The 57,671-nt window shown below is 64.0% G+C and carries 43 protein-coding genes and 2 pseudogenes (1 of these 45 running past the window's edge); 15 read left to right on the top strand and 30 right to left on the bottom strand.

The window, feature by feature from the left end; all coding sequences use genetic code 11:
• Together BMYO_RS05390 and BMYO_RS05385 are read right to left on the bottom strand one after the other, a co-directional pair.
• On the bottom strand, positions 1–522 hold the 5' end (the start) of the coding sequence (locus tag BMYO_RS05390) for a peptide ABC transporter substrate-binding protein (RefSeq protein WP_094667489.1). It extends 1,128 nt beyond the left edge of the window; only the first 522 of its 1,650 coding nucleotides appear in the window; it begins with the start codon at positions 520–522; its stop codon lies off the left edge, out of view.
• A 389-nt stretch (positions 523–911) separates the two neighbouring features.
• On the bottom strand, positions 912–2,009 hold the full coding sequence (locus tag BMYO_RS05385; protein WP_094667488.1) for a tyrosine recombinase XerC: 1,098 nt from the start codon (positions 2,007–2,009) through the stop codon (positions 912–914).
• 196 nt (positions 2,010–2,205) lie between these two features.
• Between BMYO_RS05385 and BMYO_RS05380 the strand changes: the two genes are divergently transcribed.
• From BMYO_RS05380 to BMYO_RS05370, 3 genes are all read left to right on the top strand, one after another.
• Complete coding sequence (locus tag BMYO_RS05380) at positions 2,206–3,114, top strand: ABC transporter ATP-binding protein (RefSeq protein WP_094667487.1); 909 nt, start codon at positions 2,206–2,208, stop codon at positions 3,112–3,114.
• Positions 3,111–6,062, top strand: a complete 2,952-nt coding sequence (locus tag BMYO_RS05375; RefSeq protein WP_094667486.1) for an ABC transporter permease — start codon at positions 3,111–3,113, stop codon at positions 6,060–6,062. The genes BMYO_RS05380 and BMYO_RS05375 overlap by 4 nt, the downstream gene beginning before the upstream one ends.
• A gap of 160 nt (positions 6,063–6,222) precedes the next feature.
• The gene (locus tag BMYO_RS05370; RefSeq protein ID WP_094667485.1) at positions 6,223–6,480 is read left to right on the top strand and encodes a DUF6725 family protein; all 258 of its coding nucleotides are present in this window, start codon (positions 6,223–6,225) and stop codon (positions 6,478–6,480) included.
• Between the two features lie 56 nt (positions 6,481–6,536).
• Here the strand turns inward: BMYO_RS05370 and BMYO_RS05365 are convergent, their stop codons facing one another.
• The 15 genes and pseudogenes from BMYO_RS05365 to BMYO_RS11780 form a co-directional block, all read right to left on the bottom strand.
• Entirely contained in the window at positions 6,537–7,538 is a 1,002-nt protein-coding gene (locus BMYO_RS05365) for a prephenate dehydrogenase (RefSeq protein WP_094667484.1), read from the bottom strand.
• The gene (locus BMYO_RS05360; protein WP_094667483.1) at positions 7,532–8,614 is read right to left on the bottom strand and encodes a prephenate dehydratase; all 1,083 of its coding nucleotides are present in this window, start codon (positions 8,612–8,614) and stop codon (positions 7,532–7,534) included. Before BMYO_RS05360 ends, BMYO_RS05365 begins: the two co-directional genes overlap by 7 nt.
• 131 nt (positions 8,615–8,745) lie before the next feature.
• Positions 8,746–9,189 (bottom strand): alcohol dehydrogenase, encoded by a 444-nt coding sequence (locus BMYO_RS05355; protein ID WP_094667506.1) that lies wholly within the window; start codon positions 9,187–9,189, stop codon positions 8,746–8,748.
• Positions 9,190–9,513: 324 nt separating this feature from the next.
• Positions 9,514–11,439 carry a translational GTPase TypA gene (gene typA / locus BMYO_RS05350; RefSeq protein ID WP_094667482.1) on the bottom strand — a complete coding sequence of 642 codons (1,926 nt, stop codon included), beginning with the start codon at positions 11,437–11,439 and terminating at the stop codon, positions 9,514–9,516.
• Between the two features lie 572 nt (positions 11,440–12,011).
• A complete protein-coding gene (locus BMYO_RS05345; RefSeq protein WP_094667481.1) occupies positions 12,012–12,575 on the bottom strand; it encodes an isochorismatase family protein in 564 nt (187 codons plus the stop codon).
• Between the two features lie 33 nt (positions 12,576–12,608).
• Positions 12,609–14,051: a purine-cytosine permease family protein gene (locus BMYO_RS05340; protein WP_094667480.1), complete on the bottom strand. Its 1,443-nt coding sequence runs from the start codon at positions 14,049–14,051 to the stop codon at positions 12,609–12,611.
• 325 nt (positions 14,052–14,376) lie between these two features.
• Positions 14,377–15,150: pseudogene (locus tag BMYO_RS05335) on the bottom strand (NUDIX hydrolase); the annotation flags it as partial.
• A gap of 262 nt (positions 15,151–15,412) precedes the next feature.
• A complete protein-coding gene (gene scpB / locus BMYO_RS05330; protein ID WP_233428167.1) occupies positions 15,413–15,964 on the bottom strand; it encodes an SMC-Scp complex subunit ScpB in 552 nt (183 codons plus the stop codon).
• A gap of 236 nt (positions 15,965–16,200) precedes the next feature.
• Entirely contained in the window at positions 16,201–17,100 is a 900-nt protein-coding gene (locus BMYO_RS05325; protein WP_094667504.1) for a segregation and condensation protein A, read from the bottom strand.
• Between the two features lie 122 nt (positions 17,101–17,222).
• The gene (locus BMYO_RS05320; protein WP_094667503.1) at positions 17,223–18,062 is read right to left on the bottom strand and encodes a ParA family protein; all 840 of its coding nucleotides are present in this window, start codon (positions 18,060–18,062) and stop codon (positions 17,223–17,225) included.
• A gap of 193 nt (positions 18,063–18,255) precedes the next feature.
• Positions 18,256–19,185, bottom strand: a complete 930-nt coding sequence (xerD, locus tag BMYO_RS05315; protein ID WP_094667479.1) for a site-specific tyrosine recombinase XerD — start codon at positions 19,183–19,185, stop codon at positions 18,256–18,258.
• Between the two features lie 90 nt (positions 19,186–19,275).
• Positions 19,276–19,659, bottom strand: coding sequence for a 50S ribosomal protein L20 (rplT, locus tag BMYO_RS05310; protein ID WP_094667478.1), 384 nt, complete (start codon positions 19,657–19,659; stop codon positions 19,276–19,278).
• 53 nt (positions 19,660–19,712) lie between these two features.
• Positions 19,713–19,907, bottom strand: a complete 195-nt coding sequence (rpmI, locus tag BMYO_RS05305; protein ID WP_094667477.1) for a 50S ribosomal protein L35 — start codon at positions 19,905–19,907, stop codon at positions 19,713–19,715.
• Positions 19,888–20,613: a translation initiation factor IF-3 gene (infC, locus tag BMYO_RS05300; protein ID WP_094667476.1), complete on the bottom strand. Its 726-nt coding sequence runs from the start codon at positions 20,611–20,613 to the stop codon at positions 19,888–19,890. The genes rpmI and infC overlap by 20 nt, the downstream gene beginning before the upstream one ends.
• A gap of 559 nt (positions 20,614–21,172) precedes the next feature.
• A complete protein-coding gene (locus BMYO_RS11780; protein ID WP_233428164.1) occupies positions 21,173–22,927 on the bottom strand; it encodes a spermidine synthase in 1,755 nt (584 codons plus the stop codon).
• Between the two features lie 225 nt (positions 22,928–23,152).
• Here BMYO_RS11780 and BMYO_RS05285 point away from each other — a divergent pair, with 225 nt between their 5' ends.
• The 3 genes from BMYO_RS05285 to ybaK all read left to right on the top strand — a co-directional run bounded on the left by BMYO_RS05285 (position 23,153) and on the right by ybaK (position 26,005).
• Positions 23,153–23,935, top strand: a complete 783-nt coding sequence (locus BMYO_RS05285; RefSeq protein ID WP_094667474.1) for a thiamine diphosphokinase — start codon at positions 23,153–23,155, stop codon at positions 23,933–23,935.
• Between the two features lie 196 nt (positions 23,936–24,131).
• Positions 24,132–25,190 (top strand): type I glyceraldehyde-3-phosphate dehydrogenase, encoded by a 1,059-nt coding sequence (gap, locus tag BMYO_RS05280; protein WP_094667473.1) that lies wholly within the window; start codon positions 24,132–24,134, stop codon positions 25,188–25,190.
• Positions 25,191–25,495: 305 nt separating this feature from the next.
• Complete coding sequence (gene ybaK / locus BMYO_RS05275) at positions 25,496–26,005, top strand: Cys-tRNA(Pro) deacylase (RefSeq protein ID WP_094667472.1); 510 nt, start codon at positions 25,496–25,498, stop codon at positions 26,003–26,005.
• 251 nt (positions 26,006–26,256) lie between these two features.
• Here the strand turns inward: ybaK and BMYO_RS11495 are convergent, their stop codons facing one another.
• Both BMYO_RS11495 and BMYO_RS05265 read right to left on the bottom strand, forming a co-directional pair.
• Positions 26,257–27,633, bottom strand: coding sequence for a zinc ribbon domain-containing protein (locus tag BMYO_RS11495; protein ID WP_158216951.1), 1,377 nt, complete (start codon positions 27,631–27,633; stop codon positions 26,257–26,259).
• A gap of 157 nt (positions 27,634–27,790) precedes the next feature.
• Positions 27,791–28,801 carry a 4-hydroxy-3-methylbut-2-enyl diphosphate reductase gene (locus BMYO_RS05265; RefSeq protein ID WP_094667471.1) on the bottom strand — a complete coding sequence of 337 codons (1,011 nt, stop codon included), beginning with the start codon at positions 28,799–28,801 and terminating at the stop codon, positions 27,791–27,793.
• A 237-nt stretch (positions 28,802–29,038) separates the two neighbouring features.
• Between BMYO_RS05265 and BMYO_RS05260 the strand changes: the two genes are divergently transcribed.
• Both BMYO_RS05260 and BMYO_RS12585 read left to right on the top strand, forming a co-directional pair.
• Positions 29,039–29,986: an aldose 1-epimerase family protein gene (locus tag BMYO_RS05260; RefSeq protein WP_094667470.1), complete on the top strand. Its 948-nt coding sequence runs from the start codon at positions 29,039–29,041 to the stop codon at positions 29,984–29,986.
• Between the two features lie 399 nt (positions 29,987–30,385).
• A complete protein-coding gene (locus BMYO_RS12585) occupies positions 30,386–30,460 on the top strand; it encodes a 50S ribosomal protein bL37 (RefSeq protein WP_099327425.1) in 75 nt (24 codons plus the stop codon).
• Between the two features lie 343 nt (positions 30,461–30,803).
• On the opposite strand, the gene BMYO_RS12580 is transcribed toward BMYO_RS12585, so the two are convergent.
• Both BMYO_RS12580 and BMYO_RS05250 read right to left on the bottom strand, forming a co-directional pair.
• Entirely contained in the window at positions 30,804–31,016 is a 213-nt protein-coding gene (locus tag BMYO_RS12580) for a hypothetical protein (RefSeq protein WP_094667501.1), read from the bottom strand.
• Positions 31,017–31,234: 218 nt separating this feature from the next.
• Positions 31,235–32,113 carry a sigma-70 family RNA polymerase sigma factor gene (locus BMYO_RS05250; protein ID WP_233428166.1) on the bottom strand — a complete coding sequence of 293 codons (879 nt, stop codon included), beginning with the start codon at positions 32,111–32,113 and terminating at the stop codon, positions 31,235–31,237.
• A gap of 156 nt (positions 32,114–32,269) precedes the next feature.
• Between BMYO_RS05250 and BMYO_RS05245 the strand changes: the two genes are divergently transcribed.
• Together BMYO_RS05245 and BMYO_RS05240 are read left to right on the top strand one after the other, a co-directional pair.
• Positions 32,270–33,832, top strand: a complete 1,563-nt coding sequence (locus BMYO_RS05245) for a UDP-N-acetylmuramoyl-L-alanyl-D-glutamate--2,6-diaminopimelate ligase (RefSeq protein ID WP_094667469.1) — start codon at positions 32,270–32,272, stop codon at positions 33,830–33,832.
• Between the two features lie 205 nt (positions 33,833–34,037).
• Positions 34,038–35,036 carry a lipid II:glycine glycyltransferase FemX gene (locus tag BMYO_RS05240; protein ID WP_094667468.1) on the top strand — a complete coding sequence of 333 codons (999 nt, stop codon included), beginning with the start codon at positions 34,038–34,040 and terminating at the stop codon, positions 35,034–35,036.
• Between the two features lie 346 nt (positions 35,037–35,382).
• Here the strand turns inward: BMYO_RS05240 and BMYO_RS05235 are convergent, their stop codons facing one another.
• From BMYO_RS05235 to BMYO_RS05225, 3 genes and pseudogenes are all read right to left on the bottom strand, one after another.
• On the bottom strand, positions 35,383–39,162 hold the full coding sequence (locus BMYO_RS05235; protein WP_094667467.1) for an AAA family ATPase: 3,780 nt from the start codon (positions 39,160–39,162) through the stop codon (positions 35,383–35,385).
• Between the two features lie 334 nt (positions 39,163–39,496).
• A pseudogene (locus BMYO_RS05230) lies at positions 39,497–41,116 on the bottom strand (bifunctional folylpolyglutamate synthase/dihydrofolate synthase); the annotation flags it as partial.
• Between the two features lie 426 nt (positions 41,117–41,542).
• Positions 41,543–42,976, bottom strand: coding sequence for a TrkH family potassium uptake protein (locus BMYO_RS05225; protein WP_233428162.1), 1,434 nt, complete (start codon positions 42,974–42,976; stop codon positions 41,543–41,545).
• Positions 42,977–43,149: 173 nt separating this feature from the next.
• On the opposite strand from BMYO_RS05225, the gene BMYO_RS05220 reads away from it, so the two are divergent.
• The 3 genes from BMYO_RS05220 to BMYO_RS05210 all read left to right on the top strand — a co-directional run bounded on the left by BMYO_RS05220 (position 43,150) and on the right by BMYO_RS05210 (position 47,026).
• The gene (locus BMYO_RS05220; RefSeq protein WP_094667464.1) at positions 43,150–44,739 is read left to right on the top strand and encodes an aminopeptidase P family protein; all 1,590 of its coding nucleotides are present in this window, start codon (positions 43,150–43,152) and stop codon (positions 44,737–44,739) included.
• 314 nt (positions 44,740–45,053) lie between these two features.
• The gene (locus BMYO_RS05215; RefSeq protein ID WP_094667463.1) at positions 45,054–45,575 is read left to right on the top strand and encodes an NUDIX hydrolase; all 522 of its coding nucleotides are present in this window, start codon (positions 45,054–45,056) and stop codon (positions 45,573–45,575) included.
• A gap of 323 nt (positions 45,576–45,898) precedes the next feature.
• Positions 45,899–47,026 (top strand): ROK family transcriptional regulator, encoded by a 1,128-nt coding sequence (locus BMYO_RS05210; protein ID WP_169834057.1) that lies wholly within the window; start codon positions 45,899–45,901, stop codon positions 47,024–47,026.
• A gap of 134 nt (positions 47,027–47,160) precedes the next feature.
• Here the strand turns inward: BMYO_RS05210 and BMYO_RS05205 are convergent, their stop codons facing one another.
• From BMYO_RS05205 to BMYO_RS05185, 5 genes are all read right to left on the bottom strand, one after another.
• Positions 47,161–48,093: an ROK family protein gene (locus BMYO_RS05205; protein WP_094667462.1), complete on the bottom strand. Its 933-nt coding sequence runs from the start codon at positions 48,091–48,093 to the stop codon at positions 47,161–47,163.
• A 267-nt stretch (positions 48,094–48,360) separates the two neighbouring features.
• Positions 48,361–50,613 carry a 1,3-beta-galactosyl-N-acetylhexosamine phosphorylase gene (gene gnpA / locus BMYO_RS05200; RefSeq protein ID WP_094667461.1) on the bottom strand — a complete coding sequence of 751 codons (2,253 nt, stop codon included), beginning with the start codon at positions 50,611–50,613 and terminating at the stop codon, positions 48,361–48,363.
• A 299-nt stretch (positions 50,614–50,912) separates the two neighbouring features.
• Positions 50,913–51,872, bottom strand: coding sequence for a carbohydrate ABC transporter permease (locus tag BMYO_RS05195; RefSeq protein WP_094667460.1), 960 nt, complete (start codon positions 51,870–51,872; stop codon positions 50,913–50,915).
• Positions 51,869–52,840, bottom strand: coding sequence for a carbohydrate ABC transporter permease (locus BMYO_RS05190; protein WP_094667459.1), 972 nt, complete (start codon positions 52,838–52,840; stop codon positions 51,869–51,871). Before BMYO_RS05190 ends, BMYO_RS05195 begins: the two co-directional genes overlap by 4 nt.
• Positions 52,841–53,004: 164 nt before the next feature.
• Complete coding sequence (locus BMYO_RS05185) at positions 53,005–54,327, bottom strand: ABC transporter substrate-binding protein (RefSeq protein ID WP_094667458.1); 1,323 nt, start codon at positions 54,325–54,327, stop codon at positions 53,005–53,007.
• Between the two features lie 725 nt (positions 54,328–55,052).
• Between BMYO_RS05185 and BMYO_RS05180 the strand changes: the two genes are divergently transcribed.
• Entirely contained in the window at positions 55,053–56,267 is a 1,215-nt protein-coding gene (locus BMYO_RS05180; protein ID WP_094667499.1) for an ROK family transcriptional regulator, read from the top strand.
• 96 nt (positions 56,268–56,363) lie between these two features.
• On the top strand, positions 56,364–57,260 hold the full coding sequence (locus BMYO_RS05175; protein WP_094667457.1) for a carbohydrate kinase family protein: 897 nt from the start codon (positions 56,364–56,366) through the stop codon (positions 57,258–57,260).
• Positions 57,261–57,535: 275 nt separating this feature from the next.
• Here BMYO_RS05175 and BMYO_RS05170 read toward each other — a convergent pair whose 3' ends face one another.
• Positions 57,536–57,631: a hypothetical protein gene (locus BMYO_RS05170; protein ID WP_233428165.1), complete on the bottom strand. Its 96-nt coding sequence runs from the start codon at positions 57,629–57,631 to the stop codon at positions 57,536–57,538.
• Positions 57,632–57,671: the final 40 nt, after the last annotated feature.

The raw sequence follows: 57,671 nt of genomic DNA, 5'->3' as shown, positions 1-57,671 counted from the left end.
ATCCACGGTGAAGGTGGTGTCGTCCACGACCTTGAGGCCGGAGAGCTGCTCGTCACCCTTGAGGCCGTCGGCCTGCAGGTCGTCGTAGCCCTTGATGGTGGAGAAGAAGGAGGAGGCCTTCTGGGCGTTCTTGGCGTTGGCCGCGTAGGACCAGGCCTTGGTGAAGGACTCGGCGGTGACATCGGTGCCGTCGGTGAACTTCCAGCCGGACTTCAGCTTGATGGTGTACTGGGTGGCGTCATCGTTCGGGGTGATGGACTCGGCCACTTCGTTGGAGGCCTTGCCGTCCTTGTCGAAGGAGACGAGGCGGGCGAAGAGCAGGTCGCCCGGCTTGCCGCCACCGGTCTCGTTGGTGTTGGACGGGATGAGCGGGTTCTGAGGCTCGGAGTTGTAGGCGTAGATGATGTTGGCGCCGGCGGTGTCGCCGCTGGCGGCGTTGTTGTTGGTGGAGCCGCCGCAGGCGCTGAGCAGCATGGCCACGGAGCAGGCCAGAGCCGCGAAAGCAAGTGCTTTCTTCTTCATGTTGTTCTCCTATTCATTGGATCGCGGAGCCTTGCAGCCCCGCCTCACGCGAACGGGGTTGGCCCCCTCGCACCGCTGCCGCGGCTCGCAGGAAACCAACCCCGTTGCTGATTACCTGCAATTGTGGCTCAATTTGAAGACAACAAGCAAACGTCATGTTACATCCATGTAAAATCGATGCTCGTTTTTTGGCGGTATTCAGCCAAGTCACAACTTCATGGGCTATGTCCGCATAGTGGTCAGGAAGGGTGCGACGAACCCGTCACCCGTCGAGCCGAGGGTCCGTCAACCCCATTCCATGCGATGCCGCGCACGGCCGCACGCCCATCCCCGGTCTCATGCCCGCTCGCGCACCGCCCCAACGTCGGCACCACGACGATTCATGACGATCACGCGCGGGGAAACGCCTGCGCGTACCGGTCCTTCAACTGTTCGATGGAGACGTGCGTGTACCGCTGGGTGGTTCTGAGCGAGGAATGTCCCAGCATCTCCTGGACCTCCCTCAGGTCGGCACCGCCGTCGAGCATGTGGGTCGCCGCGGAATGGCGCAAGGCATGGGGACCGATATCGGGCACGCCCGCCTCATCCGCCGCCCGGTGGACCGTCTCGCGCACCACACGCTGGTTGATACGGCCGCCGCGGTTGCCCAGGAACACAGCCTGACTGTCTTCCGACGGATGCGCAGGATCCATGTGCACAGAAGCCGTGTGCACAGAAGTCATATTCGCACGGCCGCCCGTATGCACGTCGTCCGGCACACGATCCGCATGCATACTGCCTGTCTGCATACGGCCTGCACGCATATGGTCCGCCGCATCGACGATGACCGGCCGCCCCTGTTCGACCCATGTGCGCAGCGCGCGCATAGCCGGCACGCCGAAGGGCACCACCCGCTGCTTGTTGCCCTTGCCGGTCACGCGGATGGTGCGACTGGTCCAATCGATGTCCGTGAGGTCAAGCGAGACCAGCTCGGCCACGCGGATGCCGGTGGCGTACAGCAGCTCCAGCATCGCGGCGTCGCGCTGGCCCGCCGCACGCCGGATGCGTGTGCGGCGCGGATCGTCTCCCCTATCTGTAGGCACACGATCTGTTGGCGTACGCCGCGCATCATCATCGACGATATCCAGCAGATGCCCGGCCTGCGATTCAGTGAGCACAACGGGCAGCGTCTCGGGGATGGAGGGCGTCATCAGGGCGGAGGCCGGGTCGGTGCGGGTGACGCCATGCAGATGCGCCCACGCGAAGAACGCGCGCACGGACACGGTTTTGCGGGCCATGCTGCTGCGGGCATGGGAGGGCGACTCGCTGGCCATCCAGCCGCGCAGATCGTCGAGCGTGATTTCGTTGAGATCGGTCACACCGCGTTGCTCGAACAAACCCAGACACGACTCAAGATCGGTGCGGTACGCCCTCAGCGTATTCACCGACAGCCCTCGATTGGCTTTGAGATAGGCGACGAACGCATCGATCTGCCCGTCGAACCGCATGTGCCGTGCCTCCCCTGTCCTTAACCAGTCCAATTTCCGTTGAACCCCTCTCCGATAGACTATAGGCGTATTCAACGGTCGGGCCCGACCGCGCTTCCCGCCGCCCTGCGCATGCGAACGCAAAGTAGTGACGGGAACGATTCGACTGCCGAGCGGGCGGGGCCGACGTTCTTCCGGAACATGATGGGAACGCACGATGGCACGGCACGATGCACAAACGGTGGAAAGGGAACTCGACGAGCGGGATCATGTGGTGGCGCGCGCCATCGATCTGGTGAAGACCTACGGCGACGCTGACAATCGGGTGGTGGCGCTGGACCATGTCGATGTGGAGTTCGAGCGAGGCCGGATGACGGCCATCATGGGCCCATCCGGATCGGGCAAGTCCACCCTGATGCACTGCATGGCCGGTCTTGATCAGCCGTCGTCCGGCCAGGTGTTCGTAGAGGGGCTCGAGGTCTCGTCCATGAACCAGAGGCAGCTGACCCGTCTGCGCCGACAGCAGATCGGGTTCATCTTCCAGTCGTTCAATCTGGTGCCCACGTTGAGCGCCGAGGAGAACATCCTGCTGCCGTTGCAGATCGCCAAGAAGCCTATAGACCGCGATTGGTTCGATCAGGTGGTCCGCGTAGTGGGGCTCGAGAAGCGTCTGACCCATCGCCCCAGCCAGCTGTCCGGCGGCCAGCAGCAGCGCGTGGCCTGCGCGCGTGCGATGATGGCGCGTCCGTCCGTGATCTTCGCCGACGAGCCGACCGGCAATCTCGACTCGCATTCCAGCCGCGAGGTGCTGGGATTCCTCAAGAAATCCGTTCGGGACTATGGTCAATCGATTGTGATGGTCACGCACGACCCGCGTGCGGCCTCCTACGCCGACCGTGTGCTGGTGCTCGCCGACGGCCGTATCACGCAGGATCTCGACCGGCCGAGCTATGAGGAGATCCTCGAGGTGTTCGCCGACGAAGGCGCGACCGATGCAACCGATGAGTTCGCCGATGTGGCGGGCGAGGCGTCGAGTGAGGCGTCGGGCGCCACGGCTGAGACAGTCGCTCCCGCCACGGCCGCCGAAGCCGGCAAGCCCCGCGACGAGCAGGAGCACAGGGCATGATCCGCATCGGGCTGCGCGACGCCCGCGCGCATTTCGGGCGGTTCGTCATGTCCATCATCGCCATCGCGCTCGGCGTGAGCTTCGTGGTCGGCTCGTTCTGCTTCCGCGAGATGATGAACAATCAGGTCGATCAGATGATGGCCTCGAACTCCGACGCCGACGTGTACGTGCGCGGCAGCCAGGAGCAGAAGGACGGGTCGATGGCGTTCGGCGCCTCGGGCTCATCGGGCTCGGGCTCGTCAGGCTCCTCAGGCTCGGATTCGTCCGGCTCATCGGGCTCATCGTCCGGCTCGGACTCCTCATCGAAGACCTACAACCGTATCGACGTCGATCTGACCGATACCATCGGCAAAGTGGATGGCGTCAAGACCGCCGAAGCCGTCTATCAGGTCTCCGGACTGGTGCTGGTGAACAAGGACGGCAATGCCGTCTCCACGATGGGCGGCACCACCACGAGCCTCGGCCTCGCCGACGGCACCTGGCGTTCGGCCACACTCACCAAGGGCCATTGGGCCGAGAACAAGCAGGAAATCGCGCTGCATGCGTTTGCAGCCGAAACCGCCGGTCTCACGGTCGGCGACACCACGAAGCTCGTCTACCCGGACGGGGTGACGGATGTGAAGGTCGTCGGCCTGTTCGACACGTCCTCGTCGCAGGCCGGGGCCATCATCATCGGTCTCGCGCCGGAGGTGGCCAAGGACTATTTCCAGCAGCAATCCGGGCAGGTCGGCACGGCTCGGTACCTGAGCGTCTACGGTTCGGCCAACGGCGGGCGGCCGCTGAGCGTCGAGCAGCAGCAGGCCCTTGCCGACCGCATCAATGCGGCGCTGCCGAAGGACTCCAAGGCGAAGGCCGTGACCGGTCAGAGCGTGCGTGACGACAATGCCGAATCCACCAAGAAGGCGCTCGGCTTCGTACAGCCGCTGATTCTCATCTTCGCGGTGATCGCCCTGTTCGTCGGTTCGTTCATCATCGCGAACACCTTCTCGATGATCGTTCGCGAGTCGATGCGCGGGTATGCGCTGCTCCGCTCTATCGGCGCCTCTCCCGCGCAGGTGTTCGTCACCGTGGTGGTGCAGGCCATCGTATTGGGTCTGGTGGGCTCGGTCATCGGCATCGGGCTCGGCTGGGCGATGGTCAAGGGCATCGTGGCGCTGATGGCGCAGATGGGCACGCCGATGACGGGCTCCTCCGATCCCAGCGCCACGGACATGCTCATCGGCCTCGTCGTGGGACTGTTGGTCACGCTGCTGGGTGCGGCGCTTCCGGCCCGACGCGCGGCGATGGCCCCGCCAATCCAGGCGATGAACGAGACCGTCAACCCGGAGAAGCCGGTGTGGCCGCGCGGCCTTGCGGGTACGGCCATGATCGCGCTCGGCGCGGCCTCATGGCTGTGGTGCTGGCGTATCGCCGTCGCGAACGGCGAGGGCGTGGCGATGTCCTCCTGGGATTGGCTGAACGACTGGTCCTCGGCGTTGGGGACGGGCTGGCCGCTCGGTATCGGCGCGGCGTTGATCGTGCTCGGCGTCATCGTGGCCGGGCCTGCGTGGGTGGCGCCGGCCGGCACGGTGCTGGGATGGATTCCGGCGCATGTCTTCCGGGTCACCGGCCGTCTCGCCTCACGTAACCTCCAGCGGCAGAAGCGCCGCACGTCCAATACGGCGGCCGCCCTGTTCGTGGGCGTGGCCATCGTCTCGTGCCTTGGCGTGGTGGCGTCCTCGGCGAAGGCCTCGGTCGCCGGCATCGTGGATTCGGGGCTCAAATCCGACTTTTCGGCCATGTCCGCATCCGACGGGCGCATCCCCGACGATGCGATCGAGGCAATCAGGAAGACGGACGGCGTCGGCTCGGTCTCGCAAAGCCGCATGCTCATGGGCGTCACCTACGGTTCCGGCGACGATGAGACAGCGGCCATGACGTTCGCCGAGCAGCCGTCGTTGTTCACCGACGTGTTCGCGCCGGTCACGCATGAGGGCGACGCCGATCGGGCGTTGCGCGACGGCGAACTGGTCGTCGGCATCACCGTGGCGAAGGACAACGGCTGGAAGGTGGGCGACACGGTCACCGTCAACGGACGTCAGGTCGTGGTCGATGAGGAGGCCACCGCCAAGGCGCAGCAGGAATACCAGGATCAGGTGAAGGCAAAGGTCGATGGCCTGAGCACCGAAGCCCAGCAGCTGCTTGCCGCTGGGGACGCGGCGGGCGCGCAGGCGAAGATGGCCGAGGCTCAGCAGGCGGGCGAGGACGCCAAGAAGGTGGACCCGAGCACGCTGGTGAAGACGAAGACCGAAACCACGCATGTCAAGGTGCGCATCGGTGCGATCATCGAGAACTCGGTCTACCGGTCGATGGTGCTGATGAACGACGAAACGGCAGGCAAGATCGCGAACCAGTACACGATGTTCACCATCATGCTGTTCGTCAACGCGGCGCACGGCCAGGATCTCGGCGAGCTGAAGACGCGGCTCGTCGATGCGGTGAAGCCGTACTACGTGGTGAACGTGCAGACCCGCGAGGAGTTTAAGTCCACGATGAGCTCGATGGTCGACCAGATTCTGCTGGTGCTGTACGCGCTGCTGGCTCTGTCCATCGTGATTGCGGTCTTCGGTATCGTGAACACGTTGGCGCTGTCCGTGTCCGAGCGCACGAAGGAGATCGGCCTGCTGCGCGCCATCGGCACCTCGCGGGCGCAGATCCGCGGCATGCTGGGCATCGAGGCGGCGATCATCGCCGTGTTCGGCACGGTGATGGGCATGGTGGTCGGCGTGGCCGCCGGTGCGGTGATCCGCGCGGTCTACGAGTCGAACGGACTGTCCACGTTGAGCGTGCCGTGGAATCAGCTGGGTGTGTTCCTGGTGCTTTCGATTCTGGTGGGGCTTGCGGCGTCCATCTCCCCCGCCACACGGGCGCTGCGGCAGCCGGTGCTGGACGCGGTGGCTTCGGAGTAGCTCCGGCATCCGCCCGGCGAAGGCCCCGCGAGGGCTCGGCGACGGCCCTGAGAAAGCCCGGCGAAGGCCCAGCAAGGGAGTACTCTGGAATTGTTGGTATTGCCGATTGGTGCCGGGCGTCGAGGTTGATGCCCGGCGGTAGCGAAGGGGATGAACGATCATGACATTGCCAAGGCAGATTCCGGTGGGCGCCCGCATCGTGGTGCGCGTGACCGAAGGCGTCGACCCCGCGGACGGCCGTATGAAGTTTCGCGACTACGTGGGGCATGTGACGGCGTGGGACGGCTACACGTTGGAGATGGTGCGCGACGCCGCCGCCAACGGCTCAAGGCCGGCCCAGAACATCACCATCCATCAGGAGCAGATCGCCACGCTCAAGCCCGTTCCCGAGCGTCCGAAGGCGCCGGCACGGCCGTAGGGACTTTGTCAGCGTTGGTGTGAGGTGGTCTCTCACCCATCGCGGGGAGATGCGTGCTACATGGCGGGGCGCAGCTCGATGACGGCCTGACGTGGATGGATGAAGCCGGTGATGGCCTCACCCCTACGCGCGGAGAACAGTAGCGTCTGCTGCCAGCCGGTTTCGGGAATCTCCAGTTCGGCGCGCGTGAATCCGGTCGCGGCCTTCGTCTCCGCCCGATATGTCCGGAACGGGTCACCGGCGGCGAAAAACGCCCTGACCGCGGACGTGTCGCCGTCGTGCAGGTAATCCGCCACGTCCGTCAGGCGTGCGGCCATGCGCCTCAGCAACACCTCCACGTTCAGCGCGTCCTCCTCGACCATTGCGCGCGTGCGGTCCGGATCGGTGAGCGACACGCGGGTCATGTCCCGCCAGCATCCGGCCGCGAGCGCCGCAGCCACATTACGGTCGGGGTTGGCCGTCAGCTCGTTGATGAGCGCGGTGGAGACCACATGCGGCATGTGGGAGATCATGGCCGCGGCCTTGTCGTGCGTCTCGTCGTCCAGCACGATGATTCGGTTGCCCACGCCATCGGTGATGAGCGAGGCCACGGTGAGGAACCGGCGGTAATCGGTCGATTCGTCCACGGTCACGGCCCATAGGGCGTCGTCATACAGGGTGGGGTTGGCGGCCTGCCAGCCGGACAGTTCGTTGCCGGCCATCGGATGGGCGCCCACGTACCTATCCCCCAGTCCGGCGGCCTTGGCCTGATCGCGGACCATGCCTTTGACCGAGCCGACGTCCGTAAGTGTGATTTCGGGCCGATGCTCGAGCAATGGCCTGAGTCCGGCGAGGATGTCGGGCATGGCCTTGAGCGGATTGCACAGCACCAGTGCATCCGGTGCCGCGTCCACCAGTTCGGTCAGCGTGGCCTTGCAGGAGATGCCGTCGGCCTCCGCTTGGGCGTACGGGTGCGGGCGATGGTTCCACGCCACCACACGCACCCCGCGTCCCGCCAGACGACGGGCCAGCGACCCGCCGATCAGACCAAGTCCGACGATGCCGATTGTTCCTACCACAGCAGTTCCCTCCTGACGCATTCCCTCTGACGCCAATCCCGGTCGTCGTCCGAGGAATCATGATCCGATGCACCATTATCCGCGTCACCGGCGGAATTCGCGGGATTGTCATAATCGTCACCGACGTCGAGCCCGTTACGGTCGTCTGCCGATCGGGGGTCGATATGCACGCCGCCCTTCGGCAGCATCCATGCATCCACCGGCGGGTTCGGTCGTTCGCGGCGCGGATAGACGGCCAGCGTCTTGACCCAGTCGCCGTTGCCGATGATCTGGCTCAACGCGTCGCGGAATCGCGACTCCCACGGCGCGGCGTCGAAGGTGGCGATGAAGCTGTAGGTGCCGTCATGGCCTTTGACGGGGCGGGAGATGAAGCTGGTCATGTTGAGGCCGGCGTCGCGCAGAACGTCGAGCATGTTGGCGAGCACGCCGGGGCCTGTGGCGAGCAGGATGAAAATGACGATGGTCTCAAATTCGCCGTCCGAGTCGCGACGCGCCATCGCGCTGAGGTCCTGCACCTCGTGGCGGGGCGCGATGATGAGGAATTCGGTATGTGCCCCCTCGAAGTCCTGTACGTGTTCATCCAGCACATCCAGACCGTACAGTTCGCCGCAGATGCCGGGGCCGAGCGCCACCTGACCGGGCTTGAGATCGCGGCAGGCGGCGGCGTTCGAAGAGGCCGGCGTGGGCCTGAGCCCATGGTCGGCGATGAACTGTTTGCACTGGGCGAGACCGTGCGGGTGGGCGCTGACCTGAGCGCCATTGAGGTCGCGGACATCCTGACCATGCACGGTAAAGGCGTTGAAGGCCACATCGACGCTGACCCGGGCGAATCCGGCCGCGTCGTCGGCATCGATGAGCGCGTCGAGGTTCGGCACAACGTAGCCTTCCACGTTGTTCTCCCATGCGATGACGCCCCAGCCGTCGCCATGCTGCACCGCCTGCATGATGGCGGGCACGTCCGGCAAGGCCACAAGGTCGAAATCGCCGAGCGGGGTGAATCGTTCGGCGGCCATCATCGCCGCCTGATGGGTGAAGGTGCCTTCGGGCCCCAGATAGAAAAGTTTCATTCGCGCCATAACGTTCCATCGTAGTGGGGGCAGGGGCGCGCGACATGCGAAATGTCAGTATGTCGCTATCGAGCCGACGTCATGTCAGTGTCGGCGGCGTGTCAACGGCAGCGCCATGCCAGCGGCAGACCCGCAGTGCGTCAGTTCGACGGCATCGATTGCACTGGAATGGCGAACCAACGGGCGGGAAGGACGAGCATCACCACCTGCACGAGCACGATGCCGTATAGCCAGATATAGCCGGCATGCTGCGAGAAATACGGCATGTCGCCTTGGAAGCCCGCCACGATCAGGGCGTTGCCCGAGCTGGTGGTCAATGCGAGTCCCCAGGCCGTGCCTGACGAGGCGATGAGATGGAGGGCGAGACCGACCACGCCAAGCCGGGAGCGGGCGCACCAAGTGGACAGGATGATGAGAAGGAACGCCAGCGCCAATCCATAGGGGATGTTGGCCGAGGCTCCCATCCGGTGCGAGAACGTGCCGACGAACGCGGCGAACGCGCCGGCCAGTAGCGTCACGAGTCCTTTGACCAATGCGTTCTGCCGGTGCGACCACGGCAACGATGCGGTACTGCGATTCCTCATATCCATGCGTTTCAGTATAGGTGCGTCCATACCAGTGAGGCTCCCCTCAACCAGAAGGGAGCCTCACTGAATGGCACTATTTGATGGCGCTACTTGGTAGCGGCATTCTGCTGAGCCGTAAAACGGGAAGCACAGTGTGCTTCCCGTAGGCGAAGTGAGCAGGCGCACCACAAGCGTCTGCGAAGGTCGTCAGAACGACGCTACTTAGTAGCAGCGTTCTGACGATGCCGAGGCGTTAAACAGACAGTCCGGTGGACTGTCTGTAGCCGAGGTGAGCGGGGTGCATCATAGGCACCCCGCGAAGGCAGCGTTGTCAGAATGACGCTACTTGGTAGCGGCGTTCTGACGGCGCTGCTTGGCGCGCCACTTGTACCAATCCTCGCGGCCGAGGATGATCTTGCGCACGCGGATGGATTCCGGGGTGACCTCCACGCACTCGTCCTCGTTGGCGAAGTCCAGGGACTCCTCGAGGCTCATCTTGATCGGCGGGGTCAGGGTCTCGAGCACGTCGGCGGTGGAGGAACGCATGTTGGTCATGTGCTTGGCGAGCGTGATGTTCACGTCCAGCTCATCCGGCTTGTTGTTCACGCCGACGACCTGGCCCTCGTACACCGGGGACTGCGGTTCGACGAAGAAGTTGCCACGGGCCTGCAGACGCTGCATGGCGTACGGGGTGGCCACGCCCTGACGGTCGGAGACCATGGAGCCGTTCTGGCGGATGGTGATTTCACCGGCCCACGGCGCGTAGCCGGCAGAGATGGACGAGGAGATGCCGGTACCGCGCGTGGCGGACAGCAGCGCGGTGCGGAAGCCGATGAGGCCGCGGGACGGCACAGTGAACTGCAGACGCACCCAGCCGGAGCCGTGGTTGGTCATGCCGTCCATACGGCCCTTGCGGTCGGCCATGAGCTGAGTGACGGTGCCCATGTACTCCTCGGGCACGTCGATGGTGGTGTTCTCCATCGGCTCGTTGATCACGCCGTCAATCTTCTTGGTGACCACCTGCGGGCGGCCGACGGTCAGCTCGTAGCCTTCGCGGCGCATCTGCTCGGCGAGGACGGCCAGCGCCAGCTCGCCACGGCCCTGCACCTCCCAGGCGTCCGGACGGTCGGTGGGCAGCACCTTGATGGACACGTTGCCGATGAGCTCGCGGTCAAGACGGTCCTTGATCATGCGGGCGGTGAGCTTGTGGTCCTTGCCTTCGGTGCCGGCCAGCGGGGAGTCGTTGACGCCGAAGGTCATGGAGATGGCCGGGTCATCCACATGGATGAGCGGCAGCGGCTTTGGATCGTTCGGATCGACGATGGTCTCACCGATCATGATGTCGTTGACGCCGGCGACGGCCACGATGTCGCCGGGGCCTGCCGAGGCCACCGGGATACGCTCAAGGCCCTGGGTGCGCAGCAGCTCGGAGACGCGGAAGTTCTCCAGGGAGCCATCCACACGGGACAGGCCGTAGGTCTTGCCCTTCTCCAAGGTGCCGTTGTAGATGCGGACCAGACCGAGTCGTCCGAGGAAGTCGGAGGAGTCGATGTTGGCCACATGGGCCTGCAACGGGGCGCCCTCCTCGTATTCGGGGGCCGGGATGTTGGAGATGATGGCCTCGAAGAGCGGCTCGAGGTTGTCGTTGTCCGGCATGCCGCCGTCCGCCGGCTGGTTGGTGGAGGCGTAGCCCGCCTTGGCGGCGCAGTAGATGACCGGCATTTCGAGCAGCTGGTCGAGGTTCAGGTCGATGCCTTCGTGCTGGACGTCATCCGCGAGACCGAGCAGCAGGTCGGAAGTCTCGCCGACGACCTCCTCGATGCGGGCATCGGGGCGGTCCACCTTGTTCACGCACAGGATGACCGGCAGCTTGGCCTCGAGGGCCTTGCGCAGCACGAAACGAGTCTGCGGCAGCGGGCCTTCGGAGGCGTCCACGAGCAGGACGACGCCGTCGACCATGGAGATGCCGCGCTCCACCTCGCCGCCGAAGTCGGCGTGGCCAGGGGTGTCGATGATGTTAAGGGTGATGCCTTCCGGGTGGCCGTACTTGGCGGCCAGCGGGCCGGTGTACTCGACGGCCGTGTTCTTGGCGAGGATGGTGATGCCCTTCTCGCGCTCGAGATCGTTGGAATCCATCACACGATCCGGCACTTCCTCGCGCTCGTTGAACACATGGGACTGCTGAAGCATGGCATTGACCAGCGTGGTCTTGCCGTGGTCAACGTGTGCCACGATCGCCACATTACGGATATCTCCACGAACCGCCATCGAAACCTCTCTTAATATCGATTCTTTTGCGTAACCGTTCGGTACTTGTTTATTGGGTTTTACCTGTACTTACACACAAACCGCAACGATATTACCGACATACCTTGACCATGCCGCCGGTCCGACCCATACGAAGTCCGTCTCCGGCTGCCATCCGCCATCGGGCATCGTCTCCGAAAGGCGATGCCTCCTCTTCCACCATCCTTCAGCGTCCGGTTTTGGTCAGGAGCGAGTGCCTTCTGACCATAATCGGACGCAAAACCTCCTCTTAGCGTCCGTTTATGGTCAGAGTCAGCGGACTCCTGACAGAATCCGGACGCTGAGAGCCGGGAGTCGAATCCGCTTAGTGTCAGAACACGACCGCCACTGACCCGGACTGACCAAAACCGGACGCTACAACACTCAATAGCGTCCGTTGTCTGTCAGCAAGGAACTGACGCCGACAGACAACGGACGTTGGGAGGGGAAGCGGATGGGAAGGGGCGGATGGGATAAACCAAACTCTGGAGGACAGCGGCGGGCACGCCGAATCAGTAGGAACGAACTCGGGCGCAGATCAGGCGAGAGACCGCTCAGCCGAGGATGGCGGCGGAGTCGGTGATGGTGATGAGCGGCGCGAACAAGGCCATCGTGTCGAGGGCGCGCTGGTGATTCTCCGTGCTGGAGCCGGCGCAGGCGTCGGTGGCCACACGTACCGCCACGCCGGCGTCGGCGGCGGCAAGCGCCGTGGTGATCACGCAGCAGTCGGTGGCCACGCCGCACAGGGCGATCTTCCTGGCACCGCCGATTGCCTCGGCCAGTTCGCTCCCCCACTTGCCGAAGGTGTCACGGCTGACCACCGGGTGCCCGGCGGCGAGCGCCGCGGTGTCTTCGGTCAGGTCGTACATAGGGTCGTCCGGCGGCACGAGGAACTGCGGCCAGTCCTTGAAGTACTCCACCCAGGCGTCCTTGGCGGGCGTGGGTGCGATGTAACGGGTGTAGACGACCCGGTCACCGTAGGCCTTGGCGAGGGCCTCGAATGCGGCGTCGGTGGTGTGGAACGAACCGTCCGGGCAGGCCCAGTCGGACCAGTCGGATTCGGCGAACACCTTCTGGCGGTCGATGACGACCAGCCACTCATCAGATGGGATAGTCATATGCGATGCTCCTTGGATTGTCAATCCGTTGATTCAGTCCTGCTCCTGCTTGGCGATGTCGCCGCGCTGGAAGAGGAGCGCGCCGACGAAGCCAATGACGAGCGCCACGATCACGCCGAGGTTGGCAGACGCCCAGGCACCCTCCTTGCCGCCGAAGGGCGCGAGGAAGTAGCCTTGCCACTCCAGCCAGCTGGCGTAGGAGTTGACCACAAGGCCCCAGCCGACCAGCGTGCCGACGGCGAGGATCACCAGCGATTTGACGTTCCATGCACCGTAGCGTCCGGCGGGCTTGTAGAGGTCGTCGGTGTCGTAGTCCTTGCGGCGCAGCAGCACGTCGGCCACGAACAGTCCGGTCCACACGGCCATCGGCACGCCGAGGGTGATGAGGAAGCCCTGGAACGGGCCGATGAAGGTGTCGGAGAAGAACGTCACGTACACCACACCAAGCACGGTGAGCGCTGCGGTCAGGGCGGCGGCGGCCACGCGCGGCAGCTTGATGCCGAAGCTCAGCAGCGCCAAGCCGTTGGAGTAGTTGTCCATGATGGCGCCGGACATGAGGCCGAGCACGGCCACGATGGTGAACGGCACGAGGTACCAGGTGGGCAGGATGGAGCCCATGGCGCCGATCGGGTCGTTGCCCACGGCGTCGGCGAGGTCCTTGTTGGATACGGCCAGCAGTCCGCCGTAGACGACGAGCAGCACCGGGGCCAGTGAGGCGCCAAACGTGGTCCAGAACACCACGCCGGAGTTGGAGGCCTTGCGCGGCAGGTACCGGGAGTAGTCGGCGGCCAGGTTCACCCAGCCCAGACCGAAGCCGGACATGACGAACAGGAGCGCACCGAGCATGGCCGGCAGCGAGCCGTTCTGCGCGGAGCCAACGGCGGAGAAATCGATGTGAGACCAGCCGAGGATGAGGAAGCCGACGGTCACGATGCCGCTGATGACGGTGATGGCCTGTTGGGCCTTCATGATGAGGTCATAGCCGAAGATGCCGGCGACCACCACAAGACCGACCACGACGATCGTGGAGATGATCTTCGGCGCGGCACCGGACCCCCAGCCGAGGCGCTGCAGCGTGGAAGCGAGCGCGAGCACGGCGGTGGTGGTCAGCGAAATCTCCCAGCCAAGCGTGGCGATCCAGCTCAGCACGGATGGCACCTTGGCGCCTTCGACGCCGAAGGTGGCTCGGGTAATGACCATGGTCGGCGCGTTGGCGCGCTTGCCGGCGATCGAGACCACGCCCACGAGCAGGAACGAGACCACGATGCCGATGATGGCGGCGAGGGTCGCCTGCCAGAACGAGATGCCGAAGCCGAGCGCCCATGCGCCGTAGGACATGGCCAGCACCGAGATGTTGGCGGCGAACCATGGCCAGAACAGATCCTTCGGGCTGCCGTGACGGTCGGACTCGGCGATGGTGTCGATGCCCTGTTCCTCCACGGAAAGCGCGGAGCCCTTCTCCTTGGCGTCACTCATATGTGAACCTTCTTCTTATCTTGTGTGTTGTTCTTTGAGTTGTTCCGGCTCTCCTCCCCGAGGGGAACCGTCGAACGAGGTAGGACTGAGGGGAGACTTCACGGACCGGACTGTTCCGGCCACTCCCCTCAGTCCGCTTTGCGGACAGCTCCCATCCCAGAGGGGCGCCGGTATGACGGGCTCACCCGTGGGCAGAAGGGACCAGCGGAGAGAGCGCATCGTCTACGAAGGACAATGCGCTTCCGGTTTCGGAGGCGGCCGGCACTGCCAGCAACCCCGACGACGCCACTGAATTCGCCGAATCCGGAACACCCACCGAAACCGCCGATTCCGACGCCACAGACGCTGCGCTACCCTCGTGGGCCGGCACGCCCGCATTGCCGGAATCATGCGGCACGTAGCGGTAGATGGTCGCAGGCCGCTGGCGGCCCTCCCGCACCTTCTCACCGGTGTCCTCGAGATCACCGGAGGCAAGCATCTTGCGACGGAAGTTCGCCAGATCGATGCTCTGGCCGGCGAGGGCCTCGTAGACGCTGTGCAGTTGGCGCAGGGTGAACGTGGGGCCGAGCAACCGGGTGGCGACGTCGGAGTATTCGACCTTGGAGCGCAGGCGCGTCATCGCGTACTCGATGATCGCGCGATGGTCGAAGGCAAGTGGAGGCAGATCATCTTCGGGGAACCAGCGCACGTTGTCGACCGCCTCAGCGTCGCCGTCGATATCATCGGCGTCGCCGTTGCCGAAAACGGCCGCTTCGCTGTGGCCCACGAGCGCCCAGTACACGATGGATACCATCGGCAGGCCGCCGCGCGACCGAGCGGGGTCGCCGAAGGTGTACAGCTGCTCGAGATAGCGCGGATGCAGCGAGGTGGTGGAGTCAAGCGCGGCATAGGCCGACTGTTCCAGCGACCGGTCGGCCCGCAGATCGCCGCCGGGCAGGGCCCATGCGCCGAGGAACGGCTGACGGACGCGCCTGACGAGCGGCAGCCACAGACGTGACGGGCCGCCCGCCCGGTCATGGGGGCCGAGCGCGAGGATCACCACGGACACTCCGACCTGCGGCGGCGCGCTGCGACGCTCGGAAACATTGCCGAATCCCATATCCCGTCTCGCTTCCCTGATGGATGATTGCCCGATTCATCCCGTCATCGGAGGAATGGCCGATTCCTTCTGCGGGGAACCGGACCAGTTTTACGATGGAGGAACGAATCGCTTGCCCCTCAGCATAGCACTATTTATAGTCGTTGTGACTATAAATAGCTCGAGATGTGAGTATACGACGAATCAGAACCCGCTTCGGCATGATTCAACACGGCTGCTGACGCTCTCGCCACGCCGCGACAACGCCGCGACACTCGAGCTATCACTGCTCGGCAAGCGTGGCCGCTTCACCCTCCGACGGCAGGAACGGCGCGAGAGATGGCAGATCGTCGAGCGAGTCGATTCCCATGCGCTCGAGGAACAGTGCTGAGGTGACGAGCAGTGCGGCACGAGATTCCGGATCGACGCCCTCCTCGCGAATCAGGCCGCGCACGGTGAGCGATCGGATCACGCCATCCGAATTGACGCCGCGGATGGCCGCCACCTGGGCTCGAGTGACCGGCTGACGGTAGGCCACGATGGCGAGCGCCTCCAATGCCGCCTGGCTCAGCCGCGCGGTCTGCCCATCGGTGACGAAGGCGGAGACCACCGGCTCATACTCGCCTCGACTGGCGAACCACCACCCGCGCGCGCTGCGACGCAGCTCGAACCCGCGCGGACGAATTCCGAGGGAAGGGTCGCCCTCGTATTCCATCTGAAGCGACTCGAGCGCCCTTGTCACTGAGTCCTCATCGGCTTCGAGCACACGGGCCAGATCAGCGGCGGTCTGCGGCTGGTCGGCAGCCATCAGTATTGCCTCCAGACAGGCCGGCAGACCGCCGGGAAAACCGCCGACACCTGTGAGATCGTCCGCTTCATGCGTGTGCGTCTGACTCGTGACAGTCTCATGTGTGCAGTTCCCGGAATCGGAAGGGTGGTCGGACGCCGAGGGCACCGGGGCCGCCAGCATCGTCGCCGCCGGTGGCATATCCGCCGGCATATCCGGCGTTATCGGCGCCACACGGGCCGCCACCGACGGCGACGTCATTGGTGATGGTGTCTCTGCTGTCATCAGATGAAGTCCCTTTCGCTGATTGCCGTGACGATATCATCGTCATCGCCGGCCCCGTCACCGTCACCGGGCATCCAGCGCAGATGCAGCTCCGCGAACGGCCCGTCCTGGCGGTATTGCAACGACCCCTGTTTGAAGAACAGCAGCACGGCCATGAACCGGGCCACCACTTCGATGCGCGTGGCGCAGTCCGCAGTGAGTTCGCGGAAAGAGAGCGAACCGGCGTCGGCGTCATCACCACCGTTCCCCCGCCGCAGCGCCGCACGGAGACGGTCCCGCACCAGCATCGATTGCGCACGCAGATCGACCAACGGCACATGCAGCTGGTGTACGGACACCTCATCGGCGGGCGCGTTGGCGATAACCTGCGCGGCGAGACGCGCCAAATCGTCCGGCGTGACCGTCCAGACCAGTTCAGGCAGCAGGGCCGCGACGCGCTCGTCCACCGAGGCCGGATGGGGGAACCGGCCCGCATTTGCCGCCAGATGCGCACGGAAGTCTACGGCCGCCTGTCTGTAGGCCCGGTATTGCAGCAGTCTGGCGAACAGCAGATCCCGTTCGCGCAGTGCCTCGAGACTCTGTTCGTCGCGGCGTCCCTCATCGTCGGATGGCAGCAGTGCGGCGCTTTTGGCCTCCACCAGAATCGAGGCGACGTCCAGAAAGGCGCTGGCCTCATCCATGTTGCTGGCGAAGTCGAGTCCGCGCACGTAGGCGAGAAACTCCTCGGTGATGGCGGAAAGCGAAACCTCCGTCAATTCGAGCCGATTGTTCGCGATCATGCCGAGCAGCGCATCGAACGGACCGGAGTAGACGGCCAGATTCACTTGAAAGCCAGCCGCAGGCAGAATCCCGGGTGCCGGGGAATCCGAGTCATCCGCGGATTCCCGCCGAGCCGCCATGCTCATCCCACTTGTTACGCCCGAAGCCTCCACATGACCCTCGGCATTCTGACCCTCGGCATTCGCGAACGCCATGGGGGCAGTATCGGAAGAGCGGCCGTCCAGGGGATCCACGGCGACGTTCACGCCACGATGCCGCGCGCGACCAGTTCCCGCGCCACGGCCCGGTATTCCTTGGCGGTCTTATGCTCGGGCGCGTACACGGTCACCGGGGCGGCGGCCACGTTAGAATCTGGCAGCTTGATGGACCGGGAGATGAACGTATGGAAGACCTTGTCCTTGAACGCCTCGTAGATGCGCTGGCAGACCTCCTCGCAGTGGAGGGTCTTGGTGTACATGGTCACCAGTACCCCGTACACCTCGAGTGCGGGGTTGATGCGGCTCTGCACCTTTTCGATGGACTGCATGAGCAGGGCCACGCCGCGCAGGGCGAAGAACTCGGCGGCCACGGGGATGATCACCCCGTCCGCGGCGGTCAGCGCGTTGACCGTAAGCAGGCCGAGCGACGGCTGGCAATCCACGATGATGAGGTCGTATTCGGCCTTGACCTTACGCAGCACGCCGTTGAGGATCTGCTCGCGCCCGACCTCGGTGACCAGCTGTACCTCGGCGGCGGACAGGTCGATGTTCGCCGGGATGATGTCGATGTTCTCGAAGGCGGTGTGCTGGATCACATCGTGCGGGTCCACGGAGATGTCGAACAGGGCGGTGTAGATGGTGTTCTCCACGGTGTTCGCGTTGATGCCGAGGCCCACGGTGGCGGCGCCCTGCGGGTCGAAGTCGACGATGAGCACGCGGCGGCCGTACTGGGCCAACGCGCCGGCGATGTTGATGGAGCTGGTGGTTTTGCCTACGCCGCCCTTCTGGTTGCACATGGCGATGACCCTGGCCGGGCCATGCTGCTGCAGCGGTAGGGGTGCGGGGAAGGTCTCGTATTCACGTCCAAGCAGATCGGTAGGCATATCGTCCACCTTATCAATATCCTCCTCATCTTGTCTGGCAACGACATACGTTCCAGCCATCGGCAGCGTGCCCTGACGGAAATCCCCGCCCCGATCGTCACGCCAATCGCCCATCGTCACTGTCCCCTTCACCGGAAGAACCTCAGCCTCTCCTAGCCTACTCGCCGGGCTCGCCCGCCGTCCCGCTATCGCGCTACCGCGCCCGGGGGTGGGCCATGATGTACGCCTCGATGAGATGCTCCGGGCTCACATGCGTGTAGATCTGCGTGGTGGTCACACTGGCATGGCCGAGCAGTTCCTGCACGGTGCGGACGTCCGCGCCACCCTGAATCAGGTGCGTGGCGAACGAATGACGCAACGTATGCGGATGAAGCGGCCGGGTGATGCCGGCGCGCCCCCCCGCCGCCTTGACCACCTCCCATATCGATTGGCGGGAGATGCGACGGCCGCGTTTGTTGAGGAACAGGGCCCGGCGTTCGGGGGCTTTGGCGCTCGAGCGGCGCTCCAGCTCACCGCGGCCCATGCTGAGATAGCGGTTCAGGGCTTCGCAGGCGTAGCTGCCGACGGGTACGAGTCGTTGTTTGGAGCCTTTGCCCATGAGCCGGACCACACGGGCGTCCAGATCGATGTCGTCGAGATTCGCGCCGGCCGCCTCGGAGACACGGCATCCGGTGGCGTACATGAACTCGAGCAGCGCCTTGTCACGCAACTGCACCGGATCGTCGGTGCCTTCAGGTGGCGTGACCGCGTCCAGCAGCCGCGCCACCTCATCGACGCTCAGTACATCCGGCAGCGTGGATGCTCCTTTGGGGGCCTTGACCGATGCGGATACGTCATCCGAGACCATATGCTGCGTCAGCGCGAACCTGTGGAACTCGTGCAGCGATGCAAGCCGACGCGCCTTCGAGCGGGCCGACTCCCCCGCCGCATCCAACGTGGCGACATAGTCCTCCACATCCTGCGTGGTGATGGCATCCGGCTCCTCGACTCCGCTCGCCTCCAGCCATGCCACGTATCTGGCGATATCGGCCTTGTACGCCGCCACCGTGGCTGCAGCGAGCCCGCGTTCCACACCGATGTGGACGAGGAACTGTTCGGTGAGTCTGTCGAAGCTGGCGGTCATGATGCTTAATGGTATATGGGAATACATACGACGAAACCCCGCCAAATGACGGGGTTTCTGTCAAAGATGCAGTCCACTGGACTGTTCGTTTCACGCCTCGGCAGGAGCGTTGACGTCCTCAGGCAGGGCGGCCTTGGCGGCGTCCACGATGGTCTTGAAGGTGTCCGGATCGGAAACGGCCAGCTCGGCGAGAGCGCGGCGGTCCAGCTCGATGCCGGCCAGCTTCAGGCCCTGGATGAAGCGGTTGTAGGTGATGCCCTCAGCGCGGACGGCGGCGTTGATACGCTGGATCCACAGCTTGCGGAAGTCGCCCTTGCGAGCCTTGCGGTCGCGGAAGTTGTAGTTAAAGGAGTGAAGCAGCTGCTCCTTGGCCTTGCGGTACAGACGGGAGCGCTGGCCGCGGTAACCGGAAGCCCTCTCGAGAACGACGCGACGCTTCTTGTGGGCGTTCACTGCGCGCTTGACACGTGCCATAATCTATTTCCTCAGCTTTCTAAAGTCTTGTTGTTTCCGTGTGGGCCCTAAGCTCACTTGGCCAGCAGCGTCTTGATCTTCTTGGTCTGGCCACCGCGCAGGACGTCGTCGGCGGACAGGGCGCGACGCTGGCGAGCGGACTTGTGCTCAAGGTTGTGGCGCATGGCGGAACCGACGTGCTTCACCTTGCCGGTGCCGGTGATCTTGGCGCGCTTGGAAGCGGCGGAATTAGTTTTCATCTTCGGCATTGCTGCCCTCCTTGCTGGTTTGCTTCTTCAAATCGGAAGTGTTCGGGGAAACCGAGGCCTTGGCCGCGGCCTGGGCTTGGGCCTGCGCCTCCTGCTTGGCGGCCAGGCGCGCGGCCTGGCGGGCCTGACGTTCGGCGCGGGATTCCGCACCGCGACGGCGCTGCTCGGACTGGGTGTGCACCTTCTTGCCCTTCGGCGCGAGGGTCATGATGATGTTGCGACCCTCCTGCTTCGGCTTGGACTCGATGGTGCCGAATTCCGCCACATCGTCGGCCAGACGCTGCAGCAGTTCCACACCGCCGATCGGGCGGGAGATCTCGCGGCCTCGCAGCATGATAGTGACCTTGACCTTGTCTCCGCCGCTGAGGAATCGGGTCACATGACCCTTCTTCACGTCGAAATCGTGGTCGTCGATCTTGAGGCGGAAACGAATCTCCTTGATTTCCGCGGTGCTCTGGTTGCGGCGGGCTTCGCGAGCCTTGATCTTCTCGTTGTACTTGAACTTGCCGTAATCGATGAGCTTGGCGACCGGAGGCTTCGCGTTCGGGGCCACCTCGACGAGATCGAGGTTTGCCTCCTTGGCCAGGTTCAGCGCGACGGTGGTCGCGATGACGCCAACCTGCTCACCCTTAGGGCCGATCAGGCGTACCTGCGGGACGCGAATCTCGTCGTTAATGCGTGGTTCGTCGCTGATGATGACTCCAATCCTCTACTGTTCCTCACGAGGCTTCCAGTGGGAGTCTTCCATGCATCAGGTTCACGGCAAACGCAAGCCAACGCCATCGGCGTCCGCTTCATGTCATTCGCGATTCATCATGAATCACATCCGACTGCGATATCGCAAGACATCACTAGCAATCGGTAGGCTGTTGCCTTGAACCCGAGGCCTTGAAAGGCTTCCAGGTGGGGTTGCCCCGCTTTCTTGATTTCTCAAGCCAAATGAGAAGTCTACCATAAGGCCGGACTGTTGTATGCCGCGTGTCGCAATCCGCATCCACATTCACATCCGACTACATCCACGTCCACATCCGCGATAGCCGTCCGTGGCGGCCATTCGTGAAGCCCATCGCCGTCCGGACAGTCGGCGTCAATCGTCCGGACAGACGCCAGCATCATTTCAGATGCGTCATCCCAGACGTATCATCCCAGACGCCACCCGTTTGGCCGAGACCGGCGCATCCCATCCATCCTCAATGCGCGATAGTAACCCGCCGTAGCCCGCGATAGCCCGACAGGCGCATGGAACCGCAGCACATCTCGACGGCTCACTGCACCGCGCGCAGCAGACCGCCCAAGCCTTCTGTGCGCAGGATCTCGCGGTACGGACCGGCCTCCTCGGCGATGATCTGGTCGATGGCGCGCATGCCCAGCACCTCGACGGGCGCCTTGTCGTCCGTGAGAATCAGCGAGCCATCGGTACGGCCGGCCACCGGATCGGCCACCGGCGTCATCCGCCCCGCCACTTCGGACATGTAGGCGGCGAGCGCGCCGTCGTTCGTGCGGTTCCATGTGGCTGCTCGCAGCGAATCGGCGCTCACGTCCTCATGCATGGTGCTGCGAATCGGCCCGGAGGAGCCGCCAATCGCCCCCGTCCCGCGCGACGCATCGCTGCAATCCCCATACTGCGCGAGCTCGTCGGCGGTGGGCGCCTTGGCGAACAGCTCGCGGTTCGTGGTGTTCGGCACGTCGGCCGTATACGTGGTGCCGACCCTGCAGTCGCCATTGAACGTGTTGGCGATTGTGGTCTGCAACGCCTCGTTGATCGAGCCCGCGCCGTCCGAGACCATGTTCATGTTGACCACCATCACGCCGCCCGGATTGAGGTGCTCGCGCACCATCGAGAAGAACTCGTCCGAACTCATCTGGAAGGGGATGGTGATGTCCTGATACGCATCGACCATGATCACGTCGTATTTCTCGCGCGAGGCGGCGAGCCATGCGCGACCGTCATAGGTGGAGACGGGCACATCGCCCGGCTCATCGAAATAGCGGACCGCCAGATCGGTGATCTTCTGATCAATCTCCACCCCGGTGACCTTCATATCGGGATAGTACTGCCTCAGCTGCCGCGCGTAGGTGCCTGTGCCCATGCCGAGAATCAGCGCGGAATCGGCCTTGTCCGCGAGCGCCGGCGCAGCGAGCGCGGTGTCGTAGTACATGCCGGTCAGCCCCTTGTCCTTCATCGTGACGGACTGCACGCCGAACAGCACGTTGGTGGACAGGATGGTCCGGTCGGATAGGTTCTTGACCTGCAGGTAGTTGTAGATGGACTCTCCCTCATAGGCGAGGTTGGTCTCCCAGAACGCGAAGCCGGTCAGCGGCGAGACGCAGCTCGTGGCCACGAAGATCACGGCCGACACCGCGCACGCCACGCGGCGGGCCCTGATGGAGATGAAGTACACGATCGGGATGACCAGCAGCACGCCGGAGAAGATGAGGAAGCTCACGAACGTGCCTACGGCCGGAATCGTCACGAAGGTCGGCAGGAAGGTGCCCAGAATCGAGCCGATGGTGTTGCACGCGGACAGCCGGCCCACCACGGAGGCGTTGTCCTCGAGCGAGGTGGTGGCGAACTTGTTGAGCCCGGCGGTCACCGTGCCCAGCAGGAACAGCGGCGGCACGAAGATGATGGCGCAGGAGATGAACGCGGCGATGATGAGGAAGTTCGTGGAGACCGTGACGATGAGTAGGCCGGAGATCAGCAGAATCAGGTACTTGCCCACCAGCGGGATCAGCGCGATCCACACGGCCGCCACCATGATACGCATGTAGAGCTTGTCCGGGTTCGGGTCGCGGTCCGCCCAACGGCCGCCGAACACCGCGCCCAAAGCGAGCGCGATCATGATGGTACCGATGATGATGGTCCAGACGATCTGCGAGCTGGAGAAATACGGGGCGAGCAGGCGCGAGGCACCCAGTTCGGCGGCCATCACGGACATGCCGGAGAAGAACTCGGTGACGTACAGGAAGACCTTCGACTTGAGAATCGGCCTCTCGCTTGCCTCGGTGATGTGCGCCATACTCCGCTCCCCCTGCCTCGCGACAACTGTTCTGAGGGGAAAGCCTATCAGCATTCCTCCCGCCACGCTCTTGTCTCGACGGCTTGCATGAGAAATCCCTCAACCGGCCCAGCCGGTTATTTTCCCGACTTCCGGCAACGAGAGAACGCCGTAGCGGCCCATGAAGGCACGAAACAGGCCACCGGGAGGTATTCGATTCGCACCACCGACGGCTACAGTGGCCGTATGAGCGAAACATCGAACGAAACAGCAGCAAGCGGCGATGGGAAGGTCTGCGCCGTGTTCGGCGCCGGCGAATACTACGGCGACATGGCCCGAGCGTTGGCGATATCGGCCGGCGCGTATGTGGTGGCGGCGGACGGCGGCCTGGACCATGTCCGCGCGTTGGGCCTCACGCCCGACGTGGTGGTGGGCGATTTTGACTCGCTCGAAGGCGGACGGCCCGACGCCGGCACGCGCACGGTGACGCTGCCGCCGCTCAAGGACGACCCGGACATGCTCTCCGCCCTGAAGATCGGCTGGGCGGCGGGATACCGCGAATTCCACATCTGGGGCGGGCTCGGCGGACGCATGGACCACACGCTGGCGAACATCCAGCTCGTGGCCCTGCTGGCACGGCACGGCGCCATCGGCTACCTGCACGGCGACGGCACGGTCATCACCGCGATCTGCGACGGCGAACTGTCGTTCGCGGCGCATCCGGTGCCGGAGGCGGGCCATATGATTTCGGTCTTCTCCCATTCCGACATCTCCCGGGACGTGAACGAACCGGGACTCAAGTACGAGCTCCTGCACGGCACGCTCACCAACACGATGGCGCTGGGCCTCAGCAACGAGTTCCGCGACGGCGTGGAGGCCTCGGTATCGGTGGGCGACGGCACGCTGGTCGTCACCTTCCCCGCCGAGGTTCCGGTGCCGCAGATGCGCCGGTTCCGCTCCTTCACACGTGAGGAGGCCGAGGGCATCGGCGAGCTGGACACCGAGGTGTCCGCGCTGCTGGTGAGGTGAGGCCGCTGCGGGACGACCATCATTCTGCCTTCCGAGAAACGCAATGTGAACGCTCACAGAAAATCGGACGTTTTTGCTCAAAACGCAGGTGAAAACGTTGCCTTGTGTACAGACAAGGCATTAAAGTAACAAGCGTTGGTAAACAATGGCCCGGTGTGTGCGAATGCACCATGGCCACCCTACAAGGGAGAATTACATGACAGTTAAGATTGGTATCAACGGCTTCGGTCGCATTGGTCGTCTCGCCTTCCGTCGCATCTTCGAGCTGCAGGCTCGCGGCGGCCAGGCTGGTGACATCGAGGTTGCCGCCATCAACGATCTGACCACCCCGGCCACCCTGGCTTACCTGCTGAAGTACGACTCCACCCACGGCACCTTCCGCCACGACGACGGCACCCCGGTCGACGTCAAGGCCACCGAGGACTCCATCGTGGTTGACGGCAAGGAATACAAGGTCTACGCCGAGAAGGACGCCAACAACATCCCGTGGGTCAAGAACGACGGTGTCGAGTTCGTGCTCGAGTGCACCGGCTTCTACACCTCCGCCGAGAAGTCCCAGGCCCACCTGAACGCCGGCGCCAAGAAGGTCCTCATCTCCGCCCCGGCCAAGGACGACACCACCCCGACCGTCGTGTTCGGTGTGAACCACGACATCCTCAAGGCCTCCGACAACATCGTGTCCGCCGGCTCCTGCACCACCAACTCCATGGCCGCCATGGTCAAGCTGCTGGACGAGAAGTTCGGCATCCGCGCCGGCTTCATGACCACCATCCACGCCTACACCGGCACCCAGATGCTGCTGGATGGCCCGCGTGGCACCAAGTCCGGCCGCAACCTGCGCGCCGCTGGCATCAACACCATTGCCCACTCCACCGGCGCCGCCAAGGCCATCGGCAAGGTCGTTCCGTCCGTGAACGGCAAGCTGCAGGGCCACGCCCAGCGCGTTCAGGTTCCGGATGGCTCCGTCACCGAGCTGACCACCGTCCTCGAGAAGGAAGTCACCGCTGACGAGATCAACGCCGCCTTCAAGGAAGCCTTCGAGAACTGCGACTACTACGGCTACAACGATGAGGGCATCGTGTCCTCCGACATCCTCGGCGACACCCACGGTGGCGTGTTCGACCCGACCCAGACCGACGTGAACAACATCGACGGCCTGACCCTGGCTCGCACCGTCTCCTTCTACGACAACGAGTACGGCTTCACCTCCAACATGATCCGTACCCTGCTGTACTTCGCCGAGATCTCCGAGTGAGCCTCGCCGAACGGCAGTGCTGAAGGTTCCTGACGAACCCTGAAATGCATGAAACCCCCGCCTCGTGCGGGGGTTTCCTCGTATGTGGACGTTTCCGGCGGCCTGCCCCGGTATTCGTGTTGACAAAACGACTATCCCTTAGGCCCGCTTCACGGACCAGGTAGTACGCCGCATCAGAATTTCGTTGACGAATTTACTCGCTTCACGCGTCAGCTCGTTCTGCACGTACGGATGCGCCGCGCGCGGCATCCACCAACCGTGCCGTTATTCGCCCGTTATGACCGTTTCGTAGTAGAACAGAGACCATGGCAAAGAAAAGCAAGCATGACAAGGGCGCGGGTTCCACTCCGGCGACCGTGCAGTTGGAGAAGGCCGGCGTGGAATTCCACGTCTACGAGTACGAGCACTCGAACGATCACATGGATGACGGCTACGGCGTGGAGGCCGCCACCAAGCTCGGCTTCGACGAGCATCAGGTGTTCAAGACGCTGATGGCGGACACCGGCTCGGAGCGCGTGGTGGGCGTGGTCCCGGTGAGCGGACACATGGACCTCAAGGCCTTGGCGGCCGCGGTAGGCGCCAAAAAGGCCGCGATGGCCGATCCGAAGGTGGCCATGCGCGAATCCGGGTACGTGGTGGGCGGCATCTCGCCGCTCGGCCAGAAGACCAGGCATAAGACCGTGCTGGACGAGAGCGCGCTGCAGTTCGACGAGATCCTGGTCTCCGGCGGCAAGCGCGGCCTGTCCGTCGGCGTGCACCCGCAGGATCTGCTCAAGGTGTTGAACGCCGTCGCCGCCCCGATCGGTACGTGGTGAGGTGCGAGAGGTTCCTGCCAAGGAGAATGTAGAACTAAGGGGTCGGTTTTGGTCGGTAGCGGCCCCATGTCGACCGGTCCGGCGCTTAGTGGTCCGTCTCATAAATAATTGGGGTCTCCGCTCCTGTCTCTCCCCCAGTCAACTTCCGCTGACAACCCCTCGTCAGAGAAGGTCCAGCACCACTCAACCAATTACGAAACAGACCACCACTGTTATCGATCTCTATGGATGCGGCTCGCACATCCGCAAAGTCACTGCACGCTGATGGGCATGCAGTCGTTCTTGCCGAAGTTGTTGGCGCTGCACCAGTTCCAGCCGTCGTCCACGCTGCCAAAGCGTTCGCCGGAGAGAATCACGTAGTAGTCGGCGGTGCCGCTGCTCTGGTACTTGGACCAGTCGCCAGACCACAGGAACAACGCGTTGGACCACTTGGCCTTGAGATCGGCGAACTGCTGCCAGATGTCCTGATAGGTCCAGGTCTTGCCGTCCGCCTGCATGTTGAGCTGCTTACTGGACAGCTGCGTGGTGTAGGAGCTGCCCAGATCGCTCACCGCCGACTTGTCGTGCGCGATCTGCCGGTCGATGGCGGCCTTGGCGACCTGTTCGCGGTCGTTCTGGTCCATGGCGTCCGCACCGGTGACATCATCAGCGTTCCCGGCGCTGGCCTTGCCGCCCTGTGCTTCGGCGTCGAGCTCGCCGGTCACGGTCAGATCGGACCAGCTGGCCTGATCCGGTATGAACCAGTATTGGGACTTGACGAAGGTGATTGTGGCCTCGCCATCCTCCCCCGCCTTCGCGCTCACCGGATCGCTCGAGAAATCGTAGACCGCATCGGCGTAGGTGTCATCGCCGTCCTTCACGGTGATACGCACGGCGTCGTTGTCGAGCTTGAGCGCGCTGTCGGTCCCGCAAGATGCCGTGACCGTGAGTTTGACCACCAGATCAGTGTCATGCATGGTATGCGATGTGATGGCGAAATCAGGCACCTTGTCGCAGACCTTGGATTCCTCCGTGTCACCCTGCTGGCCGTCCGCGCCGGCCTGCGTCTGCGCGGAGGATTGCACCTCGCCGCCGACGCCGGTAGCCGTACGCGGATGAATCACCAGCACCCACAGCAATGCGCCGATGAGCGCCACGGCAACAACTGCGGCGACGATGATTGCGATGATGAGTCCCTTGTTGCCTTTGCCGTCCTTCGTGCCCGGAGCTGAGGCCCCGGAAGCCGGATTGCCGGAACCCGCAGCACCGGAAATCGGCTGGGGTGCCGGAAGTGCGGAGGATGCGCCGTATCCGGACTGCACCGCCGAGGGCAGGGCCGCGACGGCCGGCTGGGGAACCGCTGTCTGCGGGACCACCGGCGGGGCAATCGTCTGCATGGCCGAGGCATCAATCATCGTGGGCTGTGAAGCCAAATCACCGGAGCCGGACCGTGCGGACTCTCCTGCCTGTGCGACGGACGGTGCGGCAACCTGCGCGGACGGTCCGAATTGCGCCGCCTGCGTTGCCGGAACCGGCTGCACGGCCTGATCGGCACCCTGTACGGGCCAGTCGTCACGCTCCTGCCCGCATTGCACACAGAACCGATCGCCGTCGCCAAGCCTCGCCCCGCAATTGGTGCAGAATCGCATACGCCTCATCCCTCCCGATGATCGCCCGTCTTCTCATCAACTATCGTAGCGCGGGAGGCACCCCGAAATGCGGCGACGACCGAAACGAACGCGATTATCCGGCCAACCATCCGACCTATATGGCATCCGGCCTATCGATCAGCCTTATTAGCCTTCATTAGTCCCCTCGCTCGGCCTTGGCGAGTGCACGCACCTGCGGCGGCAGCACGAAATGCATCGTCTCCTTGATGGTCTCGACCGATTCCACGCCGGTGAATCCCCATCCATGCAGCGTCTCGATGACGCCCGACACCAATTCGTCGGGAACCGAGGCGCCGGACGAGACGCCCACCGCCTCGACACCCTCGAACCATGCGCGATCCAGCTCACCGGCGTCATCGACCCGGTAGGCGCGGCCACGACCGCCCAATCCCTCCTGGGCCACCTCCATCAGCCGCACGGAGTTCGACGAGTTCGCCGAGCCGACGATGACGACGCAGTCCGACCGCTGCGCCACCAGCTTGACCGCGGCCTGACGGTTCGACGTGGCATAGCAGATGTCCGAGCTCGGCGGCTCCTCAATCCAGGGGAACCGGGCCTTGAGCGCGGCGATCGTACCGGCCGTCTCGTCCACGCTCAACGTGGTCTGGGAAAGCAGCACCAGTTTCGTGTCCGGGGTGAAGTCCAGCGAATCCACATCCGATTCGTGTTCGATGAGATGCACATGTTCGGGGCTCTCCCCCACCACGCCGACCGCCTCGTCGTGACCGCGATGGCCGATGTAGACGATCTCGTATCCCTCGCGCACGAACCGCAGCACCTCACGATGCACCTTGCCCACCAGCGGGCAGGTGGCATCCACCACGTACATGCCCCGGCGGTCGGCCTCCCGCTTGACCTCGGGCGATACGCCGTGGGCGGAAAACACCACCGGAATACCGGCCGCGGCCGCCTCGTCCGGGACCTCCCCCAGCTCCTGCACGAATACGGCGCCCTGGGCGGCCAGGTCCTCGACCACATGCCGGTTGTGCACGATCTGACGGCGCACGTAGACGGGCGGCAGTCCGTCGCCGCGATGCAGCTTCCCGGCCGATTCCGCGGCCCTGAGAATCGTCCGGACCGTGAGGATCGCACGGTCCACGCCCGCGCAGAACCCGCGCGGGTCCGCCAGCACCACACATTTGGTCATCAAGGTCTCCTATCGTTCGTGCCGGCCTCCAGTCTAGGGCATGAATCTTATGGCATGAATCCATGGCGTAAATCCATGGCATACGGATGAATCCGCCGACGGGAGACGCGGCGTGAGACCGATTCGGGAAACGGCCCTGCAACCCGGCGCAAATGCACCCAAGCCACGCTAAACTAGTGCGTTAGCGGTAACAATCGGTTGCCGACCCATAACACATCTCACTACGGGAGTGATTCTATGACGAACAAGACGCCGCGCACCGGCCAGCAGTACAGCATTTCCTATGGCGATTACGCCGCCGTGATCACCGAGCTGGGCGCCACCATGCGCAAGGTCACCTATCAGGGCAAGAACGTGATCGTGCCGCTCGGCCCGGACGACCCGGTCACCTGCTGCCACGGCCAGCTGCTGGTGCCGTTCCCGAACCGCATCGCCGGCGGCACCTACGAATTCGAAGGCAAGACCTACACGCTGCCGATCGACGAGCACGACCGCAACACCGCCATCCACGGATACGGCTACCGCTCGTTCTGGAAGCTCGAGTCCCTGACCGAGACCTCCGTGACCCAGTCCTGGCGTGCGCCGTTCCTGCTCGGATACCCGTTCGACGTGACCGTGACCGCCACGCACGAGCTGGACGCGGACGGCCTGCACATCACCGTGACCGCCCAGAACGACGGCGACGTGGACGCCCCGTGGGCGCTGGCCATCCACCCGTGGCTCGACAACGGCTTCAACGGCTACGGCGACGAGATCGACGGCCACAACGCCCAGTGCCATCTGACCGTGCCCGCCGAAACCCATGTGACCGTCGACGAAAACCTCATCCCGACCGGCACCGAACCGGTGGCCGGCACGAAGTACGATCTCAACGACAACCCGCTGCTCACCGAGCAGCCGTTCGACGACGCCTGGACCGATCTGAAGCGTGACGCCGACGGTTCCGTGACCGCCACCTTCACCCGCCCCGACGGTCTGGTGATCAAGGTCGGCGGCGACGAGACGGTCACCTCCTTCCAGGTGTGCACCGGCACCGGATTCCCGGCGTTCATGCACCCGGCAGGCACCGCCGTCGAGCCGCAGACCGCATACGCCAACGCCTTCAATACCGGCAAGGACCTCATCGTACTCAAGCCCGGCGCTTCCAGCACCACCAAGCTGTTCATCAAGGCCGAGCAGCACTGAGATTCATCCCCGACCCGGAGCAGGCGCTCTGTTGCCGGCATTATGTGAGCCTTCCCACCACGTTTTTCCCGTCAGGTTGCGGAAAGCCCGCATGATGCCGGCAATTTCAGGGTCCGTCTCGTTACTCATTGAGGACGTTAGCTTCTGTCTTCCTCAGTCAGCTTCGCTGCTAGTCCCTCGTCAGAAGGGGCTGGCTCTTTGAGGCACCGGGTGATTTCGCGGCGCATGGTCAGCCCCTCGTCAGAAGGGCCAGTACCACTCAGACAATTTGTGATACGGACCATGAGCGGGCACCTCTCCCCTCCTACGCAAGTGGAAATGACACTCGTGTTGCACTGGGTCCGGGGATTGTGTCATAATGCCGAATGCTCAATTTTTTATTTAGCAAAGGAGTCCATCATGGGCATGCGCGGACGTAAGCGCAGGGATCGTCGCAAGAAGGCTGCCAACCACGGCAAGCGCCCGAACACCTGATCCTGGCGTATTTCGGAATGTCAAAAGCCCACCCGTTCAATTCGGGTGGGCTTTTCTCATATCTTCGGGCCGCTTTCCTCGAGTCCCACGGTGTAGGGAAGTACCCACCATGTAGGGAATCCCCCACCGTGTAGGGAGCGGATTTGTACGATTGGCGGAATTCCACCGTTTTGCGTCCCTACATCATGGGGGATTCCCTACATCATGTGAAATTCCCTACACCGTGGGCAAATCCCTACATCATGGGCCATCCCATATGGGAAAGCACGGCGCCGGCGATGGGCCCATGCCCACGCAACGCGAATCCGCCTAACGCCTACGCAGCGCGGCACCGCCCAACCGCCTACCTCCCGTCCTCGCCGCAGCAGTGGTCGAGCGTGGCCTTGAGCTTGGCCATCAGGCACTCCGGGGCGACCTCGGGGCGCAGATAGGCGCGCAACGCGGCAATCATCGCCTGCTCCCGCGCGCTGCAACAGCTGGTCGGGTCGAAACACTTGCCGGTATCGGCGGCATCGACGGTATCCCCGGCATCGTCTCCGCCAAATACGCCGCCCATATCGGATTCCTCGGCACCGTCATTCGCGGCACCAACACGGCGACCAACATCAACACCGCCACCCACTTGACCCACGGCCGCAAACACCGCCATGCCGCCGTCCGCTTCGACCGTCGTATGGCTGACCTTCGTGATATGCACTTCGGTTCTGGTAATCGAACCGTCGTCCGAGGTGCGGGTGATGGAGATATGACGGGTACGTTCCATGGACTGACCGTTCATCGGTTCTCCTTTCCCGCATGGTCTCGCCTGCGATGGTTGCGTTCCGCGGCATTGTCTATGACACGTCGTGGGGCGGCGGACTGTGATTCGCTCGTTCCGGACTGTCCGGACCGCACATCGTCGTCGACAGCGGCCATCCCACCACTCCCATTATGGCCGAATTGCTCGCCGCGCGAACCGTTTTCGCCCGACTTCGCGGATGGTGAACCCGGCACATCCGAGGCTTTTCGCGCGGGCCGCGTCGCGGTCTCCCCCTGCCGCGCCCGGTCCCCGTCCTGCGGCAGATACCCGCGTTCGCGCGCGTACGACGCCAGTTCGCGTTTGAGCTGCGTGCGGGCGCGGTTGAGCCGGCTCATCACCGTGCCGATCTTGACGCCCTGCTCGTCCGCCACCTGCTGGTAGGACTTGCCGTCGATCGCCGCGTCGATGAACACCTGACGTCGTTCCGGCGAAAGCTTGGCGAGCGCGTTCATGATCTCCTCGGGCGCGAAGGCGTCAAGATACTCCTCCTCGGCGGATTTGAGCCCGTCGGAGGTGTGCTCGGCGGCATCGTAGATGTCCCAGTCGTCGTATTCGCCGGTCGAATCGTTCGCGCGTTGCGGGCGGCGCTTGGCCTTGGCATATTGGTTGAAGTAGGCGTTGCGCTCGATGGTGGTCATCCACGCCTCGAAGTTGGAGCCTTCCTCGAACGAGTCGAACGCCTTGAAGCCGCGCTCGAACGTGTCCTGCACGAGGTCCTGCGCGTCCTCCGGATTGTTGGTCAGCTTCATCGCCTGCCGGTACAGGGCGTTGACGGCGGGCATGGCGAGCTTCTCGAACCGGGCGCGCCTGGCCGGCAGGGACTCGCCGGCTCCCGCCGCGGGGGCGGCCACCATGGGTTCACCGGATTGCTCGATCGTTTCGCTTGTCGTCACGTCTGCCCATTCTAGCCAGCTCATGTGCCCATATCGTGGCCGATATCGTGTGAGTCCCGCCATAAGTCGCCCCGCCTGTAGAATGGCTAATCGGCTAACAACAGGGAGAGACGATTCATGGCTTTGACTTTGGCTTCCGCCGCCGCGCTGCTCAGGGAACACCATCTGCTGCGCGAAATCATCCAAGGGGACATGTGGACCGATGACGCCTCGCGCATCGACGCCGCCGACGTCCCGTTCGCGGCGATCACATATGACACCCGCAAGGTCGCCGAGGGCACGTTGCTGTGCTGCAAGGGCCGGTTCAAGGCCGAGTATCTGGACGGCATCGACGCCAAGGGCCTTCAGGCCTACATGGCCGAAACCGATTACTCCTCGGTGACCCGGGCCCCCGGTCTGATCGTCAACGACTCGCGCAAGGCCATGAGCCTGCTGTCCGCCGAATTCTACGGCCGGCCACAGGACGAGCTGACGCTCATCGGCATCACCGGCACCAAGGGCAAGACCACCACCGCCTACTTCACGCAGGCGATGCTGGGCGCGATCTCGGGAGGCAGGGCCGCGCTGTTCTCCTCGGTTGACAACTGCTTGGACGGTCGCACGTACGTGGAGTCCGACCTGACCACGCCCGAATCGATGGACGCCTTCCGCATGATGCGCGAGGCCGTGGATAACGGCATGCGGTATCTGGTCATGGAGGTCTCCTCTCAGGCGTACAAGGTGGACCGCGTCTACGGGCTCGACTTCGACGCGGCCGCCTTCCTCAACATCTCCCCCGACCACATCAGCCCGATCGAGCATCCGACGTTCGAGGACTACCTCTACTGCAAGCGTCAGCTCATCACCCATACGAGGTCGCTGGTGCTCGGCGCCGACTGCGCGCACGCCGATCTGCTACGCGAGGACGCCGCGCTGGCCGGCGTGCCGGTCGTCACGTTCGCGACGGATCAGTCCGCGCCCGAGGTCGCCACGGCCGACTTTCTGGCGACCGCCGACCCCGAGGCCCCGTCCCGTTACGTCTTCAGCGCGCACGGCAGGACGCTCGGCGCGTGCGGGCTCACGATGGAGGGCGAGTTCAACGCCGCCAACGCCGCCGCAGCCATCGCGCTGATCGACTCGGTCGGCGGCACGGTCGGCGAACCGGCGTTCGAGGCATTGGCGCAGGTGCGCATCTCCGGTCGCATGGAGCATTTCGAGGCCGGCAACATCGTGGCGTATGTGGACTACGCCCACAACTACGTGAGTTCGAAGACGCTGTCGGAATTCGTGCTGGACAAGTACCGCGGCCGCAATCCGCGCATCGTGGTCGTCACCGGATCGGTGGGCGACAAGGCCATCGACCGGCGCGAAGGCATCATCAGGGGCGTCGAACCGTACGCCGACCGCATCATCCTGACCTCGGAGGACACGGTCAAGGAGCGGATGATCGACATCCTCCACGAGATGCAGGGGTACGTGACCAATCCGCAGGTCTCCACCAGCATCGAGCTTGACCGAGCCAAGGCCATCGAGGACGCCGTCGCGGACGCCCGCGCCCATGCGGACCGGCTCACGGTGCTGCTCATCATCGGCAAGGGCGAGGAGCAGTGGATCAAGGTTGACGGCCGGCACGCCCCGTACGAGGGCGACGGGCACGTCATCCGGCGGCTGCTCGGCATCGGCGAGCCGGCCTCGCGCTGACGCACCGCCTCGCCGGCGTGCCCTTCGGCTGAAGGCCGACGGCTGCGGGTTGACGGCCGCGCCCAATAACTGAGAGATGACTGGCGGCGGCCGCGTATGGTCCCCGTCGGCGGTCGTGTCCGGAACGCCGCCGGCGCCCGGCACCCGAACACCGCTCACCCTGCGATTGCGAACACTTGGATTTCACGAACATAAAGGAACTGCAATGATCACGTTGGACAAAGTTGACGGACTGACGCTCGAGGCCGAGGCGGCGAAGGCAGGCATCACCCTGCCGATCGAGCAGACCAAGGTCTGGTCCGATTTCCAAGCGGACATCGACGGCCGCACCCCGTGGGGCGACTTCCTCATCAGGCGCGACGGCTCGGTCGTGGCCGTAATCTCGTTCACCGATTACGAGACCCACGGCTACCACTACCTGCGCTCGGTGCACGGCCCTGCATGGGCGGCCAAGCCCACCGAGGCCGAGGAGCGCGAGGTGATCGAGGCGATTGCCGCCATGGTCCGCCGCGCCGACGGCAAGGTGGCGTTCCTGCGCATCGACACATGGTTCGAGGCCGGCACGCACCCGGTGCTGTCCACCGTGCCGTACGACTTCACCGTGGTCATCGACGTGACCGGCGGCGACGAGGCGATTCTGGGCCGTATGAAGCGGCGTGGACGCCGTGACGTGCGCAAGTCGCTGCGCGAGTGCCCGGCCGAAGTGGCCGATGAGACCGCGCAGGCGCTCGACGACTTCTCCGAATACTACGATGTGATGGTCGAGACCGGCGAGCGCGACGGCTTCCGTCCGGCGCCGATGAGCGATTACTCCGATATGATCAAGGCGCTGGGCGCCGAGCACTGCCGTGTGTTCGCCGCGCGCATCGAAGGCCGCGTGGTGGCTTGGTCGATCGTGACGGTGAACGGCACGCGCGCCGTGCGCTATTACGCCGGCATGCGCAACGAGGTGATGCGTCTGCATGTGACCGACAAGCTGCTGTATTCCGAGTGCTGCATTCTCGGCGCCCAAGGCATCACCGACTACGATCTCATGGGCATCGGCTCCGATTTCGCACCGTCCCTGAAGGGTCTCAACGAGTTCAAGACCAAGTTCACCGAAGAGGTCACCCCGGTACCGCCCGCACGCGACGTACCGATCAAGAAGGCCTTCTACTGGGCGCTGACCACCGCCCAGTCCCTCCGCAAAGCCCTCCGCAAGTAAGAGTCCCACCGTGGCTCCAAAGAAGATCGCCAGTCACGCCCAACCATGGCTCCCCTCTCTGGAGGAAGCTGTCCATACAAATCAATTGACTGAATTCCACCTCTGGCTCCCCTCCCCGAGGGGAGCCACCCCATCATACAAATCAATCGACTGATTCCTACACCCGGCTCTTCTCACCGAGGGAAGCTGTCCGGTAATCTCGGTCGAATGATCCTGTTCATTCACTGGCTCCCCTCCCTGAGGGGAGCTGTCAGCGAAGCTGACTGAGGGGAGCCGAGAAGCTGACCGAAGAAGGCGCCGAACAACTGATCTCAATCCGTCGCAAAGCGCCAAGCCAACCCAGTCACTACTTCATTTTCTGGCTGATCACCGCAGTGACGCCATCGGCCCGCATCGTCACGCCATAGAGGGCGTCGGCGATGGCCATCGTGCGCTGCTGGTGGGTGATGATGATGAGCTGGGCGTGCTCGCGCAGCTCATTGAGCGCGTTGATGAGCCGGGTGAGGTTCACGTCGTCCAGTGCCGCCTCGACCTCGTCCATCACGTAGAACGGGCTCGGACGTGCGGTGAAGATCGCGAACAGCAGCGCCAGGGCGGTCAGCGAGCGTTCGCCGCCGGACAGCAGGCTCAGCTGCTTGACCCGCTTGCCGGCCGGGCTGGCCTCCACCAGTACGCCGGTGGTGAGCAGATCGTCCGGGTTCTCAAGCCGCAGCCGCCCTGTGCCGCCGGGGAACAACGTGGCGAACACCTGCTCGAACGCCGCCGCCGTGTCCTCGAAGGCGGACCGGAACACCTCAACCATCGTGGAATCGAGGTCTTTGATGAGGGTCATCAGATCATCGCGCGATTGAGCCACGTCGTTGCGTTGGTCGTTGAGGTAGCGGTTGCGCTCCTCAAGCGCGTCGAACTCCTCGGTGGCCAGCGGATTGACCTTGCCGAGCGCCGCCAGATCACGTTTGGCCTTTTCCAGTCGCTTCTTCTGCTCCGTGCGGTCATAGGGCACGGTCCGTATGCGCGGCGTGGGAGCCTGCGCTGATACGCCGGCCGAGGGAGCGCCATCGGCAGTGGTTTCGGCGGCGGACCCGTCCTCATCCAGAGGCATGGGCTCGCCGTTCTCGTCCAGCACGGGCACCGGCTGATCCGGACCATAATCGCGAACCAGCTCATCGAGGCCCAGTCCCAACTCGTCGGACACCTTCTGGGTGAGCTGACCGGCCTCCGTGGCCAATCGTTCGCGGTTGACATCCAGCGCATGCTCACGGCCGGTCAGATCGGTGACCTGCGGATCGATGGCGTCACGCCGGGCGCGCAAGGCCCTGAGTTCCTCGTCATGCCCGGATGCCTCGGCCTGCAACCGGTCGCGTTCCGACTCCACCGCCGCCAGCGAACGCCCCACCATATCCGCCACCGCCTGGGCATCGTCGCGTACCTGTCGCAGCCGATCGATTTCGGCGCGACGCCGCGCATTGAGCGCTTCGATGCGCGCCCGTCTCTCGCCTGCCTCCTTGGCGTTGTCACGCAGGAGTCCGGCCTGACGATGCAACGATTCGGCCTTGCGGTTCGCCTCGTTCCATGCGATCTTCGCCGTGACCTCACGGTCGCGCGCCTCGCCCAATTCCCGTTCCAGCGTATGCTCGCGCCCATCCAGTTCGTCGAAACCGGCATCGGCGTTCTCGCCGCCATGCGTCGCGTCGAGGGAGCGGGTCAGATCGTCGAGTTTGAGCCGATGCGCGTCGCCCTCCTCCTTCACGGAGGCGATACGCCCATCCAGCTGCTCGATCTGGCGTGCGATCGAAGAGACCCGCTGCGTGGCGGCTTCCAGTGATTTCGCCGTCTGCTGGGCCGTCAGCCGGGCTTCCGTGCGTTTGGCCGATTCCCGGTCCACCACACGCGCGGCTTCATCACATGCGGACATCGCATCGGTCACCTGCGAATCCAGCTCGGTCAGTTGCGAGGCTAGCCCTTTGACCTGTGTCAGAGCCTTGTCCCGGCGGGCGGCCAGCGACAGGTCCGACTGGGCGGCGGAGGCTCCGCCGACGGCGGCCACGCCCCTGCAGAACATCTCCCCATCCCGGGTCACGGCGCGGGAAGCCCTGCCGGAAGCGACGGCATCCTGTGCCTCCTCGGCGGTTTCCGCCGCAACCGTATCGGCCAGCAGCAGACGCACCGCCGCGACAATGGCTTCGGCCTGCGCCAAGTCCGACGCATCCTCGTTCGGTCCGATCAGCGAAGCCGCCGATGCCAAGGCCGGCGTATCCCCCACCGTTGAGGGTGAGGGTGGGACCGACTGATTCCCGTCATCAGATAGTGAATCATTCCGGACGGCATCGTGCTCGTCGCCCCGGCGTCCATCCCCTCGAACGGAAGGCCGAAGCGCCTCCTGCGCAACAGCATGGGGCGTGGGATGGGACGCGGGATAGGGCACCGGGCGAGACGTCAGCACCACGGCCCTGCCGAGCCGGTCCTCGCGGGCCCGTTGCAGCGCGTGCAGCATGTTGCCCGCCTCAGGCACCACAATCGCGCCGGCGAACTGGCCCAGCGCGTGAGCCACGGCTTCCTCCCAACCGTCGGCCACGCGGATGAAATCGGTCAGCCTGCCGAGCGCGGCGACGCCGGCGTCCCGTTCCAACGAACCGGTGGCGTTGCGGTTGTCCAACGTGTCGTTAAGGGCGTCGGCCTTGGCTTTGAGGGAGATGATGCGCGACTGTGTCTCCCGCTGGCGTTCGGTGAGCCCGTTGAGCGTGTCACGACATTCGGCGAGGCGGACGCGGGCGGCATCCAACGCCGCTCCCCCGTCGTCGTCGGGTGAATCGGTTTCCGATTGCAGCGTTTCGAGCTGTGCTCTGGCGTCGGCGAGCTGTCGTTCCAAACCCCCGCGCTGCGCGGCATGGTCGGCAATGCGGCTTTCGGCCAGCTGGACCGCCGATTCCTCGCGCGCGATGAGCTCGCGGAGCCGGGCGATCCGCTGGTCGCGTTCCTGCGCGGTCCGGCGCAGTTCGGTGAGCGTCTGGCGTACGGCGGCGAGCTGCTTCTCATGACCGGCGCGCTCCTCGGTGGCCTTGTCGAAGGCGAGACGCGCATCAGCGACGGACCTGTCCTGACGTTCGGCCTGTGCTTCCAGCTCTTCGGCGCGCGAGACCAGCAGTTCCGGATCCTCCCCGAAATTCGTCACCATCTGACCGGCAAGCGACCGTTCGCGCTCCTGCGCAAGCTGAGACAACGAATGCAGTCGTTCACGGATCTGGGAGAAATCATGCCACCGCTGGTTGGCCTGGGCGATGGCCGGGCTTGAGGCCGAGCTCATCGCCTCCACCTGCTCGATACGCACCTTGACCTGCGCCAGTTCCCGCTGCGCGGCGGACAGTTGCGCGCGAACCTCGGCGAGTTCCCGACGAACCGTCGTACGGCGTTCCATCGATTGCCGGGCATCGTCGGCGTACAGGCGAGCCTGGGCGTCACGGACGGAGACCTGGATCGCATCGGCCCGGCGGGAGATGCGCGCCTGTCTGCCGAGCGGGCCGAGCTGGCGGTGAATCTCGCGCAGGAGGTCGTCCAGCCTGTTCAGGTTCGCTTCCGTGTTCGCGAGTTTGCGCAACGCACGTTCCTTGCGCTTGCGATGCTTCAGGATGCCGGCGGCCTCCTCGATGAAGGCGCGGTGTCCCGACGGGTCGGCCCTGAGAATCGCGTCAAGACGCCCCTGCCCCACGATCACATGCATCTGCTGGCCGAGTCCGGTGTCCGAAAGCAGCTCCTGGATGTCAAGCAGACGGCATGCCGACCCGTTGATGGCGTATTCGGACCCGCCGTTACGGAAGATCGTGCGCGAGATGGTGACTTCGGTGTAATCGATATCCAAGGCGTGGTCGCTGTTGTCGATGGTCAGGCTCACCTGCGCACGCCCAAGGGGCGGACGGGAGGATGTGCCGGCGAAGATCACGTCCTCCATCGACGTGCCGCGCAGGTTTCTGGCACCCTGCTCACCCATCACCCAGGTCAGGGCGTCGACGATGTTCGACTTGCCCGACCCGTTGGGTCCCACGACCGCGGTGATGCCGGGCTCGAAGCGCAACGTGGTGGCGGAGGCGAAGGATTTGAAGCCTCTGAGGGTGAGTTCCTTGAGATACATGACGTCAGACCGTTTCCGCTATCCGAGTGGGCCGAGCGTGCCGGTGAGCATACCGGTGAGCCTGCCAACACGTATGCCGGTGGCCGGGCGTACGGCAGCGATTCCGGATGTACGCCCGGTTGCGATCATGCCGCGTACGCCGGGCGAGTCCGGCGACAAGGGCAAGCCGACGATTCCGTTCCCGTTGCACATGGAATCACGCCGCTTCGTTCGCGGCGGTGCCGTCCGACGACTCGGCGCGATTGTCCGTGCCATGTGCCCCATTCGTGTTGGTAGCACCGGTCGTGTTCGTTTCGCCGGCCGCGTCGGCCTCACCGGACTCACCGGACAGCTCGGCAGCATCGGTCGAATCGGTCGAATCGCCAGCGGCATCCGTATCGTCCCCGGCGTCCATACCATGCTGATGGCCCAAGCCGAGCACGTCGAATACATCGAAATCATCGGGCCCGATCTGATCGTCGAGCGTATCAGCGTCGTCCGGCTCGTCGTCGGCATGCTCTCCACCGATACCCCCGTCGTCATCCGGCTCGACGGAGGGCTGATGGATGGCCATGGCCTGCCGCATCGTGGGGCTGGCATGCTCCTCGAGCATGGCACGCGCGTCGCCTGCGGTCACGAAGCTGCCGCAGATGAGCACACCGTGACCGTAGCCCACGCCGAGCTCGTCCTCCGCGTCCACCATGTTGACGGCGGTCTGGATGGCGTCCGGCAGGTTCGGTTCCTTGACCACACGCTCGCGACCGAACACCTCGACGGCGATCTTCTCGAGGTCATCGGCCGGCATCACACGGTCGCGCCACGAATTCTCGGTGACCACCACGGAGCTCAGGATCGGCTCGAGCACGCCCAGATACTCCTCGACCTGCTTGTCCTTCATCATGGCCACCACGCCGACGAGCTGCTTGAAGTCGTAGTTCTCCTCGATGGCCCTGCGCAAGGCCTCGGCGGCGTTCACGTTGTGGCCGCCGTCCAGGATGATGGTGGGCGAGGTGCGGATCTGCTCGATGCGGCCGGGAATCCTGACCGAGCTCAGCGCCTCGGCCACCAAATCGCCGTCCAACGGACCGTTGATCGGCAGGACCACTTCGGCGGCGGCGAGCGCGGCGAGCGCGTTATGCGCCTGATGCTCGCCGAACTTGGCGATCGGCACGCCCTCGTACGTGCCGCCCGGGGTGTTGAGCGTCGCCACCTGACCGCCCACGGCGGGCATGCGGTCCGTCACGCTCATCTCGTAGCCGTCGCGCACCAGCGTGGCGTGGTTGCGGACCGCGGACTCCTCGATGATCGGCATCACGGCCTCCTCGTGCGGCTGCGGGCCGATGATGGCGGTGCAGCCGGGCTTGATGATGCCGACCTTCTCACCGGCGATCTGCTCGACCGTGTCGCCCAGCCACTGCATGTGATCCATATCCACCGGACCGATGATGGCGGCGTCGGCGTCCAGCACGTTGGTGGCGTCCCACCGGCCGCCCATGCCGACCTCCACGATGGCCACGTCCACCGGGGCGTCCGCGAACTTCCAGATGGCCATGGCGGTGAGCACCTCGAAGAAGCTCATCTTGGGCTTGCCCTGCTCGGCCATCTTGGCATCGACGAGGGCCACGAGGTCCTTCGTCTGGTCCCAGATGTCGATGAAATCGTCGTCCGACAGTTGCTGGCCGTCGATGCAGATGCGCTCGTTGACCTTTTCGAGATGCGGCGAGGTGTACAGGCCGGTGCGCAACCCGTAGGCGCGGCAGATCGCCTCGGCCATGCGGGCGGTGGAGCCCTTGCCGTTGGTGCCGGTGATGTGGATTACACGGAACGATTGTTCGGGATGCCCCAGCAGGTCGAGCATGAGGTTCATGCGGTCCAGATCGAGATTGGTGGTGTTGTGCTCAGGCGGACGGCTCATGATATCCAGTTCGACATCGCGAATCGTCTCGTTGTTCCTGTTCGGATGCTCGAATGACATGCGCTTATCTCCCTCCGTGGCCGGCGGTGTCGTCCGCGGCCCTACGCTTCGACTCAAACTTCCACTAGTCTAGCCATCGGGGTGCCGCGCCGCCCGGTTCCGCCCCGCCGATGCCGCGCAGGGCGAAACCACGGCATTCGCGGCCCGCAGAAGCGCAGGGCTCCCTTCCAACGGGAACCTGCCGCCAGCACCCGACGCATCCTCGTGTCGGCCGCGTCCCATCGGACGGCATAATCGTGTCATCGCACCCGATTCGACGGCATACTCCCGCCTCCGCACACTCCCTGTCCGGTTGCATTCCCCATCCCTCAGAGGCCACTTCAAAAAGCATCCCGCAGAGGCCGTCCCAAGACAACCGCCTCACGACAACCGCCCCACGACAACCACCACACACAGGCACCCACAAAGGAAACCGTCCGCAGAGCGCTACCCCACGGAGACGGGTTCGTCCGGATAATGGATGACGACGCTGCCGCGCGGCTTGTTGATGGCGTAGACGATGGTCATCGGGCCGATGCGTCCGAAGAACATCACGGCGCCGAGGATGACCATGGTCGCCGGGTTGTCCTCATCGGCGACGCCTACCGTGTATCCGCCGAGGCTGAACGCCGAACACGTCTCGAACAGGGCGTCGGTGAGCGAACGGCCGGTCACCTGCATCAACGCCATCGAGGCGACGAACACCACGATTGCGCAGGCCATCGTCATGCTGATGGCGGAGCGCACGATGCGCCCCGGAATGCGTTTGCGGAAGGCGGTCACCTCGTCGCGGCCCTGGAAGGTGGCGAGCATCGTGAGCACCAGCACGGCGAATGTGGTCACATGGATGCCGCCTGCGGTCGACGAGCTGCCGCCCCCGATGAACATCGACACGCTCATGTACAGCTTCGTCTCGTCGCTCACCCACGGCACCCAGGACAGATCGAATCCCGAGGAACGCGGCATCACCGCCGACGACAACGCTCCCCGAAGGCGCGTCGAGGCGTCCGCGTTGGCGAACAGCGCAGGATTGTTCCACTCATCCGCGAGGAACCAGATCAGCGAGACGGCCACCAGGACGAACGTGGCGGACAGGGTGAGCTTGGTGTGCAGGCTCCATCGCCGCGGCGACAGGCGACGGGTGATCGTCCGGCTCATCTCATGCAGCACCGGGAACCCCAGCGTGCCGAGGAACGCACTGACCATGACCGGCAGTCCCACGGACCAGTTGTTGACGTACAGTCCCGAGGCGTCGGGCGTGAACCCGGTGTTGTTGAACGAGGACACCGCGTAGAACAACGCCTCCCATGCGGCGATGCCCCAATGGTGCCCGTTGAGCCGCAGCAGTCCGGGATACAGGGCGACGAACGTGATCGCCTCCATGAGGAAGGTCGTGGCGAACACCATTGCCAGCACGCCCTTGACCTCGCCGAGCTTGGTGACGCCCACCTCCCGCGCGGTCAGCAGCTGTTGGGAGATGTTCATGCGCCGGTTCATGAACAGCGTGATGAGCGCCGCGAACGTCATCACGCCCAGACCGCCGAGCTGAACGCCCACGAGGATGATCGCCTGACCGAACACCGTCCAATGCGTGGCCGTGTTCTCCACCGGTATGCCGCAGGTGGATAGGGCCGACAACGCGGTGAACAGCGCGACTATCGGCGAGGTGGACCCCGGTTCGCGCGAGGCCGCCGGGATGAGCAGCAGCAGGGCGATGATCACGGTCAGCGACAGGAAGTACGCGATGGTGAGCAGCCCGGGATGGCCGAGCAGCCGTTCCGCCCACGGCAGTTGCGCCCCCGATTGCGATTTCGGCGATATGAGCGGCTTGCGTAATCTGTATGGTTTCGGCGATGTACGCCCGTTTCGTATTGCCCCCACGCCGCCTATCCTAATCACCGCCATTGCCGTCGCCCAAACCCGTCCCGCGCCCGGCGGCCGACGGACCGCTTACGGACTACTATGAGAGCGGTAACAATCCGTTCCGTTTCCGGCTCGGCGGCATCAGCCAGACAGCATCGGCCAGACGGCATCAGCACTATGAAGGAGCATTGATGGGTGAAGTCATCACGGCGAAGGACAAGGAGTACGAGGCCGAGGAGCGCTCGCAGGCACCAGGCAGCGACCAGGCCATGAGCGACCGCGTGAACAACCGTTCGCTGCGTCCCCGTTCGGAGGCGTTCAAGGAGTTCATGAAGACCGGTTGGGCGAACAACGAGCCGGCCATCGAACCGCTGGAATCCTCCAAGTTCACGCCGGCACGTCTCGCGGCGCTCGGCAAGGCCTTCCCCGGCGAGCGTCTGGTGATTCCGGCCGGCCAGCCGAAGGTGCGCAACAACGATTGCGATTACATGTTCCGCCCGGATTCCGCTTTCGCGTACTACACCGGTCTGGGCATGGACTACGAGGCGGGTGCCGTGCTGGTGCTCAACCCGGTGGACCCGGATTCGCCCGAGGCCAAGGCCGGCCAGACCCATACGCCGGAGCTGTTCGTGGCCCCGCGCGCCGACAACTCCACCAGCGACTTCTTCCTGAACCCGCACTACGGCGAATACTGGGTGGGCCCGCGCGCCGGTCTCAAGGAGATGACCGCCATGACCGGCATCGAGACACATGACATCGCCCAGCTGGCGGACGCACTGAGCAAGGACGTGGGCTCCGAGGCGGGTGCCGTTCGCGTGCGTGTGATGCGCGAGACCGACCCGCAGATCACCTCGCTGGTCGAGTCCATCCGCGAGGCGAACGGCGCCACCGACCCGGACAGGAACTCCGCGAACGACGACAAGCTGCACGAGTTCGCCTCGGAAGCACGCATGGTCAAGGATTCGTATGAAATCAACGAGATCCGCAAGGCGGTGGCCGCCACCAAGGACGGCTTCGACCGTATTCTCACCCGTCTTCCCGAAGTGATGGACAAGCCTCGTTCCGAGCGCATGCTCGAGGGCGCGTTCAACTCCAACGCCCGCGAGGAAGGCAACGGACTGGGCTACGACACAATCATCGCCTCCGGCGCGCATGCCCCGATCCTGCACTGGATGCGCAACACCGGCGTGGTGCGCAAGGGCGACATGCTGCTCATCGACGCCGGCGTGGAGGTGGACAGCCTGTACACGGCGGACATCACCCGCACCTTCCCGGTTGGCGGCAAGTTCACCGACTTGCAGAAGCGCCTGTACCAGGCCGTGCTGGACTCCCAGCAGGCCGGCTTCGAGGCCGCAAAGCCGGGTGCCACCTACTCCGATATCCATCATGCCTGCATGCGCGTGATCGCCGAGCGCCTGCACGAGTGGGGCCTGCTGCCGGTGGGCGTGGAGGAGTCGCTCTCCCCCGAAGGCCAGCAGCACCGTCGTTGGCTCGCCTGCGGCGTGGCGCATCACCTCGGTCTCGACGTGCACGATTGCGCGCAGGCCCGGTACGAGTCGTATCAGGGAGCGAAGATTACGCCCGGCATGGTCTTCACCATCGAGCCCGGACTGTACTTCGCCGAGAACGACCTGTTGCTGCCGCCGGAATACCGCGGCATCGGCATCCGTATCGAGGACGACGTGCTCATGACCGAGCATGGCCCCGAATGGATCTCCGCCGGCATCCCGAAGCAGATTCCGGATGTCGAGGCCTGGATGGCCGACCGCGCCGCCAAGTGACTGGCCGAACAACGAGTGAACAATACCAACACCCGAATTAGTACTCAAACTACGAGAAAAGATCGGCCAAGCTGAGCCGTCACACGTACAGTCCAGCGGACTGTACGTAGGCGAAGTGAGCGACTGCGCAGGCAGTCGCGAAGGATCATGGCCGAACAAGGAGTAACCATGCCAACACCCGAATTCGTACTTGAACTACGCAAGAAAATCGGCCAAGCTGAGCCGTCACACGTACAGTCCAGCGGACTGTACGTAGGCGAAGTGAGCGACTGCGCAGGCAGTCGCGAAGGATCATGGCCGAACAAGGAGTAACCATGCCAACACCCGAATTCGTACTTGAACTACGCAAGAAAATCGGCCATGATCTCCTGTGGCTCAACGGCGTGACGGGCTGCGTGCTCGACGAGCAGGGTCGTATCCTGCTCGGCCGCCGTTCGGACACCGGCGAATGGGCCATGGTCTACGGCATCAACGAGCCGGGCGAGCAGCCCGCCGACACGGTGGTGCGCGAAATCAAGGAGGAGACGGGCGTGGACGCCATCGTCACCGATCTGGTGGCCGTCACCTCCTCGGACAAGGTCATCACCTACGCCAACGGCGACAACACCATGTACATGGATCATTCGTTCCTGTGCGCGCTGAAGCCGGGCGGCAACAGCGAACCGTTCGTCGGCGACGAGGAAAGTCTCAACGTCGGATGGTTCGACACGAATGCGCTGCCCGAACCGCTTGCTGCGAGCACCGTCGAACGGCTGGCGCTGTTCCGCCGGTATCTCGAGAACAAGCGGCGCGGCGACGCCCACGCCCTGTTCCAGTTCGACGGCGTGCAGTACTGATCATCGAATCGGGGCGTTCCAACAGAAGTGAGCCCGTATACCGGCTCGTGTCACACGACACCGGTATACGGGCTCACTCTGGCTTTGTCTGGCCTCGCGCAACGAAGCAACATCGATGCATACGAATCCGTATCATTCGATCAATAGTTGACAACGCCGATTGTAAACATTGATTACATTATCGAAAAACCGCTATTTTCCTAGCGATTTCCCCTTACAATCTCCAGCTTATCGTCTATAATGAAAACAACGTTGATAAAAAGAGGTCAACGATGACGGACGATGCGGCTGCCCGCCTGCAATGATGCCGAAAAGAGATGGGGATGATGTCCAGTTTTGACAAGACGACCACGGCCGGAGCGGCCAAGGCCAGCCCCTCGGATATCAGGCGGACCAATCGATCGTTGATTTTCAAGTTGCTCTTCCCTTCGCAACATCGTTCGCGCGCCGATTTGGGCCGTCTCACCGGTCTTTCCCGTGTCGCCGTCTCCGACGTGGTCTCCGACATGCTCGACGAGGGGTTGGTGAGCGAGATCGGCTACGCGGCCAATCCCACCGGCAAAGGCAAGCGGGGCGCACTGCTCGGCATCGACACCTCGCGGCTCAAGATCATCAGCATCGACCTGTCCCAAAGCCAGCTCATTCAGGGCGCGGTCACCGATTTGCTCGGCGTACCGCAGGAGTGCATGGAAATCGCACTGGGACCGGACAACCATGTCGAAGCCGACGCCATCGTCCAGCTGGTGGATCAGCTGCGCACCGATTTGGACGTCAACGACGTGCTCGGCATAGGCATCGTCGTTGCCGGCGTGGTGCAGGGCGGCATGGTGACGGAGTCCACGATGCTCGGCTGGCATGACGTGAACCTCGGCGCCCTGATCGAACGCCAATTCAACGTTCCCGTGGTCATCGTCAACGACGCCATCGCGGCGATGCTGACCGAACGGTTCTTCGGTCAGGCGGGACACGACTTCATCTTCACCACGTTCGGCCAAGGCGTCGGCACGGCCACGCTCATCCATGACACGCCCATTGTCGGCGACCACCACGCCGCCGGCGAGATAGGGCACATCTCCATCGACCTCGACGGTCCGGAATGCCCGTGCGGCAAGCGCGGATGCCTGGAGACGATGATCTCCGTCAACGCGTTGCGCGAGCGGATGCGCCATCAGGACGCGCGCGGACGCGCGAACGTCATCCGCGGGGCAGGTTCCCTGTTCGCCTCCGCGATGGCGATGCCGGTCGGGTTGCTGGATATCGCGGACGTGTGCGTGGCCGGCCCGCCGGACATCATCAACAACACGTTCCTCGAGGCCGCCCAGCAGCGGTTCGACGCGGTCACCGGATCGACGTTCCACGTACGCACCGTCATCCGTCGCTGTCAGGTGGGCGGCAACCTCACGTTGCGCGGCGGAGCGATTTCGGTCATCCACAGCTATATCAATGGATGATGTACCAATAGGAAATACGCCGTCTACAGTGATTCCCTCCCGGCGCCCGTGAACAAAGCTTTGGCGTGATGACGACATCGTCAGACAGATGCCGTCATCACGCCAAAGCGATAACAGGTCAAATCACTAAAGCGTCAGATCACTAAGGCGGCGCCGAGCGCGCCGATGGGCTGGTCCATGGGGGCCAGACGCAGACGGTCCGCCACATGCAATCCCTGGAGGAACGGGCATTCCCTTTCGCGACGGTACAGCTCCTCGCTCATCACCTCGATGAGCGGTTCGCCGGTCTTCGCCATGCCGCCGCCGATGATGATCACGCGGGGATCGACCGTCTGCGCCACAATCTGCAATGCATCGCCCATCGCGTGCGACACGATGCCGAGCACACGCACCGCATCGGCCCGGCCTGCGTGCGCCTGTGCGATGAGGTCGGGCATGGCAGGGCCGTCCACGGGCCACAGACGTTGCACGGAGGCACCCGAGCAGACGGTTTCCAGACATCCGCGTTGGCCGCACGGGCAGTCGAATCGGTTGGGATCGAGCGGAATGTGCCCGATTTCGCCGGCGGCGCCGCTGAAACCGTGTTGCAGCACACCATCCACGATGATGCCGGCCGCAAGCCCGGTACCGAAATTCACCATCACGACGGCGCCCGTCCCCTTGGCGCCGGGAACCAGCTGGGCCGCACCCAGCGCCGCCGCGTTGACGTCGTTCTCCACACGGACGGGAACACCGCCCAGACGCGCGCTCACTTCGGGCCCCAATGCAAGCGTATCGATGTCGAGGTTGACCACATGGGACACTGTCCCCGCCGTCGAATCCACCTGCCCGGGTGTGCCGATGCCCACACCGGCGAGCCGGTCGACGGACTCCCCCGCGACGGTGCGTACCAGACCGACCACATCCTCGACGACGTTGTCGCCACCGCGTCGGGCCGGCACTCGGTGCGATGCCCTGATCGCCGTGCCGCCATCCACGAGGACCGCCTCGATTTTGGTGCCGCCGACGTCCACGCCGACGCGGTACCGCCCGCTCTCCCCCACTGGTTCAGTCACGATGCCTGTCATAGCGCCTCCTCGCCTTTCCTCTGACTCTCTCGTCAGCATCCCGTCCCGCCCGCCATCCGGCCTCCGGTGGCACGGATCACCATTGATACGGACGATACGAATCCCTGATCCACTCCTTTGCGAGCCGGAACCGAAAAAGAACCGGCCCGCATATGAGGCCGGCCCGCGGAGAGGAGTAGTGACCGCGGGCCGGACGTATATAAGTGACACGCGAATGCGATCCTCAGGATTCGTACGCATCAGGGAATGCGCGCGAATCCCTCATAATCACAGTTCACGCCATGCGATGCCGCTGGGCTCCAGATCGAAGTCCTCGGTGGAGCCTCCCTCCACCGTCACGGTCGTATGCTGCGGCTGGTCGGTGTTGTTGACCACGCAGTACAGGCCCTGCTCGGGGAAGTGGGCGACCTCGCACTCCGGGTTGCTGGAGCTGAAGGCCGCGTAACGGTCCTCGTTGTGGGAGGCGTAGAACAGGATGCGTTCGAGGAGCCTCGCGTTGGCCGCGGAATACGGCAGACCGGACACGTACACGCCGCGACCCTTGCCGTACTCGTTGACCGCGAGCTGCACCTGACCGCCGTCGGCGCGCAGCAACGTGACGTCCTCGTTGATCGGGAACGTGTTCGCGATCGGCTCGCCGAAGTCGATGCCGCCGAGCGGTGCCTTGCCCTGGCCGCCGCCGCAGCCGGATAGCGGGATGCGGTAGCCGGACTGCTCCCAGGCCTCACGGGCCGCAGCGTCCACAGGCACGTCCTCGGTGATGAAGTGGTCCGGCGTGACCGGCGGGAAGTACTTGTCCACCGACAGCGTCTGGAAACGCTCCTCGTCCACGCCGAGCACGTCGGCGAGCTGGAAGAACCGTCCCTGGAACCACTGGGAGCTTGGCTCGCCGACACCCACGAGGGCGCCGCCGCCGCGCACCCACGCACGCAGCGTCTCGGCCAGACGCGGGTCCTTGGCCCACACGTCGCCGCCCGAATAGGCGGTGTCCACAGGGCCTCCGGTGATGACCACGTCCACATCCGGGTCCACGCCGTGTTCAAGCACGTCGTCGAAGCTGATGAACCGCACATTCACGCGCATGCCGGACAGCGCCTCGAGAATGCCGTAATACGAGTAGGTCTGCTTGTTGGGCAGGGCGTGTGCCACCGTGTAGGCCATCCAGGAGCGCATCCTGCCCCAGGAGTTGAGGATCGCCACGTTGAGCTCACCCTCGGCGGCCACTCCCCCGGTGCGTTCATGAATGTCGCGGAACTCGTCGGCGATATGCGTCACGGCGTCCACGAACTTGGGGAACTTGGCCGCCAGCGACAGGTAGCCACCGTAGCCCATGCGGGCGATCGGGCTGCGCAGGATGGCACGGCGGGCCTTGCGCCAGTTGTCCCACGCCTCGATGCTCGGGTCGTTGCCCTCGTAGAAGGTGTCCGGGAAGAAGTACGGCAGGAAGCGTCCCTCGGTGTATTTGACGCCCTTGATGTCCGCGATCATGCGGGTGGTGGTGCCGTCGCCAATCGAGCCGACCACCGCGTCCAGACCCAGATCACCGAAGCCGTCCTTGTAGGGCTCGGTGCCGATCCACTGGTCGCCGAGGAACATCATCGCCTCCTTGCCGGCGGCGTGGGACATGTCCGCAAGCTGCTTGACGTTGCGGCGCACGAAGCCCGAAAGGAAGTCGATCCAGTCACGCTGCGCCTTGCGCGGCACGCGCCATGCGGAGTTGTAGCACCCGCCGTCCACGAAGTCCTCGGGGCGCAGACGGTAGCCGTATTCCTTCTCGAAGTCATCGAGAGCGGCCGGCGAGACCGTGCACGAGCAGCCGAACCAGTCCACGATCTTCTCGCGGTGCTTCTGGTCGAACAGCAGGGTGAACTGGTAGAAGAACGTCGTGAAGCGCACCACATCAGTGGTGGGGTTGTCCTTGAGCCACTGCTCGAACGTGTCGAACACGAACTTGCGGGTGGCCGGATGGTAGATGTCGAACGGGATCTCGTGTTCCTTGTCGCCCCAGTCGTTGGTCAAATGGTTGTACATCTCCACCGGATCCCAGATGATGTAGGCAAGGAACGAGACCGTGTATTCGTGCATCGGCGTCGCACCGGTGACCGTGACGGAGTGCGAGGCGGCGTCCACCGTCCAGTTCGCCGGGTCCACGATCGCGCCGGTGGTGCGGTCGATGACCTCCCAGTACCGGGCCGGATCGGCGTCGTAGTTCGGTGTCAGCTGCTCCTCGTAGAACGTGGCCATCAGGTCGATGGATACCGTGTCGGACTCCGCCAGCACACGCTGGGTGAGGAGGTACACCTGCGGTGTCTCGTCCATGTGCAGCGTGATCCACTCGTTGTGCGCACGAGTCGGGAAGTAGGCGCTGTAGATCTTCTTGCCAAGGGCGAGCACCGCCTCATCAAGGTGCGTGCCGTCCGAGTTGCGAATGGCGTCGGCACCCCACAGCGCGGCCAACTCTTTGGTCTTCTCGGCGAAGTTCTCCTCGCTTGGAAGCGTGAAACGTCCAGTGGTGGTCATGTAGGTGTTCTCCTTTGTACAGCTTCGGAAATTTGTGGCTCCCTGTTGCCGGGAGCCACGATGACATATCAGGACCGTTCATCCGCGATTACGGGCCTTTTCGGTGCGCGCTTCGCCGGTTATTGGCTTGCTCAGGCTGAGAGCAGCCGGAAGCCCCACCGAGCTTCCTTGATGCGGCTCGCCTCCGGCCCCTGCAAGAACGGACCGGCCTCCGGCCGGACTCAATCCGACCTTCGCTCGCCTACCGGCTCGCTCAGGCTGAGCCTACGGACAGTCCACCGGACTGTCCGCTTAACGTCTCAGCCCTTGACCGCACCGGCGGCCAGACCGGCCTGCCAGTAGCGCTGGAGGCCGAGGAACAGGATGATCACGGGCAGGACGCCGAGCAGGGCACCCATCATCAGGGCGCCACGGTCGGTGAACGTGGCCAGCGAGACCATGCCATACAGGCCGAGCGTGACGGGCTTCAACGTGTCGGAGGACACCATCATCAACGGCAGCAGGAAGTTGTTCCACGTAGCCACGAACAGGAACAGGAAGATCGTGACCATGGCGGGGGCCAGAATCCTCAGCACGATGGTGAAGAAGATCCTCGCCTCGCTCGCACCGTCGATACGGGCCGCCTCAAGCAGCTCATTGGGCACAGAGGTCTGCGCGTAGACGCGGCCCAGGAAGAAGCCGAACGGCGAGACGCAGCACGGGATGATGATCGCGAGCATCGTGTTGGTCAGGTGCACGGCGTGGAAGATGGAGTACTGCGGGATGGTCAGCAGCGCGGCGGGCATGAGCATGCAGCCCATGATCACGCCGATGGCGATGTTCTTGCCGCGGAAGTTGAACTTCGCGGTGGCGTAACCGGCCATGACGGCCACGAGGGTGCCGATCAGGGCGGAGACGCCCGAGTAGATCAGCGAGTTCAACACCCAGCGCCAGAACTGGCCACGGGTCCAGCCCAGCAGCGTCGAGTAGTTCTTGGCGATGGCGCCCGGCAGGTCAGCCAGCCCCACGGCGAACCACAGGCCGTTGCCGCTGGTCATCTGGCTCGGCGTCTTGGTCGAGGCGATGATGGCCCAGTAGATCGGGAACAGGAAGTAGATCAGGGCCAGCACGAGCACGACGATCGTGACTGTCTTGACCAGCGCGGACGGCTGCATCGAACGAGGCAGGTCGTTGGCGTGCTTGTCGCGGATCTTGTCGGCCTTCTTGCGGGCGCGCGCTGCGGCGCGTGCTTCCTTATCGGTTGCTTCTACGGCGCTCATTCCGCATTCACCTTCCTTTCAACCAACGTGTACACCACGGCGAGCACGCCTGCGATCAGCGCCATGACGATGGCCACCGCGGAGGCGGGTCCGTCGCCACCCGGCGTCAACGTGCCCTGCGAGGTGTTGAGGGCCATCATCATAGGCGTGTACGACTTGGAGATGCTCGGGTCGGAGATGGCCATGACCTGAGGCTCGTTGAACAGCTGGATGGTGCCGACGATGGACAGCAGCATGGCAAGCAGGGCGGCGGCGCGCACGTTCGGCAGCTTGATCCTTATGGCGATCTGGAAGCCGTTGGCGCCGTCGATGCGGGCGGCCTCGTACAAATCATGCGGGATGGCCTGCAACGCGGCCAGGAAGATGAGCATGTTGTAGCCGGTGAACGTCCAGGTGGTGATGTTGGCCATGGAACCCAGCACGATATTGTCGGCGAAGAAGTCAACCTTGATGCCGATCGCCGCGAGCATCTTGACCAGCGGCGAAATCTGGCCGTTGTACAGGAAGACCCAGATGATGGATGCCACCACGCCGGGGATGGCGTACGGCAGGAAGTAGCCCAGTCGGAATGCGGTGATGTGCTTGACGATGTAGGAGTCGATGAGCATGGCCAGAACCAGCGCGCCGATGATCATGACCGGCACCTGAACCAAGGTGTAAAGCACGACCCTGCCGACACCGGCCCAGAAGTTGGCGGATGTGACCACGTACTGGAAGTTCTGGAGGCCGACGAACTTGTTGACCAGCTCGCCGCCGCCGTAGGCGCCGCCGCCGACAGTCACTTGGCGGAAGAAGCTGGAATAGATGGCCCAGATGATGGGCAGGATGAAGACCAGGGCGAACAGGATGCCGAAAGGTGCCATGAAGGCCCAGCCGGTGCGGTTCTCACGCTTGGCGGCATCCGACCGCTTCGGCTTTGCGGCACGCTTGGCGACCCCCGTCTTCGCCGATTGCGTTGTTGCAGTCATAACAGACCTGTCTTTCGGAAGAACAGAACAGAATAGCGGATGGATGGACGGCCCCGATCCGGATGGGCCGTCCTGCATAAAGAAAGGCCGGAGCACTGCACTCCGGCCTTTCGGTAATGGAAACGATCAGCCGTTTCCCCGGCCAGGGACCGGGGTCCTAATCGTTAGTTGGCGACGGACAGGTTGAGGTTCTTGAGCGTATCCACGGATGTGGTCTGCGCCTCGGAGAAGACGTCCGCGACCTTGCCGGAGCCATCGGAGGCCTTGGCTGCGGTCTCGTTCATCTTGGCCACGACGGCGGAGAAGCCAGGCATGTAGGTGAGCTCGCCCATGTTGGCGTTGGCGTCCTTGAACTCCTTCATGATGTCCTGCTTGCTGAAGAAGTCGGACCAATCGGACGGGGTCTTGGCGTCCTCGGTGGTGGCGGCCGGAACCAGACCCTGGGAGACGAGGTCAGGCACCTGGGTGTTGAACCAGTCGAGGAACTCCATGGCTTCCTTCGGATGCTTCGAGCTCTTCAGCACGGCCACGGCGGAGCCACCGTCGGGGCCGGACTTGCCGGCGTTGCCGAACCAGTCGCCAAGCTGGGCGACCTGCCATTCACCGGCGCCGGTGCCACCGGAGGAGGTGATGAACAGCGGGGCCTCCCAAGCGGCGGCCACGGTGCCGATCAGCTGGCCATTCTTGATGGAAGCGTCGAAGGACGGATCCCAACGCGGGTTGGTGGTCACGGCCTTGGCGTCGAGCAGCTGCTGGTAGAAGTCGGCCACGGCCTTGGAGCCATCGGTCTCGGTGTTGACGACCCAGGCGTCGTTCTTGACCTGGTACCAACCGCCGGAGGCGCCGGCCAGACCGGAAAGCATGTTGCCGGCCTCATCGGGCTGGTAGGACATGATGTACTTGCCAGCCGCGGCGGCCTTCTTGGCGGCTTCGATGAAGTCGGCCTCCGTCTGCGGGACCTCGGTGATGCCGAGCTTATCGAACTCGGCCTTGTTGTAGAAGTAGACCAACGGGCCGGTGTCCTGCGGCAGGCCGTAGGTCTTGCCACCCACCTGAGCCAGGCTGTACGGACCGGCGGCGTAGTGGTCCTTGTACTGGTCGGCGTACTGGGTGACGTCCTGCAGCATGCCCTTGGTGTAGACCTCGGGCAGCTCGGCGTAACCGACCTGGGCGAGATCCGGGGCCTCGCCGGACTTGACGTCCGTCTCAAGCTTCTTGATCATTTCGGAGGCCTTGCCGTCGAACTTGGTCGCAGTGACCTGAATGTTCGGGTGCTCCTTGTTCCACTTGGCCACGATGTCCTTGACCAGGGTCATGCCCTCGGAATCCGGCAGACGGTGCATGTAGGTGATGTTCACCACACCGCCGTTGTCGGAGGATGTGTCCGTGCCAGCCGTGTCATTGTTCGTGGAACCGCAACCGGCGAGTCCCATAGACAGAGCGGCCACCGCGGCCAGACCGGCCATCAGTCGCTTATTGACTACCATGTTCCTACTCCTCTTTGAGCTTGGTTCGTTGCCTTTCTGCACGGCAACTACGTTTAGGTTACGGCGAGCAATCGTTAATGTCAACTAACTTTGCATTAACCGCGTGTCCTCGTGCCAAATTTTCCGTGTAAACGGTGACATTTCGCTTAAATCTGCGAAATTGACTTATTTGTCAACATTCTTAACATCTAACGGTAATACAAGCGAAACATATGGTGCACCGCTGTATCAATGGCCCGATGCCACCAACGACGCGCCGACGACCAAACGCGGCTTTCGCCGGCCCGCGGCACTCCGCCGACACACCTTGCATGCCCGCAGTCCGGCCTTTTAGGCCCCTGCGCCAACCACATGCCCCCGCGCACAACGGACCGAGGTTTCGCACGGCGGCCGGCCTCGAGACGGCGCCCACACTCCCCTGCGCAGCAAGTCGCGCGAGGGGGTACACACCCCCCACACAGCGAGTCGATGGACCATCACGACACCCACACCCGCCGACACGCAAGGTACATCCCGTACAGCGAGTCAATGGATATCAACGAATATGAAATACGGCCCATGCACGCCGTCACCCCCCCCCCTCATACCCCCGCGCGCGACACGCCGGACCGATTCCTTGATTGCGTTAATTCGTTAACCGCGTTAATATCTTAACCAAGTTTAGATTCAATGATGAGTGCGAACCACTCGCGACGACGCACGGCAAGGAGGGCAGTGACATGACCATGGCAAACGACGCCACACCAGTCGCATCCCGAGCCAGCGTCTCCGAATCGAACCGTTCCCGCATCCTTCAGCACCTGTACCACAACGGCATCAGCTCCAGGGCCCAGATCGCCAAGGCGCTGGACCTCACCCCCGCCGCCATCACCAAGATCACCGCCCGCCTCATCGAGGCCGGCGTCATCGAGGAGACCGGCGATATCGAGGGTTCCAAGAACCGCCGTTCCATCGGCCTTAAACTCGACACCACCCGCTTCCACATCATCGGCATCAAGTTCGCGCGCTCCCTGGTCCAGATCGGCGTGTTCGACCTATGCGGCAATGCGCTCGGCCTTGAGAATCTGCCCACCGTCTACGACGACACCATCGACGACACCGTCGCCATCATCCACCGGCGCGTGTCCGAGCTGCTGGCCGACGACCCGTCCATCGTCGCCGTCGGCATGGCCGTCCCCGGCCCCTATCTGCGCAACGAGGGCCGCACCGCCGTGGTCTCCGGCATGCAGGGATGGCGCAAGATCAACTTCATCGACGAGTTCTCCTCCGCCTTCCGCGTGCCCGTGTTCATCGAGCAGGACGCCCGGTCCGGCGCACTGGCCCACTACCTGTTCGATCCGGCGGTGCACACCGAGGAGAATCTCGCCTACTACCTCATCGGCGAAGGCGTGGGACTGGGCGTCATCGAGAACGGCCGTCTCATCAACGGATTCCTCGGCGCGGCCACCGAAATCGGACACATCTCCATCGACGTCAACGGGCGCCCGTGCGACTGCGGCAACGTGGGCTGCCTCGAACGCTACTGCTCCACCCCCGCCATCCACGACATGCTCATCGATGACGGCGACGTGGTCCGGGGCGCCGCGGACATGACCCACGCCGATGCCGCGCGAGCCCTGTTCGTCAAGGCCCGCGAAGGCGACGAACGCGCACGCGACACGGTGCGCCGGATCGGCCGCTACGTGGGCTACGGATGCCTCACCATCTTCAACGGATTCAATCCCCGCAACATCATCATCGGCGACATCGTGGCCGAAGCCGGCCCGCTGCTGCTCGACGAGGTGCGTCGCACGGTGGACGAACGATCCATCCCCGAAATCAACGACACGACCTCCATCACGCTGTCCACACTGTCCGCGGATGCGGCGGTCTCCGGCGCCGCGGCCGTGGCGGTCACCCAATTCCTGGAACGCCCGTCGATGTTCTTCGACGTCTCGTAGTCCACGGAACCGCGCGGTCATCGCCGCAACAACCAAAATTTCCCCAGTTTTCCCTTCGGAAGAACAACAACAACCAAACAAGGAAAGGAACCAACCATGTCTAACCCGATCGTCCTGAGCCTCGGCGAACTGCTGTGGGATATGCTACCGGGAGGCAAGCGCGCCGGCGGCGCACCCGTCAACTTCGCCTACCACGCGATGAAGAACGGTGCCGAGGGCTGGGCCATCAGCGCGGTCGGCGAGGATGAGCTCGGCGACGAACTGGTCGCCAAGGCCGACGAAGCCGGTATCAACACCGTCATCCAGCGCAACGCCTGGCCGACCTCCACCGTCGAGGTGTCCCTGAAGAACGGCATCCCGGAGTACACCATCGTCAAGGGCGTGGCCTGGGATCACATCCTGTACACCCGTCAGCTCATCGACGTGGTCTCCAAGGCCGACGCCGTGTGCTACGGCACTCTGGCCCTGCGCTCCCCCGAAACGCACGCCACCATCACCGAGCTGCTCAAGCACACCAAGCCGGGCGCGATGAAGTTCTTCGACATCAACCTGCGCGGCGACCACTACTCCAAGGAACTCATCGAGGAGCTGCTCGGCTACGCCACCGTCTTCAAGATCAATGACGAGGAGCTGCTCCTGCTGCGCGACATGTTCGACATCCGCGGCACCTCCGGCGAGGACGCCTCCCGCTGGTTCCTGGACGAGTTCAACCTCGACTACGTGATCCTGACCGCCGGTTCCGCCTACTCCACCATCATCTCCCGCAAGGGCGAGTCCTCCACACTGGACACCCCGCACGTCGAGGTCGTGGACACCGTGGGTGCCGGCGACTCCTTCTCCGGCACCTTCACCGCCCGCACGCTGCTGGGCGACTCGCTTGCCGACGCGCACCGCAAGGCCGTCAACACCGCCGCCTTCGTGTGCACCCAGGCCGGCGCCTGGCCGGAGTACCCGGCCGAGATGCCCGACTACCTCGCCGAAGCTGGCAAGTAGTCGCTCCCCCTCCGTGTGGTCGCCAGACCGCACGCCCCTTCCTTTCCTCCCGTTCTGGGGCTGGCTCACACCGGGGCAATGACGCTCCGGTCTCTTCACCGTTTACGGCAATCCCGGCGTGAGCCATGCTCCGGGCACGGACCGTTCCACGCGGATCGCTTCGTATGGAACACCTTCATAATTAAATGCTGATCAACACTGATCGAGCGATAATCCATCCAACATTCATTGCCTCATTGCAGTAAGAAAAAGGAGGCTTGTGCTGTTTTCGTGGGTTAGGTTGTGGGCTTTGGTAGTCGGATGTCGAGGCCGCCGCATCGGAGCATGATCAGGGCGATGAGGTTGTCCACGTGGTGGAAGCCGTAGGCCATGCGGATGGTGACCTTGATCCTGTTGTTGAACGCCTCGAGT

Source organism: Bifidobacterium myosotis (assembly GCF_002259745.1).
Classification (GTDB): Bacteria; Actinomycetota; Actinomycetes; order Actinomycetales; family Bifidobacteriaceae; genus Bifidobacterium; species Bifidobacterium myosotis.
This window is presented reverse-complemented; position numbering and strand designations above follow the sequence as displayed.

Excerpts from the sequence above, each read along its gene's own strand:
- BMYO_RS05180 (WP_094667499.1), top strand. The coding sequence starts at position 55,053 with ATGGCAAACGACGCCACACCAGTCGCATCCCGAGCCAGCGTCTCCGAA.
- BMYO_RS05220 (WP_094667464.1), top strand. The coding sequence starts at position 43,150 with ATGGGTGAAGTCATCACGGCGAAGGACAAGGAGTACGAGGCCGAGGAG.
- BMYO_RS05195 (WP_094667460.1), bottom strand. The coding sequence starts at position 51,872 with ATGAGCGCCGTAGAAGCAACCGATAAGGAAGCACGCGCCGCAGCGCGC.
- gap (WP_094667473.1), top strand. The coding sequence starts at position 24,132 with ATGACAGTTAAGATTGGTATCAACGGCTTCGGTCGCATTGGTCGTCTC.
- BMYO_RS11780 (WP_233428164.1), bottom strand. The coding sequence starts at position 22,927 with ATGGCGCACATCACCGAGGCAAGCGAGAGGCCGATTCTCAAGTCGAAG.
- BMYO_RS05245 (WP_094667469.1), top strand. The coding sequence starts at position 32,270 with ATGGCTTTGACTTTGGCTTCCGCCGCCGCGCTGCTCAGGGAACACCAT.
- BMYO_RS05375 (WP_094667486.1), top strand. The coding sequence starts at position 3,111 with ATGATCCGCATCGGGCTGCGCGACGCCCGCGCGCATTTCGGGCGGTTC.
- BMYO_RS12580 (WP_094667501.1), bottom strand. The coding sequence starts at position 31,016 with ATGGGCGGCGTATTTGGCGGAGACGATGCCGGGGATACCGTCGATGCC.
- BMYO_RS05215 (WP_094667463.1), top strand. The coding sequence starts at position 45,054 with ATGCCAACACCCGAATTCGTACTTGAACTACGCAAGAAAATCGGCCAT.
- BMYO_RS05265 (WP_094667471.1), bottom strand. The coding sequence starts at position 28,801 with ATGACCAAATGTGTGGTGCTGGCGGACCCGCGCGGGTTCTGCGCGGGC.
- gnpA (WP_094667461.1), bottom strand. The coding sequence starts at position 50,613 with ATGACCACCACTGGACGTTTCACGCTTCCAAGCGAGGAGAACTTCGCC.
- BMYO_RS05320 (WP_094667503.1), bottom strand. The coding sequence starts at position 18,062 with ATGCCTACCGATCTGCTTGGACGTGAATACGAGACCTTCCCCGCACCC.
- BMYO_RS05370 (WP_094667485.1), top strand. The coding sequence starts at position 6,223 with ATGACATTGCCAAGGCAGATTCCGGTGGGCGCCCGCATCGTGGTGCGC.
- BMYO_RS05175 (WP_094667457.1), top strand. The coding sequence starts at position 56,364 with ATGTCTAACCCGATCGTCCTGAGCCTCGGCGAACTGCTGTGGGATATG.
- BMYO_RS05345 (WP_094667481.1), bottom strand. The coding sequence starts at position 12,575 with ATGACTATCCCATCTGATGAGTGGCTGGTCGTCATCGACCGCCAGAAG.
- BMYO_RS05360 (WP_094667483.1), bottom strand. The coding sequence starts at position 8,614 with ATGGCGCGAATGAAACTTTTCTATCTGGGGCCCGAAGGCACCTTCACC.
- BMYO_RS05170 (WP_233428165.1), bottom strand. The coding sequence starts at position 57,631 with ATGGCCTACGGCTTCCACCACGTGGACAACCTCATCGCCCTGATCATG.
- BMYO_RS05240 (WP_094667468.1), top strand. The coding sequence starts at position 34,038 with ATGATCACGTTGGACAAAGTTGACGGACTGACGCTCGAGGCCGAGGCG.
- BMYO_RS05380 (WP_094667487.1), top strand. The coding sequence starts at position 2,206 with ATGGCACGGCACGATGCACAAACGGTGGAAAGGGAACTCGACGAGCGG.
- rplT (WP_094667478.1), bottom strand. The coding sequence starts at position 19,659 with ATGGCACGTGTCAAGCGCGCAGTGAACGCCCACAAGAAGCGTCGCGTC.
- BMYO_RS05190 (WP_094667459.1), bottom strand. The coding sequence starts at position 52,840 with ATGACTGCAACAACGCAATCGGCGAAGACGGGGGTCGCCAAGCGTGCC.
- ybaK (WP_094667472.1), top strand. The coding sequence starts at position 25,496 with ATGGCAAAGAAAAGCAAGCATGACAAGGGCGCGGGTTCCACTCCGGCG.
- xerD (WP_094667479.1), bottom strand. The coding sequence starts at position 19,185 with ATGACCGCCAGCTTCGACAGACTCACCGAACAGTTCCTCGTCCACATC.
- BMYO_RS05205 (WP_094667462.1), bottom strand. The coding sequence starts at position 48,093 with ATGACAGGCATCGTGACTGAACCAGTGGGGGAGAGCGGGCGGTACCGC.
- BMYO_RS05385 (WP_094667488.1), bottom strand. The coding sequence starts at position 2,009 with ATGCGGTTCGACGGGCAGATCGATGCGTTCGTCGCCTATCTCAAAGCC.
- BMYO_RS05285 (WP_094667474.1), top strand. The coding sequence starts at position 23,153 with ATGAGCGAAACATCGAACGAAACAGCAGCAAGCGGCGATGGGAAGGTC.
- BMYO_RS11495 (WP_158216951.1), bottom strand. The coding sequence starts at position 27,633 with ATGCGATTCTGCACCAATTGCGGGGCGAGGCTTGGCGACGGCGATCGG.
- BMYO_RS05235 (WP_094667467.1), bottom strand. The coding sequence starts at position 39,162 with ATGTATCTCAAGGAACTCACCCTCAGAGGCTTCAAATCCTTCGCCTCC.
- BMYO_RS05260 (WP_094667470.1), top strand. The coding sequence starts at position 29,039 with ATGACGAACAAGACGCCGCGCACCGGCCAGCAGTACAGCATTTCCTAT.
- BMYO_RS05210 (WP_169834057.1), top strand. The coding sequence starts at position 45,899 with ATGATGTCCAGTTTTGACAAGACGACCACGGCCGGAGCGGCCAAGGCC.
- rpmI (WP_094667477.1), bottom strand. The coding sequence starts at position 19,907 with ATGCCGAAGATGAAAACTAATTCCGCCGCTTCCAAGCGCGCCAAGATC.
- BMYO_RS05325 (WP_094667504.1), bottom strand. The coding sequence starts at position 17,100 with ATGGCGGCTCGGCGGGAATCCGCGGATGACTCGGATTCCCCGGCACCC.
- BMYO_RS05250 (WP_233428166.1), bottom strand. The coding sequence starts at position 32,113 with ATGGTGGCCGCCCCCGCGGCGGGAGCCGGCGAGTCCCTGCCGGCCAGG.
- BMYO_RS05355 (WP_094667506.1), bottom strand. The coding sequence starts at position 9,189 with ATGAGGAATCGCAGTACCGCATCGTTGCCGTGGTCGCACCGGCAGAAC.
- typA (WP_094667482.1), bottom strand. The coding sequence starts at position 11,439 with ATGGCGGTTCGTGGAGATATCCGTAATGTGGCGATCGTGGCACACGTT.
- BMYO_RS05340 (WP_094667480.1), bottom strand. The coding sequence starts at position 14,051 with ATGAGTGACGCCAAGGAGAAGGGCTCCGCGCTTTCCGTGGAGGAACAG.
- BMYO_RS05185 (WP_094667458.1), bottom strand. The coding sequence starts at position 54,327 with ATGGTAGTCAATAAGCGACTGATGGCCGGTCTGGCCGCGGTGGCCGCT.